The sequence below is a fragment of the Pseudomonas sp. R3-41 genome (genome assembly GCF_054161485.1).
The window spans coordinates 1,838,474-1,894,313 of record NZ_CP096421.1; the positions used below are offsets into that span (position 1 = coordinate 1,838,474).

General features: G+C 61.6%; 58 protein-coding genes (1 of these 58 only partly in view). 18 read left to right on the plus strand and 40 right to left on the minus strand.

The features are described from left to right. The first annotated feature begins 34 nt into the window (after positions 1-34). A complete protein-coding gene (locus M1D99_RS08240) occupies positions 35-670 on the plus strand; it encodes a DUF1326 domain-containing protein (RefSeq protein WP_434574640.1) in 636 nt (211 codons plus the stop codon). A gap of 2 nt (positions 671-672) precedes the next feature. Then, positions 673-1,473 carry a DUF2182 domain-containing protein gene (locus M1D99_RS08245; protein WP_458131632.1) on the plus strand — a complete coding sequence of 267 codons (801 nt, stop codon included), beginning with the start codon at positions 673-675 and terminating at the stop codon, positions 1,471-1,473. A 207-nt stretch (positions 1,474-1,680) separates the two neighbouring features. Here M1D99_RS08245 and M1D99_RS08250 read toward each other — a convergent pair whose 3' ends face one another. The 6 genes from M1D99_RS08250 to M1D99_RS08275 form a co-directional block, all read right to left on the minus strand. Then, a complete protein-coding gene (locus M1D99_RS08250; protein ID WP_186710133.1) occupies positions 1,681-2,334 on the minus strand; it encodes an HAD family hydrolase in 654 nt (217 codons plus the stop codon). A gap of 45 nt (positions 2,335-2,379) precedes the next feature. Next, the gene (locus tag M1D99_RS08255) at positions 2,380-3,369 is read right to left on the minus strand and encodes an ABC transporter ATP-binding protein (protein ID WP_458131633.1); all 990 of its coding nucleotides are present in this window, start codon (positions 3,367-3,369) and stop codon (positions 2,380-2,382) included. Next, positions 3,366-4,166, minus strand: coding sequence for an ABC transporter permease (locus M1D99_RS08260; RefSeq protein ID WP_186710129.1), 801 nt, complete (start codon positions 4,164-4,166; stop codon positions 3,366-3,368). The genes M1D99_RS08255 and M1D99_RS08260 overlap by 4 nt, the downstream gene beginning before the upstream one ends. Then, complete coding sequence (locus M1D99_RS08265) at positions 4,153-4,989, minus strand: ABC transporter permease (RefSeq protein ID WP_186710146.1); 837 nt, start codon at positions 4,987-4,989, stop codon at positions 4,153-4,155. The genes M1D99_RS08260 and M1D99_RS08265 overlap by 14 nt, the downstream gene beginning before the upstream one ends. A gap of 5 nt (positions 4,990-4,994) precedes the next feature. Next, entirely contained in the window at positions 4,995-5,801 is an 807-nt protein-coding gene (locus tag M1D99_RS08270) for an alkaline phosphatase family protein (protein WP_458131634.1), read from the minus strand. Between the two features lie 212 nt (positions 5,802-6,013). Next, on the minus strand, positions 6,014-7,081 hold the full coding sequence (locus tag M1D99_RS08275; RefSeq protein ID WP_186710124.1) for an ABC transporter substrate-binding protein: 1,068 nt from the start codon (positions 7,079-7,081) through the stop codon (positions 6,014-6,016). 349 nt (positions 7,082-7,430) lie between these two features. On the opposite strand from M1D99_RS08275, the gene M1D99_RS08280 reads away from it, so the two are divergent. After that, a complete protein-coding gene (locus tag M1D99_RS08280; RefSeq protein WP_186710122.1) occupies positions 7,431-8,162 on the plus strand; it encodes a UTRA domain-containing protein in 732 nt (243 codons plus the stop codon). A 22-nt stretch (positions 8,163-8,184) separates the two neighbouring features. Here the strand turns inward: M1D99_RS08280 and M1D99_RS08285 are convergent, their stop codons facing one another. The 6 genes from M1D99_RS08285 to minC form a co-directional block, all read right to left on the minus strand. Continuing rightward, positions 8,185-8,367: a hypothetical protein gene (locus M1D99_RS08285; protein ID WP_186730647.1), complete on the minus strand. Its 183-nt coding sequence runs from the start codon at positions 8,365-8,367 to the stop codon at positions 8,185-8,187. Positions 8,368-8,593: 226 nt separating this feature from the next. After that, entirely contained in the window at positions 8,594-9,883 is a 1,290-nt protein-coding gene (locus M1D99_RS08290; protein ID WP_072406529.1) for a M18 family aminopeptidase, read from the minus strand. Positions 9,884-10,153: 270 nt separating this feature from the next. Further along, positions 10,154-10,789 (minus strand): RluA family pseudouridine synthase, encoded by a 636-nt coding sequence (locus tag M1D99_RS08295; protein WP_018612476.1) that lies wholly within the window; start codon positions 10,787-10,789, stop codon positions 10,154-10,156. 183 nt (positions 10,790-10,972) lie between these two features. Further along, positions 10,973-11,227 carry a cell division topological specificity factor MinE gene (gene minE, locus M1D99_RS08300; RefSeq protein ID WP_003179111.1) on the minus strand — a complete coding sequence of 85 codons (255 nt, stop codon included), beginning with the start codon at positions 11,225-11,227 and terminating at the stop codon, positions 10,973-10,975. Continuing rightward, positions 11,227-12,039, minus strand: coding sequence for a septum site-determining protein MinD (gene minD, locus M1D99_RS08305; RefSeq protein ID WP_003179114.1), 813 nt, complete (start codon positions 12,037-12,039; stop codon positions 11,227-11,229). The genes minE and minD overlap by 1 nt, the downstream gene beginning before the upstream one ends. Before the next feature lie 200 nt (positions 12,040-12,239). Next, positions 12,240-12,977, minus strand: coding sequence for a septum site-determining protein MinC (minC, locus tag M1D99_RS08310; protein ID WP_186730646.1), 738 nt, complete (start codon positions 12,975-12,977; stop codon positions 12,240-12,242). A 118-nt stretch (positions 12,978-13,095) separates the two neighbouring features. On the opposite strand from minC, the gene M1D99_RS08315 reads away from it, so the two are divergent. Beyond that, complete coding sequence (locus M1D99_RS08315; RefSeq protein ID WP_186710116.1) at positions 13,096-14,028, plus strand: lipid A biosynthesis lauroyl acyltransferase; 933 nt, start codon at positions 13,096-13,098, stop codon at positions 14,026-14,028. Between the two features lie 36 nt (positions 14,029-14,064). After that, positions 14,065-15,219 carry a patatin-like phospholipase family protein gene (locus M1D99_RS08320; protein ID WP_458131635.1) on the plus strand — a complete coding sequence of 385 codons (1,155 nt, stop codon included), beginning with the start codon at positions 14,065-14,067 and terminating at the stop codon, positions 15,217-15,219. Positions 15,220-15,431: 212 nt separating this feature from the next. Here M1D99_RS08320 and M1D99_RS08325 read toward each other — a convergent pair whose 3' ends face one another. The 6 genes from M1D99_RS08325 to puuE form a co-directional block, all read right to left on the minus strand. Continuing rightward, positions 15,432-16,217, minus strand: coding sequence for an outer membrane protein OmpK (locus M1D99_RS08325; RefSeq protein ID WP_186710111.1), 786 nt, complete (start codon positions 16,215-16,217; stop codon positions 15,432-15,434). Positions 16,218-16,710: 493 nt separating this feature from the next. After that, on the minus strand, positions 16,711-18,012 hold the full coding sequence (locus M1D99_RS08330; RefSeq protein WP_186730645.1) for a urate hydroxylase PuuD: 1,302 nt from the start codon (positions 18,010-18,012) through the stop codon (positions 16,711-16,713). 51 nt (positions 18,013-18,063) lie between these two features. Beyond that, on the minus strand, positions 18,064-18,567 hold the full coding sequence (locus M1D99_RS08335) for an ureidoglycolate lyase (RefSeq protein ID WP_039594514.1): 504 nt from the start codon (positions 18,565-18,567) through the stop codon (positions 18,064-18,066). 153 nt (positions 18,568-18,720) lie between these two features. Beyond that, positions 18,721-19,716, minus strand: a complete 996-nt coding sequence (gene alc / locus M1D99_RS08340; protein WP_434574647.1) for an allantoicase — start codon at positions 19,714-19,716, stop codon at positions 18,721-18,723. A gap of 68 nt (positions 19,717-19,784) precedes the next feature. Further along, positions 19,785-20,300: a 2-oxo-4-hydroxy-4-carboxy-5-ureidoimidazoline decarboxylase gene (gene uraD, locus M1D99_RS08345; protein WP_039594512.1), complete on the minus strand. Its 516-nt coding sequence runs from the start codon at positions 20,298-20,300 to the stop codon at positions 19,785-19,787. After that, on the minus strand, positions 20,297-21,223 hold the full coding sequence (gene puuE / locus M1D99_RS08350; protein WP_186710100.1) for an allantoinase PuuE: 927 nt from the start codon (positions 21,221-21,223) through the stop codon (positions 20,297-20,299). Before puuE ends, uraD begins: the two co-directional genes overlap by 4 nt. Positions 21,224-21,636: 413 nt before the next feature. On the opposite strand from puuE, the gene uraH reads away from it, so the two are divergent. After that, the gene (gene uraH, locus M1D99_RS08355) at positions 21,637-21,990 is read left to right on the plus strand and encodes a hydroxyisourate hydrolase (RefSeq protein WP_458131636.1); all 354 of its coding nucleotides are present in this window, start codon (positions 21,637-21,639) and stop codon (positions 21,988-21,990) included. Between the two features lie 195 nt (positions 21,991-22,185). Here the strand turns inward: uraH and M1D99_RS08360 are convergent, their stop codons facing one another. The 3 genes from M1D99_RS08360 to M1D99_RS08370 all read right to left on the minus strand — a co-directional run bounded on the left by M1D99_RS08360 (position 22,186) and on the right by M1D99_RS08370 (position 24,995). Next, positions 22,186-22,812 carry a LysE family translocator gene (locus M1D99_RS08360; RefSeq protein WP_186710089.1) on the minus strand — a complete coding sequence of 209 codons (627 nt, stop codon included), beginning with the start codon at positions 22,810-22,812 and terminating at the stop codon, positions 22,186-22,188. Positions 22,813-22,874: 62 nt separating this feature from the next. Further along, positions 22,875-24,224: an NCS2 family permease gene (locus tag M1D99_RS08365; protein ID WP_434574649.1), complete on the minus strand. Its 1,350-nt coding sequence runs from the start codon at positions 24,222-24,224 to the stop codon at positions 22,875-22,877. Between the two features lie 333 nt (positions 24,225-24,557). Next, on the minus strand, positions 24,558-24,995 hold the full coding sequence (locus M1D99_RS08370) for a MarR family winged helix-turn-helix transcriptional regulator (RefSeq protein WP_458131637.1): 438 nt from the start codon (positions 24,993-24,995) through the stop codon (positions 24,558-24,560). 80 nt (positions 24,996-25,075) lie between these two features. Here M1D99_RS08370 and M1D99_RS08375 point away from each other — a divergent pair, with 80 nt between their 5' ends. Next, entirely contained in the window at positions 25,076-26,242 is a 1,167-nt protein-coding gene (locus tag M1D99_RS08375; protein WP_458131638.1) for an aminotransferase-like domain-containing protein, read from the plus strand. A 145-nt stretch (positions 26,243-26,387) separates the two neighbouring features. On the opposite strand, the gene M1D99_RS08380 is transcribed toward M1D99_RS08375, so the two are convergent. The 5 genes from M1D99_RS08380 to M1D99_RS08400 all read right to left on the minus strand — a co-directional run bounded on the left by M1D99_RS08380 (position 26,388) and on the right by M1D99_RS08400 (position 29,159). Continuing rightward, on the minus strand, positions 26,388-26,759 hold the full coding sequence (locus M1D99_RS08380) for a glutathione S-transferase N-terminal domain-containing protein (RefSeq protein ID WP_186710078.1): 372 nt from the start codon (positions 26,757-26,759) through the stop codon (positions 26,388-26,390). A gap of 104 nt (positions 26,760-26,863) precedes the next feature. Then, on the minus strand, positions 26,864-27,409 hold the full coding sequence (gene folE / locus M1D99_RS08385; RefSeq protein WP_003204506.1) for a GTP cyclohydrolase I FolE: 546 nt from the start codon (positions 27,407-27,409) through the stop codon (positions 26,864-26,866). A 77-nt stretch (positions 27,410-27,486) separates the two neighbouring features. After that, the gene (locus tag M1D99_RS08390) at positions 27,487-28,044 is read right to left on the minus strand and encodes a Smr/MutS family protein (protein WP_025214971.1); all 558 of its coding nucleotides are present in this window, start codon (positions 28,042-28,044) and stop codon (positions 27,487-27,489) included. Positions 28,045-28,117: 73 nt separating this feature from the next. Continuing rightward, entirely contained in the window at positions 28,118-28,438 is a 321-nt protein-coding gene (locus M1D99_RS08395) for a hypothetical protein (RefSeq protein ID WP_186710076.1), read from the minus strand. Positions 28,439-28,568: 130 nt separating this feature from the next. Further along, positions 28,569-29,159 (minus strand): cysteine hydrolase family protein, encoded by a 591-nt coding sequence (locus tag M1D99_RS08400; protein WP_014339619.1) that lies wholly within the window; start codon positions 29,157-29,159, stop codon positions 28,569-28,571. 254 nt (positions 29,160-29,413) lie between these two features. On the opposite strand from M1D99_RS08400, the gene prmB reads away from it, so the two are divergent. Further along, on the plus strand, positions 29,414-30,322 hold the full coding sequence (gene prmB, locus M1D99_RS08405; protein WP_434574651.1) for a 50S ribosomal protein L3 N(5)-glutamine methyltransferase: 909 nt from the start codon (positions 29,414-29,416) through the stop codon (positions 30,320-30,322). Between the two features lie 171 nt (positions 30,323-30,493). On the opposite strand, the gene M1D99_RS08410 is transcribed toward prmB, so the two are convergent. Together M1D99_RS08410 and M1D99_RS08415 are read right to left on the minus strand one after the other, a co-directional pair. Then, entirely contained in the window at positions 30,494-31,282 is a 789-nt protein-coding gene (locus M1D99_RS08410) for a hypothetical protein (protein ID WP_458131639.1), read from the minus strand. 106 nt (positions 31,283-31,388) lie between these two features. Beyond that, positions 31,389-32,354 (minus strand): alpha/beta hydrolase, encoded by a 966-nt coding sequence (locus M1D99_RS08415; RefSeq protein ID WP_434576381.1) that lies wholly within the window; start codon positions 32,352-32,354, stop codon positions 31,389-31,391. Between the two features lie 143 nt (positions 32,355-32,497). Between M1D99_RS08415 and aroC the strand changes: the two genes are divergently transcribed. Genes aroC through M1D99_RS08430 form a run of 3 tightly spaced genes read left to right on the plus strand, consistent with a single transcriptional unit; the run spans position 32,498 to position 35,349 of the window. After that, the gene (gene aroC / locus M1D99_RS08420; protein ID WP_186710070.1) at positions 32,498-33,589 is read left to right on the plus strand and encodes a chorismate synthase; all 1,092 of its coding nucleotides are present in this window, start codon (positions 32,498-32,500) and stop codon (positions 33,587-33,589) included. Positions 33,590-33,623: 34 nt separating this feature from the next. Next, a complete protein-coding gene (locus tag M1D99_RS08425; RefSeq protein ID WP_434574654.1) occupies positions 33,624-34,769 on the plus strand; it encodes an MFS transporter in 1,146 nt (381 codons plus the stop codon). A gap of 34 nt (positions 34,770-34,803) precedes the next feature. Beyond that, positions 34,804-35,349 carry a 1,2-dihydroxy-3-keto-5-methylthiopentene dioxygenase gene (locus tag M1D99_RS08430; protein ID WP_434574655.1) on the plus strand — a complete coding sequence of 182 codons (546 nt, stop codon included), beginning with the start codon at positions 34,804-34,806 and terminating at the stop codon, positions 35,347-35,349. Between the two features lie 1,206 nt (positions 35,350-36,555). Here M1D99_RS08430 and M1D99_RS08435 read toward each other — a convergent pair. Next, positions 36,556-36,834, minus strand: a complete 279-nt coding sequence (locus M1D99_RS08435; protein ID WP_003204481.1) for a DUF3509 domain-containing protein — start codon at positions 36,832-36,834, stop codon at positions 36,556-36,558. 356 nt (positions 36,835-37,190) lie between these two features. Here M1D99_RS08435 and M1D99_RS08440 point away from each other — a divergent pair, with 356 nt between their 5' ends. From M1D99_RS08440 to M1D99_RS08455, 4 genes are all read left to right on the plus strand, one after another. Continuing rightward, complete coding sequence (locus tag M1D99_RS08440) at positions 37,191-39,017, plus strand: long-chain-acyl-CoA synthetase (protein WP_458131640.1); 1,827 nt, start codon at positions 37,191-37,193, stop codon at positions 39,015-39,017. A 94-nt stretch (positions 39,018-39,111) separates the two neighbouring features. Further along, positions 39,112-39,630 carry an ankyrin repeat domain-containing protein gene (locus M1D99_RS08445; protein WP_186708178.1) on the plus strand — a complete coding sequence of 173 codons (519 nt, stop codon included), beginning with the start codon at positions 39,112-39,114 and terminating at the stop codon, positions 39,628-39,630. Between the two features lie 235 nt (positions 39,631-39,865). Further along, positions 39,866-40,396 carry a hypothetical protein gene (locus M1D99_RS08450; RefSeq protein ID WP_186730941.1) on the plus strand — a complete coding sequence of 177 codons (531 nt, stop codon included), beginning with the start codon at positions 39,866-39,868 and terminating at the stop codon, positions 40,394-40,396. Positions 40,397-40,467: 71 nt separating this feature from the next. Then, entirely contained in the window at positions 40,468-40,659 is a 192-nt protein-coding gene (locus M1D99_RS08455) for a PLDc N-terminal domain-containing protein (RefSeq protein ID WP_003204476.1), read from the plus strand. Between the two features lie 60 nt (positions 40,660-40,719). On the opposite strand, the gene M1D99_RS08460 is transcribed toward M1D99_RS08455, so the two are convergent. The 9 genes from M1D99_RS08460 to gcl form a co-directional block, all read right to left on the minus strand. Then, positions 40,720-41,922, minus strand: coding sequence for an MFS transporter (locus tag M1D99_RS08460; protein ID WP_434574660.1), 1,203 nt, complete (start codon positions 41,920-41,922; stop codon positions 40,720-40,722). Between the two features lie 317 nt (positions 41,923-42,239). Then, entirely contained in the window at positions 42,240-43,238 is a 999-nt protein-coding gene (locus tag M1D99_RS08465) for a sulfate ABC transporter substrate-binding protein (protein WP_458131641.1), read from the minus strand. Positions 43,239-43,332: 94 nt separating this feature from the next. Continuing rightward, positions 43,333-44,157: an ion transporter gene (locus M1D99_RS08470; RefSeq protein ID WP_186708170.1), complete on the minus strand. Its 825-nt coding sequence runs from the start codon at positions 44,155-44,157 to the stop codon at positions 43,333-43,335. 21 nt (positions 44,158-44,178) lie between these two features. Next, on the minus strand, positions 44,179-45,090 hold the full coding sequence (locus M1D99_RS08475; RefSeq protein WP_458131642.1) for an urea transporter: 912 nt from the start codon (positions 45,088-45,090) through the stop codon (positions 44,179-44,181). 122 nt (positions 45,091-45,212) lie between these two features. Beyond that, complete coding sequence (gene pyk / locus M1D99_RS08480; RefSeq protein ID WP_434574665.1) at positions 45,213-46,628, minus strand: pyruvate kinase; 1,416 nt, start codon at positions 46,626-46,628, stop codon at positions 45,213-45,215. Further along, positions 46,618-47,898, minus strand: coding sequence for a glycerate kinase type-2 family protein (locus M1D99_RS08485; RefSeq protein ID WP_434574666.1), 1,281 nt, complete (start codon positions 47,896-47,898; stop codon positions 46,618-46,620). Before M1D99_RS08485 ends, pyk begins: the two co-directional genes overlap by 11 nt. Positions 47,899-48,047: 149 nt before the next feature. Continuing rightward, on the minus strand, positions 48,048-48,938 hold the full coding sequence (locus tag M1D99_RS08490) for a 2-hydroxy-3-oxopropionate reductase (protein ID WP_434574668.1): 891 nt from the start codon (positions 48,936-48,938) through the stop codon (positions 48,048-48,050). A 163-nt stretch (positions 48,939-49,101) separates the two neighbouring features. Continuing rightward, positions 49,102-49,884, minus strand: a complete 783-nt coding sequence (gene hyi / locus M1D99_RS08495; protein WP_053123988.1) for a hydroxypyruvate isomerase — start codon at positions 49,882-49,884, stop codon at positions 49,102-49,104. A gap of 131 nt (positions 49,885-50,015) precedes the next feature. Next, on the minus strand, positions 50,016-51,791 hold the full coding sequence (gcl, locus tag M1D99_RS08500; protein WP_458131643.1) for a glyoxylate carboligase: 1,776 nt from the start codon (positions 51,789-51,791) through the stop codon (positions 50,016-50,018). Positions 51,792-52,059: 268 nt separating this feature from the next. Between gcl and M1D99_RS08505 the strand changes: the two genes are divergently transcribed. Both M1D99_RS08505 and M1D99_RS08510 read left to right on the plus strand, forming a co-directional pair. Beyond that, positions 52,060-52,500 carry a GlcG/HbpS family heme-binding protein gene (locus M1D99_RS08505; RefSeq protein WP_186730936.1) on the plus strand — a complete coding sequence of 147 codons (441 nt, stop codon included), beginning with the start codon at positions 52,060-52,062 and terminating at the stop codon, positions 52,498-52,500. Positions 52,501-52,713: 213 nt separating this feature from the next. Further along, positions 52,714-53,172 carry an REP-associated tyrosine transposase gene (locus M1D99_RS08510; RefSeq protein WP_186730935.1) on the plus strand — a complete coding sequence of 153 codons (459 nt, stop codon included), beginning with the start codon at positions 52,714-52,716 and terminating at the stop codon, positions 53,170-53,172. Between the two features lie 123 nt (positions 53,173-53,295). Here M1D99_RS08510 and M1D99_RS08515 read toward each other — a convergent pair whose 3' ends face one another. After that, positions 53,296-53,901: a TetR/AcrR family transcriptional regulator gene (locus tag M1D99_RS08515; protein WP_186708156.1), complete on the minus strand. Its 606-nt coding sequence runs from the start codon at positions 53,899-53,901 to the stop codon at positions 53,296-53,298. A gap of 131 nt (positions 53,902-54,032) precedes the next feature. On the opposite strand from M1D99_RS08515, the gene M1D99_RS08520 reads away from it, so the two are divergent. After that, entirely contained in the window at positions 54,033-54,947 is a 915-nt protein-coding gene (locus tag M1D99_RS08520; RefSeq protein WP_458131644.1) for a DUF808 domain-containing protein, read from the plus strand. A 134-nt stretch (positions 54,948-55,081) separates the two neighbouring features. Here the strand turns inward: M1D99_RS08520 and M1D99_RS08525 are convergent, their stop codons facing one another. Further along, positions 55,082-55,840, minus strand: partial view of an MlaA family lipoprotein gene (locus M1D99_RS08525; RefSeq protein ID WP_186708152.1) — the 3' portion only. It continues 30 nt past the right edge of the window; the window shows 759 of its 789 coding nt (coding positions 31-789); its start codon lies beyond the right edge, outside the window; it ends in the stop codon at positions 55,082-55,084.

A 55,840-nucleotide genomic window follows, 5' to 3' on the forward strand; every position in this document is an offset into this window, starting at 1 on the left:
CTTTCATTTCACCCGTGAGGTGAAGAGGTTGATCATGGCCATCGCCGAATGGCGCATGCAGGGCGTCGAATTCATTGCCTGCAACTGCAATTGGGGCTGCCCCTGCCAATTCAATGCGCCACCGACCCACGGCCACTGCCAGGCGGTGGCGTCGATGCGAGTGGAACACGGGTATTTCAATCAGGTGGCGCTGGACGGCTTGTGCTGGGCCGCCACCTTCGCTTGGCCTGGCGCCATCCACGAGGGCAACGGCAGTTGTCAGGTGTTCATCGACGAACGTGCCGACGAGGCGCAACGCCAGGCCCTGCTGACCATTCTTTCAGGCTTGGAGAGCGACCCTGGGGCCAACGTGTTCCAGGTGTTCAGCAGCACCATGACTGAAGCGTTCGATCCGCTGTTCGTGCCCATCACCCTATCCATCGATGTCGACCAGCGCTTGGCGCACCTGGACATTCCAGGCGTGTTGCAGGCCAGCGGCGAGCCGATCCGCAGCCCGATCGACGGCTCACCGCATCGCGTCCGCCTGTCCCTGCCCGAGGGCTTCGAGTTCCATGAGGCCGAAGTCGCCAGCGGCAGCTACCAGACGCATGCAGCCCTCAAGCTGCAATCCCAGGGCAGTCATAGCCACCTCGCCCACGTGCACTTCACCGGCCACGGCATAGAGCCGTAGCGATGGCAGAACCTCAGGCGGCGGCCCCGGGCAAGCGGCTGACAGGCGAGCAGTGGCTCCTGCTGCTCTGTCTGCTCGGGCTGACCGCCCTGGCCTGGCTGACACTGCTGCGCATGGCCCGCGACATGAGTGCGCCGGGCGGCATGGCGGATGCGGCAATGGCTGGCATGATCATGCCCTGGAGCCCGGCCGATGCGCTGCTGATGTTCGCCATGTGGACGGTGATGATGATCGGCATGATGCTGCCCAGCGCCCTGCCCATGTTGCTGATCTACCAGCAGATGCTGCGCAAGCGCATGCCGACACCGCAGCGACACCTGGCCCTGCTGCTGTTCTGCAGTGCCTATGGCCTGGTCTGGGCCGGCTTCGCCCTCGGCGCCACGGCGTTGCAATGGGCGCTTGAGCAGCTCGCCTTGCTCAGCCCGGGAATGCGCACCACCAGTACCGCGCTGGGCGCCGGCCTGTTGCTGGTCGCTGGGGTCTATCAGTGGCTGCCAAGCAAGGAGGCCTGCCTTGAGCATTGTCGCGGGCCGCTGCATTTCCTTCTCGGCTACTGGCGCCCCGACGTGCTCGGCGGGTGGCGCATGGGACTGGCCCATGGCGCTTACTGCCTGGGCTGCTGCTGGGCGCTGATGGGCCTGCTGTTCGTGGTCGGGGTGATGAACCTGCTTTGGGTGGCAGTGATCGGCGCCTTCATCTTGCTGGAAAAAAACTTGCCCCAGGGACGCTGGCTCAGTCGTCTCTGCGGTGTGTTGTTGATCGGCTGGAGTTTTTGGCTGCTGCTGGGCAACAGGCCCTGGTAGAACCAGGTTGAACCTGTGGTCTTATATTCGCAGGCATGGATCGCCCCCGTGGCGAGGGAGCTTGCTCCCGCTGGGTGGCGCAGCCGCCCCAATCGGGACGACGCAAGTATCCAGGTAGACCGCGTCAGCCGGTTTTACGACTGCTTCGCAGCCGAGCGGGAGCAAGCTCCCTCGCCACAGGGGCCGGAGTTTTTTCCCGTCCGGTGTTTATTTCCAGGTATGAATCGGCCAGCCGGCCGATTCGGCATGGGCCTTCAATACCGGGTCGGGGTTCACCACGTGCGGATGATCGACCTTGAGCAACAGCGGCAAGTCATTGCGCGAGTCGGAATAAAAACTCGCGCCTTCCAGGTTCTCTTCCTCGGCATCCAGCCAGTCCAGCAGCCGGGCGATCTTGCCTTCGCGGTAGGTCAGGGTGCCGACGGTCTGGCCGCTGTACACCCCATGGGCCACTTCCAGTTCGATGGCCAGGATTTCGTCGATGCCCAGGCGTTCGGCAATCGGCTTGACCAAGTGTGTGCCCGAGGCGGAAATCACCAGGATCCGGTCACCAGCCTTGCGGTGCTCAGCGATGGCCTTGGTGGCGTCGCTGAAGATGATCGGCTCGATGAAATCTTCCACCCATGGCGCCACTAGATGTTCTATCTCCTCGGGCGTGCGGCCGATCATCGGCTCCAGGCTGAAATCCATGTACGTTTCCATGCTCAACTTGCCGTGGCTGTAGGCGTCCATCAGCTCATTGTTGCGCCGCATGAACGACTCGGGATCGACCCAGCCCAGGCGGCCCATCTGTTCGCTCCAGAGGGTGGCGCAGTCGCCGTGGATCAGGGTTTCGTCCAGATCAAAAATTGCCAGGGCCATCAGCGCGTTTCCTTTTCAAAATCAGTTTCAAAATCAACAAAGCCGTCAGGCTACCTCACACAGCGCCGACGGATCGATGGAAAGTGACAACCGTGCGCCATCGGGGTGCAGGTCGGCGGCCGAACGATTGAGCACATCCACCACCAATTCCACGCCGCGGGCCTCGACCCGGTAGCGGATGACGTTGCCCAACAGGCTGTGGCTGCGGATCAGCGCGTCGGCCTCGCCGCTACGGCTCAGCTCGATGGCTTCCGGGCGGATGGCGATGCGGCCACTCACCGGCCGCTGCAGCAGTTTGCTCGCGCTGTCGGCGTCCAGCAGGTTGTAGTTGCCGATGAAGCCGGCGGCAAAGACATCGACTGGCGCCGTGTAAAGGGTTTCGGCATCGCCGCTTTGTACGATCTTTCCCTGGTTCATCAGGAAAATCCGGTCAGACATGGTCAGGGCTTCTTCCTGATCGTGTGTGACGAAGATCGTGGTCAGGCCCAACTCACGCTGGATCTGTCGGATCTGTTCGCGCAAGTGCTTGCGAATCCGCGCATCCAGGGCCGACAGCGGCTCGTCCAGCAGCAACAGGCGCGGCCGTGTGACCAGGGAGCGGGCCAGGGCGACGCGCTGGCATTGGCCGCCGGAGAGTTGATGGGGATAGCGGCCGGCAAACTCATGCAGCTCCACCAGGCGCAGGATCTCCAGTACGCGCTGGCGGCTGTCCCCGGCATCGACCTTCTGCATGCGCAGGCCGAAGGCGACGTTCTGCTCCACGGTCATGTTGGGAAACAAGGCGTAGCTCTGGAAAACCATGCCGATGCCGCGTTTCTGCGGGCTCAGCGGGACGATGTCTTGCCCGTCGAGGATGATCTGGCCGGCATCCACCGCAGTCAGGCCGGCGATGCAGCGCAACAGCGTGGATTTGCCGCAACCGGAAGGTCCGAGGAGGGTGACGAATTCGCCCTTGCCGATCTCGCAGTTGATGTCGCTGAACACCGGCGTGCCGGCGTAGCTTTTTTGCAGGTGTTGGACGCTGACGTAGCTCATTGGCTTTTGTCCTTGCTCAAGATGTTGGCCGCCCAGGTCAGGACCAGTACGAAGAAGAAATAGGAAATCACCAGCGCACTGGTGAAGTGACCGCTGCTGTTGCGCATGTTGTTCAGGTACACCTGCAGGGTTTCATAGCGGGTGCCGACGAGAATGTTGGCAAACACGAACTCGCCGAACAGGAACGAAAAGGACAGCAGCAGCGCCACCATCAGGCCCTTGCGCAGGTTCGGCAGCACCACCAGGAACGCGGCCTGGAAGGTGCTGGCGCCGAGCAGTTGGGCAGCGTCCATCAAGTCGCGCAGGTTGATCGCTTGCAGGTTGTTGGTGATCGCCCGGTACATGAAGGGCAGGGCGACGGTGAAGTAGCAACCGATCAGGATCCACGGCGTTCCGACCATCGCCAGCGGCCCGGAACCATAGAGTTGCAACAGCCCCACCGACGACACCACCGGCGGCACCGCGAAGGGCAGCAGGATGAGGATGTTCATCAGTGCGTCGAGCTTGGGGAAGTGGTAATGCACCACGAACAGCAACGGCAGGATCAACACCACCGAGAGCACCAGCGCACCGACACAGACCAGCAGCGATTGACCGAAGGCGTGGAGAAAACGCGGATCGCTCCACAACTGCACATACCATTTGAAGGTGAAGCCGCTGGGCAGCACGGTGGCCGACCAACTGCTGGCGATGGAGTAGACGAGTGTGCCGGCCAGGGGCAGCAGCAGGATGGCGAACAGCAGGTACACCACCACCCGATGATAAAGCCCGACGGAGCCCGGTTCAGCGCGAGACATGGTAGCTCCTCTTGAGCAGCAACTGATGGACGACGGTCACCACGGTCATCAACGCCACCAGTATCACGGCCAGGGCACTGGCCATGTTCGGGTCGAGGGAAATGTCGCCGGAGACCATGGCGGCGATGCGGATCGGCAGCACGTTGAAGTTGCCGGTGGTCAACGCGTAGACCGTGGCGTAGGCGCCGAGGGCGTTGGCCAGCAGGATCACGAAAGTGCCCAGCAGCGCCGGGGTCAGCACCGGCAAGCCGATGTGCCGCCAGAACTGCCAGCCGTTGGCGCCGAGCAACTCGGCGGACTCGCGCCAGTCTTCGCGCAGGGCGTCGAAGGCTGGATAGAGCAGCAGCACGCCCAGGGGAATCTGGAAGTAGGTGTAGAGAATGATCAGCCCGGTTTTCGAATACAGGTTGAAATCCTCGATGATCCCCGCCTGCTTGAGCATGAGCGTGATGCTGCCGTTGAACCCCAGCAAGATGATGAAGGCGAAGGCCAGGGGCACGCCGGCGAAGTTGCTGGTCATGTTGGCGAACGCATTGACGAAGTTGCGCAGCCGCGAATCCACTCGGCGCAGGGAATAGCTGCCGAGCACGGCAATGACGATGCCGAACACGCTGGACCAGAAGCTGATCTCCAGGCTGTGCTGGATTGCCTGCCGATAAAACTTCGAGCTGAAGATCTTGCTGAAGTTGGCCAGGCCCCAGCCGAACTCTTCCGATTCCAGGCTGTTGACCAGCACCCAGAGCAGCGGGGCGATCTGGAACACGATGAAGAAAATCGCGAAGGGCACCAGGCACAACGCTGCCAGCCATTTGCCGCGCGTCATGGCGTTCACTTGAGTAGCTCCTGGCAATAAGGTTTGTCGTGGTCGACGCCGAGTAATTGGCAAATGGTGCCGCACAGTTCGGTCTGCTTGGGCGCGGCAGCGGGATCGAAACTGAAGCTGTCACCCAGGACGAACAGCGGTACTTCCCGTTCTTCAGCCAGCAGGCCGTTGTGGGAACGGTCGTTGTTCATGCCGTGGTCGGCGGTCACCAGCACCTGGTAACCGGCGTCGAGCCAGCCTTGCAGGTAGACCGCCAGGTTGATATCGGCCGAGCGGGCGCTGTTGCGGTATTGCGGGGTGTCGAGGCCGTGCTTGTGGCCGGCGTCGTCGATGTTCATCGGGTGCACCAGCAGGAAGTTCGGCAAGTAGCGTTGGCGCAGGTGTTCGGCATCGGCGAACAGATGGGAATCGGGGTAGTGGTCATTCCAATAGAAATGCCCGTATTGGATCGGCAGGTCGGGGTTGTCGGTGTGACGATCACGACCGGCCACGAAAGGCGAAACGTTGTAGAGCTCGCTGACCCAGTGATACGCCGCAGCCGCCGTGCTCAGGCCGGCCTGGGTGGCATAGTGGAAAATGCTGCGCTGGTTCGACAGGCGCGAGACGTTGTTGTGCACGATCCCGCTGTCGATGGGCACGACGCCGGTGAGGATGCATTCGTAGAGCGGGCGGGACAGGGCGGGCAACTCACATTCCAGTTTGTAGAGGGCCGCGCGTCCTGCGCCGACGTAAGCCTGCAAATGCCCCATGGCATGCCGGGCGACCTCATGGTTGAGACCGTCGAGCACCACCAGGATGACGTTGTGCTTCATGGGTACCGGGACTCCGGGCAGATACCAGAAAACTCGGGGAACCAGCGAGCTCCACTGTGAGAGCAGGCCTGTGGGAGCAAAGTTTGCTCGCGATGCTGGCGACACGGTTCAACTGCAAGACCGGGTCATCGTTTATCGCGAGCAAGCTTTGCTCCCACAGGGACTCTTCCACAGTTGGGTGCCCAGTGGATCTCCGAGCGGGAGCGACCGCCTTATTGCATGTTGATGATCACTTCTTCCTGCCACTTCTGCGGCAGTGCCTTGGAAGTTTTCTCCCATGCATCCGCATCCTTGATCGGGGTTACGCCTTTGTACTGCTCGTTCGGCAGCAGTTTGGCCTGGACCTCTTCCGGCAGTTTCAGGTGCTCGGCGCGGATTGGACGGGCGTTGCCCTTGGCCAGGTTGATCTGGCCGGCATCGCTGAAGATGTACTCACGGGCCAACTTGGCGGCGTTCGGGTGCTTGGCATATTTGTTGATGATGGTGGTGTAGCCGGAGATCACCGAGCCGTCGGACGGAATCAGTACGACGTAGTCATCGGGGTTGGCCATCTTGGCCTTGTAGCTCAGGCCGTTGAAATCCCAGACCACGCCGACTTCGACTTCACCTTTTTCCATCGTGGCGATGGTCGGGTTGGCCATGGACAGGCGCCCTTGCTTGGCGATATCGGCAAACATCAACAGCGCCGGCTGGACGTTCTTCTCGTCGCCGCCGTTGGCCAGGGCCGCGGCCAGCACGCCGTTGGCGGCCTGGGCGGCGGTGCTCACGTCACCGATGGAGACTTTGTACTTGCCGGTCTTCAGGTCGGCCCATTTGGTCGGCACTTCGGAGCCGTGCAGCAGCTTCTTATTGACGATGAAGGCGATGGTGCCGGTGTAGGCCAATGCCCAGTTGCCGTCCTTGTCCTTGGCCCAGGCCGGTACTTGTTCCCAGGTGCTTGGCTTGTAGGGCTGGACCACGCCCTGCTTGACCGCGATCGGGCCGAAGGCCGCACCGACGTCGCCGATGTCGGCGCTGGCGTTGTCTTTTTCGGCGGCGAACTTGGCGATTTCCTGGGCCGAGCTCATGTCGGTGTCGATGTGTTTCAAGCCGTAGAGCTTGGCCAGGTCGTCCCAGGTGCCTTTCCAGTTTGCCCAGTCATCGGGCATGCCGACGCTGTTGACGGCGCCTTCCGCTTTCGCAGCGGCTTCCAACGTTTTCAGATCGGTGTCAGCGGCCATGGCGGCGGTGCACATGGCAATGGTCGAGCCTAACAGTGATGCCAGGAAAAGCTGTTTCATCCGAAGCTCCTATGGGCGTTTTCAACGCTGCGATTGCGGTTGTGTTGGTCTAGGTCAGCAATACCTGAGCCAATGTAGGCGAGCCCTGTGACATTTTGATGTCGGTGCCGCAGGCGGCCGGAAATGCCAGGCTCGTGGGGGTTGGCTGCGAATTAAGCGTAGACCATGGTTAAACGGCTGATCTGCAAGGACTTGGCCGTTAATTTGCACGCTGGCAAAACGACCGTTCGGCGGCTCTGTCATCTGCCAGTCATGTGCAGTGCCTAGGCTTGCTGGACTCAGAAGCGGATCGATGAGCCGTCGATCCTGCCCCGAAACAGTGCTGGTCTAGTCCAGATAGGTAACGTTGATGCGCATCGATGCAACCAAAGCGGTGACAGCCATTGGACAGGTGCTGCAGGAGCAACTCGACCACGGGTTGCTGGCGCCAGGCAGCAAGTTGCCGGCCGAGCGCAAGCTCAGTGAATTGTTCGGGACCACGCGGATCACCGTGCGCGAAGCGTTGTTGCAGCTCGAAGCCCAGGGGCAGATCTATCGGGAGGAGCGCCGGGGCTGGTTCGTCTCGCCGCCGCGCCTGGCCTACAACCTGATGCAGCGCAGCCATTTCCACGCCATGGTCGCGGCCCAGGGGCGTGTGCCTTCTACCCAAGTGATTTCTGCACGCCTGCAACCGGCTTCGGCGGCCGTGTGTGCCTGGTTGCAGTTGCCGGCGCTGTCCAGCGTGATCCAGATCTGTCGTGTGCGGCGTATCGATGAGCGGCTGGTGCTGTACGTCGAGCACTACCTGAACCCGCAGTATTTCCCGGACATCCTCGGGTTCGACCTCAACCAGTCCATCACCGAGCTGTACGCTCGCCATTACGACCTGCACTACGGCCGGGTGAAGTTCGAAATCGTGCCCACCTCGTTACAGCCGGAAGCGGCGGCGGCGTTGAGGGTCTCGGTGGGCAGCCCCGGGCTGCGCATCGCACGGGTCAACTACGACCAGCACCAGCGGCTGATCGACTGCGACCTGGAGTTCTGGCGCCACGATGCGATCCATGTCGGCGTGGATGTGCCGGAGCAACCTGTGCCGGAATAATCGCCGGTGGCCGGCGCCAGGCTCAGAGCGATTCGTTGAGCTTGCTCAGGATCTTGATCACCACCGTGGCGAGGATCAGCAGCATGCCGATCCACATGGCGAAGACACCGACGTTCTTGTCACGGAAGTTGAAACCGATGGCCAGCAGGATCATGCCGGCGATGATGGGCACCAGCATGGCGTTGAGTGCAGACATCGAGATCATGACGACGGCCTTGTCGAGGGGGATAAGGACAGTCTAGTTGGGGTTTGGTTGGGGTGGGCTGATGTGTGTCACAGCCTCCCCGAATCTTGAGGTGGACATCATTGTGGCGAGGGAGCTTGCTCCCGCTCCAGTGCGCAGCACTGGCCGATCTGCATTCAGTTACAGATTAGGGGCGGCTGCGCCACCCAGCGGGAGCAAGCTCCCTCGCCACAGGGGGCAGCTGCAACTATGGCAACTCGCGAGACGCGTAGAACGCGCTCAGCACCTTCACCAGATGCGCCAGGTCATGGCTGCCGCACAGTTCGCGGATCGAATGCATGGCGAAGGTCGGCAGGCCGATGTCCACGGTGCGCACGCCCAGCTGACTGGCGGTGATCGGGCCGATGGTCGAGCCGCAGCCCATGTCGCTGCGCACCACGAAGCTCTGCACCGGCACTTCTTCGGCCATGCACAAATGGCGGAAGAACCCGGCGGTTTCGCTGTTGGTGGCGTAGCGCTGGTTGCTGTTGACCTTGATCACCGGACCGGCGTTGAGCTTGGGGCCGTGGTTGGCGTCGTGCTTGTCGGCATAGTTGGGGTGCACGCCGTGGGCGTTGTCCGCCGAAACCAGCAGGGATTTCTGAATGGTCCGTACGAATTCTTCACCTTCGGGCAGCAGGCGACGCAGGGTCTGTTCCAGCATCGGACCGTCGGCGCCACAGGCCGAGCATGAGCCGACCTCTTCGTGATCGTTGCACACCAGCACGCAGGTTTCTTCAGTGTCGGCGTTCAGCAAGGCTTGCAGGCCGGCGTAGCATGACAGCAGGTTGTCCAGGCGCGCGCCGGCAATGAAATCACCATGCAGGCCAATGACCGCGGCGCTTTGGGTGTCGTAGAAGCTCAACTCGTAATCGAGCACCACGTCGGCGTTCAGGCCGTGTTCCCGGGCCAGTTGATCGGTGAGCACGGCACGGAAGTCGACGCGCTCGTCACCGGCGAACTGCGCGAGGATCGGCGGCAGCTCGTTCTGCGGGTTGATGGCCCAGCCTTGGTTGGCTTCGCGATTGAGGTGGATGGCCAGGTTGGGAATCGTGGCGATCGGCGCCTTGAAATCGATCAGTTGGCTCTCGACCTTGCCATCGCGGCGGAAAGTCACGCGCCCGGCCAGGGACAGGTCACGGTCGAACCATGGCGCCAGCAGCGCGCCGCCATAGACTTCCACCCCCAGTTGCCAGAACCCGTGGCGTTGCAGCTCCGGCTGCGGCTTGACCCGCAGGCAGGGGCTGTCGGTGTGGGCGCCGACCAGGCGGATGCCGTCGTGCAGCGGTGAGTGGCGGCCGAGCTTGAAGGCAATGATCGAAGAGTCGTTGCGCGTGACGTAATAACGACCGTTGGCCTCGGTGGCCCAAGTCTCGCGTTCGTCAAGACGCTGGTAACCGGCCGCCTCCAGGCGCTTGGCCAGGCTGGCGGTGGCATGAAACGGGGTAGGGGAGGCCTTGAGGAAGTCGATCAGGCCTTGGTTCAACTCTGCGCGCATAAATCACTCCAGACAGCGATGGGCGGGAGTTTACCGTATTGGTGACGGATGGGGAGGGGTATGTATATGGCGAACTTGGGCTGTCGAACCTGTGGCGAGGGAGCTTGCTCCCGCTGGGCTGCGTCTGTAGGAGCTGTCGAGTGCAACGAGGCTGCGATCTTTCCCCAGCCACTTGAATCTCAAGCGAAAGATCAAAAGATCGCAGGCTTCGCCAGCTCCTACAGAGTCCAGCGGGAGCAAGCTCCCTCGCCACAATGCCGGTGGTGTCCCTCAGAACGGTGCCGGGCACTCGAAGCGCAGGCGCTCGCCGCTTTGCGGGTGGGTGAAGCTCAACATGCTCGCGTGCAGGCACAGGCGCGGCCAGGCGGCGAGGGCCTGGGGGTGGGCGTAGAGCCCGTCGCCCAGCAGCGGGTGACCGATGGAGAGCATGTGCACGCGCAGTTGGTGCGAGCGTCCGGTGATGGGTGTCAGCTCGACCCGGCACCAGTCGCCGCAACGTTCCAGCACGCGCCAGAAGGTCAGGGCGTGTTTGCCCTGTTCATGGTCCACCACATGTCGGGGTTTGGTCGGCGGGTCGTAGCGCAGGGGCAGGTCGATGCTGCCGCTGTCCAGCTCCGGTTGGCCCCAGCACAGCGCGGTGTAGGCTTTTTCGGTTTCGCGGTCATGAAATTGCCGGGACAGTTCGCGATGGGTGTCCGGGTCACGGGCCAGCAGGATAATGCCAGAGGTTTCCCAGTCCAGTCGGTGTACGATTCGCGCTTCCGGATAGCCGTTTTCCTGCAGGCGGGTGATCAGGCAGTCCTTGTTGTCGTCGGCCCGGCCGGGCACGGAAAGCAACAGGGTCGGCTTGTCGACCACCAGGACAGCGGCGTCCTGATGAATGATGCGGATGTTGGACAGGGGCATTAAAAACAGTCTCGCTACAAACGCCAACGGCGGCTCGGGCCCGGCCCTTGTGGGAGCGGGCTTGCTCGCGAAAGCGGTGTCTCAGACACATTGATATTGAATGCGTCACCGTCTTCGCGAGCAAGCCCGCTCCCACAAAAAAGGCTGTGGGGACCCGAGCCGCCGTGGCTCCCGCCGGTGCGATCAGCGATCCGGCAGGGTGATGTTGAGTTCCAGGATCGAGCAGCTGCCCTGGCTTTCCAGCGCCACATGCACGTCATCGCTACCGATGTTGACGTATTTGCGGATCACTTCCACCAGTTCCTTCTGCAAGGCCGGCAGGTAGTCAGGGGTACTGCGTTGGCCGCGTTCGTGCGCCACGATGATCTGTAGACGCTCTTTCGCGACCGAGGCGGTACTGGGCTTTTTGTTGGCACGAAAGAAGTCAAAAAGGTTCATTACCTACCTCCAAACAGGCGCTCGAAGAAACCTTTCTTCGTTACATCGAGGAAACGATGCTCCACGGTCTTGCCCAGCAGGCGATCGACGGCATCGCTGTACGCCTGGCCGGCATCGCTCTGGTCGTCGAGAATCACCGGCACGCCGGAGTTGGAAGCCTTGAGTACCGCTTGGGATTCTGGGATGACACCCAGCAGGGTGACGGCGAGGATTTCCTTGACGTCTTCGACGCCCAGCATTTCGCCATCGCTGACTCGTTGCGGGTTGTAGCGGGTCAGCAGCAAGTGTTCCTTGATCGGCTCTTCGCCTTTCTCGGCGCGCCGGGACTTGCTCGCCAGCAGGCCCAGCATGCGGTCGGAGTCGCGGACCGACGACACTTCCGGGTTGGTCACGACAATCGCTTCGTCGGCGAAGTACATGGCCAGGTGGGCACCTTTCTCGATACCGGCCGGGGAGTCGCAGACCACGAACTCAAAGTCTTCCTTGAGCTGCATCAGCACTTTTTCCACGCCTTCCTGGGTCAGCGCGTCTTTGTCGCGGGTCTGGCTGGCGGCCAGCACGTAGAGGTTCTCAAGGCGCTTGTCCTTGATCAGGGCCTGCTGCAGGTTCGCTTCGCCGTTGACCACGTTGACGAAGTCGTAGACCACGCGACGCTCGCAACCCATGATCAGGTCCAGGTTACGCAGGCCGACGTCGAAGTCGACGATGACTGTCTTGTGGCCGCGCAGAGCGAGGCCGGTACCGATAGCGGCGCTGGTGGTGGTCTTACCCACACCACCCTTGCCGGATGTAACCACGAGAATCTTGGCCAAGGTGTTTCACCCCTAAGGAAAAAGGACTTTGTCAGCCCCTGAAAAACATCTCTGGAAAACCGCTGCAATTGGACAGGCTTGGCTGGAATCGGCTGTCGGGCGGGGTCTACCTCCGGTAAACACTGCCTGATCCTTTTTCCTACGTCGTTTAAGCCGTTTTCGCTCGTTTTAGAGATGCTTGGAAAATGCGGCAGTATCCGTTAAAGCCGAATGATGTTCAACACGTCGCCTGACAGGCTGATCTGGACGCCGGCCCCCCACAACGGGTCGCGGCGTAAATCCTCGGAGACCTTGTACTGCCCGGCGATGGAAACCAGCTCGGCGCTCAATTGCTGGCAGAAGATCCTGGCCTTGGTATCACCCTTGACGCCGGCCAGTGCTCGACCGCGCATCGGGCCGTATACATGGATGTTGCCATCGGCCAGAAGTTCCGCCCCCGGGCTGACCGAGGAGACGATGACCAGATCGCCACCCTGGGCATAAATCTGTTGCCCGCCGCGCACGGGCGAGGTGATCACGCGTGTCGGCTTGACGCTGGGCTCCAATGGTTTTTCCGGAATTTTCTTCGCTTCGACCGGATTCAGTTCCAGTACGCGTTCCCGGGCGCCGGACGGCGGCAGCACCGGAATGTCCACGGCGATGGCGGCGGCGATGTCTTCGATGCGGCTGGCGCGGATCGCCAGGGTGCGCAGGCCGTGCTGGCGGCAGACGCGCATCAGGCCCGGCAGGTCCACTGAGCCTTCGCCGGCCGGCAGCTTGTCCAGGGCCAGCACCAGGGGGGCATTGCTGAAGAAGTTCGGGGCCTGGGCGACTTTCGCCGCCAGTTGCCGGTCAAGGCTCTCCAGGTCGTTGCGGGCCAGTTCCAGCACCGTAATGGCGAGCATGCTGCCCTTCAGCTGGAACACGGGATCTTGGTCTAGCGGTTCGGTTTGGCTCATGGTCGGCGTACAACGGCTTGTCACTAAAAGTGCCGAGACTTATAACGAGATCGTCCGCCAGCCGCAACCCGGGTCGAACAATGTAGAATGCGCGGCCCATGTCTTAATGGAAGCTGTAATGGATCGCCCGCGTTTTCGAGCTGCATTTTTTCATCCGCGTTTCTGGCTGCTGTGGTGCGGCCTGGGGCTGTTGTGGCTGATCGTTCAATTGCCTTATCCGTTTTTGCTGCGGGTCGGTCGCGCATTGGGCGCACTGATGTATCGGGTGGCCGGCGACCGACGGCGCATCGCCCGGCGCAACCTGGAACTGTGCTTCCCGGAAAAATCCGCCGCCGAGCGCAAGCGTCTGCTCAAGGACAACTTTGCCTCCACCGGCATCGCCTTTTTCGAGATGGCCATGAGTTGGTGGTGGTCGCGTTCGCGTTTGGCGAAACTGGCCCATGTCGAAGGGCTGGAGCACCTCAAGCAGGCCCAGCGCGAGGGCAAGGGCGTGATCCTGATGGCGTTGCATTTCACCACGCTGGAAATCGGCGCGGCCTTGCTTGGCCAGCAGCACACCATCGATGGCATGTACCGCGAGCACAAGAACCCGCTGTTCGACTACATCCAGCGCCGGGGCCGCGAGCGGCACAACCTCGATTCCCTGGCGGTGGAACGTGACGACGTGCGTGGCATGCTCAAGCTGCTGCGGGCCGGGCGGGCGATCTGGTATGCGCCGGACCAGGACTACGGCGCCAAGCAAAGCGTGTTCGTGCCGCTGTTCGGCGTCCAGGCCGCGACGGTCACCGCCACCAGCAAGTTCGCCCGCCTGGGCAAGGCGCTGGTGGTGCCTTTCACCCAGGAGCGGCTGGCCGATGGCAGCGGTTATCGCCTGGTGATCCAGGCGCCGCTGACGGATTTTCCGGGCGAGACCGAGGAAGCCGATTGCATCCGCATCAACCAGTGGGTAGAGCGGTCGGTGAGCGATTGTCCCGAGCAGTACCTTTGGGCACACCGGCGCTTCAAGAGCCGTCCGCCGGGCGAGCCCAAGCTGTACGACAAACGCGGCTGAGTTTTTTTGATATCACCTTGAGCACGGAGCATTGCGATGACCCCAGCTGAACCGGTTACAGGTTTGATTCTTTCCGGCGGCGGGGCTCGAGCGGCGTATCAGGTAGGCGTACTGGCGGCCATCGCCGAATTGCTGCCGGATGGGGCGGATAACCCGTTTCCGGTGATTGTCGGCACCTCGGCCGGGGCGATCAACGCGGTCAGCCTGGCGAGCGGGGCGATGGACTTCAAGACGGCCATCGAGCGGCTGACCGCGTTCTGGCAAGCGGTGCGCAGCCATCAAGTCATGCGCAGCGACTGGCGGGGCGTGCTGGCCCAGTCGATGCGTTTCTTCTTCCACAGCCTGCTGGGCCTGGGGGCCAAGTTGCCAGTGGCGCTGATCGACAGTTCGCCGTTGCGCGAACTGCTCCAGGCCCAGTTCCACGCCTCGGGCATCGAGCAGTCCATCGCCGAGCAGCAGTTGCGGGCGGTGGCGGTGACGGCGTTCGGTTATGAATCCGGCCAGGCCGTTACGTTCTATCAGGGGCGCGGGACCATCGATGCCTGGTTGCGCCACCGGCGTATCGGTGTTCCGACGCAGTTGTCGGTGGAGCATTTGCTGGCCAGCTCGGCGATTCCATTGTTGTTCGCGCCGGTCAGGATCGGCCCGCAATATTTCGGCGACGGCGCGGTGCGGCAATCGGCGCCCATCAGCCCAGCCCTGCACCTGGGGGCCAACCGTGTGCTGGTGATCGGTGTCAGCGGCAATCCCCGTGGCGCCGGCGGGCAAGATCCGCGCGAGCGCAGCTACACCGGCCTGCAACCGACCCTGGCGCAGATCGGCGGTCATATGCTCAACAGCACGTTCATCGACAGCCTGGAAAGCGACATCGAGTTGCTTGAGCGCCTGAACGGCTTCAGCCACTTGCTGCCCGATGACGTCCCGGCCCACGCCCTCGGCGCCGCGCCGGTGGACGTGCTGGTGATTTCACCCAGCCAACCGATCGACGAAATCGCCGCCCGCCATCGCCAGGAGTTGCCCCGTGCGTTGCGCGTCTTCTTGCGCGGGCCGGGCGCGACCAAGACCAGCGGCGCAGGGGTGCTGAGCTACCTGTTGTTCGAGGCGGGGTATTGCAGCGAGCTGATCGAGCTGGGGCGCCAGGATGCGTTGGCGCAGCGTGAGGCGTTGAGTCGGTTTCTGGGGTTGGCTTAGAGCAGCTCCGCCGCGATCGCGAGCAGGCTCGCTCCTACAGAGGATCCGGGGTGGATGCTGAAACTGAACCCAATACACAAACCAGTGTGGGAGCGGGCTTGCTCGCGAAGGCGACTGAACATTCAACATTGATGTTGGCTGATAGTCCGCATTCGCGAGCAAGCCCGCTCCCACAAAAGCTGTGCGGTGGTTTCTAAATCCAATGAATCAGATCAGAAATGGTACTTCAGCAAAAAGCTGGTCGTGCTCTGGTTGGTCTTGAACCCGTCGCTGTCTTCGATCGCGTACTTGTTCTTCCAATAGTCGTATTCCACCCCGACGTATAGCTGCTTGGCGCCGAGCTTCAAGGCCTTGCCCAAGTCATATTTGACCTGCGGGACGATGTGCAGGTTGGCGTGGTAGGTGCCCTTGGAATTGGTGTCGTTGTCCACCACCCAGTCGATGAACCCGTCGAACAGGATATCGGATGAACCCACCGGAAGGGTGTAGGCCCAGACCGGAGTGATCTGCCAGACGTTGTCGCCGGCGCGTGGGCCTTCGGTCTGGCGGTTGTAGATGTTCAGCTGGAAGTAGTCGAAGCCGGGAATCGCCAGGTCGAAACCCGGGCCGATCAGGTACGACTCGTTGTCGCCTTCCCCGAACTCATAGGTCATGGCCAGCAGCACATCCTTGATCGGCCCCAGTTCCAGCTTCTGGTCGAAGATCTTGCCGAACGACAGGCGCGGGCTGAACTCACCGTAGTAGGTGTTCGGGCCGGACTGGCTGTCGTCCTGGCCGTTATAGAAAATCCGATCGAGGAAGAAGAAGTTGTCCCCGTATTTCCAGGCATCGGCGTGTTCGAAGGTCACGGTCTGCTGGATACGCGGGTTGATCTGGAAATCCTTGCCATACAGGTAGCTCAGGCTGTTGTTCTGCCACTGGAACAGGCCGTCGGCCATCGCCTGGCCGGCGGCCAGCAAGGATCCTGCGAGTATCAGGCTGGTGCACGTACGTTTCATTCGGTTTGCTCCCAAAGGTAAGTGGTACCGCTTTTTTTTCGAGTCAGCGCTCTGGTGTGGCGCCTTTTTTCCATGGATGAAAAACATCCGTTCGGTCAGCTTTTTGAGCGTGGCGAATGCTGATAGCAAGCGCTGAGCCAAGTCCGGAAAAAACCGGAAATGGCTTGCCCTGCCGTTATGAAACAGTCGGAAAGTTGTGTTCAGGGGCGCGTTGATGTCCGCCAGTGCCGCAATAAGCTGGCAGTTCGGTCAGGATCGGAAGGGATTTTGTTGTCGGCCCGTTTCGAACGGCCGCGCAGGATACGGGCTTGTCTTGAAGGGCTCAAGTGCCCTGCAACGGCGCAGATGCGGCGAATTTGGGGCGTGATGGCAGGGCTTGGTCATCGGGTGCTTTCCTCTTGTTTTTATTGTTGAGGCGCAGGCAGTCGCTGACGGGCGACCGGTCATTGCCGGTCGGCCTGTCAGCGGTAGGACATTTATCGAAAGCAGTGGCTCAGTTGGTGTGCGCGCCCTGATTGATCCAGGCGCCGATCAGGTCGCGTTCCTGCTGGGTCATCTGGGTGATGTTGCCCAACGGCATGATCTGGGTGGTTACGGCCTGGGCCTGGATGCGCGCGGCTTCTTGCTGAATCTGCTGCGGCGTATCGAACATCACCCCGCCCGGCGCGGCGCTGAACAACGGGCTGGTGGGCTTGGCCGAGTGGCAGACCGAGCAGCGTTCCTGGATCACGCTGTGGACCTTCTCGAACGAAGGGCCTTGGGGGCTGGCGGCCTGGGCCGGTTTTTCCGCAGGCGCTGCCGGGGCAGTTGCGGGCTTGGCGCCACCGCCCACGGCGGTTTCCGGCAGGGGCTGGTACTCGATGGCGGCCGGCGCTTTTGCCACTTCCGGTGCGCTGGAGATGGGTTTGGGCCCGGTGACGTAGGCCAGGCAAATCATCGCCAGGGCGCCGACCGGCAGCGTCCAGGCAAACCGGTTGCTGTCATGGCGCGTGTTGAAGTAATGCCGCACCAACACCGCCGCCACGGCGATACCGGCCAGGATCAGCCAGTTGTATTGGCTGCCGTAGGTGCTCGGGAAGTGGTTGCTGATCATGATGAACAGCACCGGCAGGGTGAAGTAGTTGTTGTGGCGCGAACGCAGCAAGCCCTTGGCCGGCAGCGCCGGGTCGGGGGTACGGTTCTCGGCGATGGCCGCGACCAGGGCCCGTTGTGCCGGCATGATGATGCGGAACACGTTGCCCACCATGATCGTGCCGATGACCGCCCCGACATGCAGGTAGGCCCCGCGACCGCTGAACACCTTGCTGAAGCCGTAGGCCGCAGCGATCAGCAGCACGAACAGGATCAGGCCGAGCAGGGCGGGGCGCTTGCCCAGGGCCGAGTCGCAGAGAAAGGAATAGACGAACCAGCCGACGAGCAACGAACCGATGCCCAGGGCCACGCCTTCAGCACCGCTCAGGCTGCTGCCGGGGGCCAGCAGGTAGACGGTCGGGTTCCAATAGAACACCACGCACAGCAGGGCGATGCCCGACATCCAGGTGAAGTAGGCTTCCCATTTGAACCAGTGCAGGTTGTCCGGCATGGACGGTGGCGCGAGTTTGTATTTTTCCAGGTGGTAGATGCCGCCACCATGGATGGCCCACAGGTCGCCGGCCAGGCCGCTCTTGGGGTTGACGCGATTGAGGTTGTTTTCCAGCCAGACGAAGTAGAACGACGCGCCGATCCAAGCCACGCCAGTGATCATGTGAACCCAGCGAATGCTCAGGTTCAGCCATTCCAGCATATGTGCTTCCACAGTCTTTACCTCTCGCCCGTCACGCTTGTTTTCGCGTGATCGGACCTTCTCTTATTGGTGGGGGGCGAGGATCAAACACTCATCCTCTTTGAAAAAATGCTCATCGCAGTTATTGCCTGTGCCACTGCGATCAACCACCAGGAAGTCATCCCGCTTTTCGATCGTCAGCACCGGGTGGTGCCAGACGCCGCGATGGTAATTAATGCCCTGCCTGCCGTTGGTGACGAAGGCGCGGACCAAGCCTGATACAGGTGCATCGCCAAGTGGCGCGACCACGATCAGAAAGGGGTTGCCGAGCAGCGGAATGAAGGCCTGGCTGCCCAGCGGATGGCGCTCCAGCATGCGCACGGTCAGCGGCATGTCCAGCGCGTCGGCGCGGAAGATGCTGATGATCGCCTTGTCGTCCGGCGTGGCGGTTTCCACCGTCGCCAGGCGATGGAAGCGCATGGTCGAACCGTTGTTGATCATGAAGTGATCGCTGCCGTCGGTTTCGATCACGTCACCGAATGGGGCGAAGGCTTCTTTGGTCAATGGTTCGATCTTGAGAGTGCGCATGCTGGTCTTCTTATCCAAAAATTCTGTGTTGTGGTTCAGCTTTTGTGGCGAGGGAGCTTGCTCCCGCTGGGTTGCGAAGCGACCCCGCTTTTCAAAAAATGGGACTGCTGCGCAGTCCAGCGGGAGCAAGCTCCCTCGCCACAGGTGCGTCGTTTACTTCGATACCTTGCCGAGCACCCGCAGGCGACTCACGCCACCGTCCGGGAACACGTTCAGGCGGATATGGGTGATCGGTCCCAGGGCCTTGATCTGCTCGGCGAAGGTGTGTTCGGCGTGCATTTCCAGCTTCTGGCTCGGCAGCAGTTCACGCCAGAACAGCGACTGGGTTTCGATCTGGCTGTCGGTGCCGCCCTTGACGAACGCGCCCTGGATCGAGCAGCTGTCGGGGTAGTTGCCCTTGAAGTGCAGGGTGTCGACGACGACCTGTTCAACGATGCCGGCATGGCCCAGGGCGACGATCACCCAGTCATTGCCCGGGGTACGACGACGGGCGGTTTCCCAGCCATCGCCCATGTTCACGCCACGGCCCGGGTTGAGGATGTTGCTCATGCGCCCGAAGTGTTCGTCGGAGCAGGCCAGGGCGCGGCCACCGTTGAGGGCGGCGGCCAGGTCGATCTGTTCGTTGTCGCCCACGGCCGACCAATCGCGGTACGGAATGCCGTAGACCCGCAGGCGAGCCACGCCGCCGTCTGGATAGATGTTGAAGCGCAGGTGGCTGAAGGCCTGGTCATTGCTGATTTCGTGGTAGTGGTGGCTGTTGCCTTGCAATTCGACGGCCGACAGTACTTCAGTCCACTGGGTGTTTTCGTCCGGTTCGCCTTCGCTCAGGAAGCAGGCTTCCAGGGAGGCCGACGGTGGGTAGTTGCCGGTGAAGAATGAGGTGTCGATGTCCACGCCCTTGATCGAGCCCGCCACGCCCAGGCGGATCACCGCGCTGTCGTAGCCTTCGAAGCGCTTGCGCCGCGATTCCCAGCCGTCCATCCACTTGCCATTGTCATCGAACACGCCCTCCTTCCACACGGCCGGGGTCGGCTGGAACAGGCGGTTGGCGTCGGCGAACCAGTCATCGGTGACCGAGATGATCTTGGTGCCCAGGCGGGCGTCGGCCAGGTTGACGAATTTCTCGAAAGGTACGGCGTAAGCTTTCATTCTTCTTGTCTGCCTTTAAATAGGTTGGCTGGGGATGCTTGCAGGGCCTCGGGTCGCAGGGCTGCTCGCTAAAGGGTCAGTAATCGGAACAACGCGATTTTGTTGATCTCTGCCAGCGCGCATTTGAATTCGGCGTCTGCCGAGTGATGGATGCGCGTTTCGAATGCCGCGAGGATCTGGTGCCGGTTGCTGCCTTTTACCGCCATGATGAAGGGAAACTTGAACTTGGCCTTGTAGGCGTCGTTCAGCTCGGTGAAGCGCTGGAACTCTTCGGCCGTGCATTGGTGAATACCGGCGCCGGCCTGTTCGTTCGTGCTGGCTTCGGTCAGTTGGCCCTGGACGGCGGCTTTACCGGCCAGGTCCGGGTGAGCGTTGATCAGCGCCAGTTGGCTGGCGTGATCGGCACTCAACAGGATGTCGCTCATGCGCTGGTGCAGGGTTTCGATTTCGTCGATCGAGGGATCCTGGCCCAGGTCGAAGGCCTTCTCGGCCACCCATGGCGAATGTTCATAGATATCGGCAAAGGCTTTGACGAACGCTTCGCGACTCAAGGTGGAGGGCTTGAGGGTCTGGAAGGCGGTCATTTGGACGCTCCCTGATACGGATGGGTTTGCTGCCAGTGGCGAGCGATGTCGACACGACGGCTGAACCAGACGTGATCATGGCCTTTGACGTATTCGAGAAAGCGCTTGAGGGAGGCCAGTCGCGCAGGGCGGCCGATCAGCCGGCAATGCAGGCCGATGGAAAGCATCTTCGGCGCCTCGGCCCCTTCGGCGTACAACACGTCGAAAGCATCCTTGAGGTACTGGAAGAAATCATCGCCCTTGTTGAAACCCTGCACCTGGGTGAAGCGCATGTCGTTGGTGTCGAGGGTGTAGGGGATCACCAGGTGCGGCTTGCCGGTGGGGTTGTTCGGCTCCCAGTAGGGCAGGTCGTCGTCGTAGGTGTCGCTGTCGTAGAGGAAACCGCCTTCTTCCATCACCAGGCGGCGGGTGTTCGGGCCGGTGCGGCCGGTGTACCAGCCCAGCGGACGTTCGCCAGCGATTTCGGTGAGGATGCGGATCGCTTCAAGCATGTGCTCGCGTTCCTGGGCCTCATCCATGTACTGGTAGTCGATCCAGCGATAGCCGTGGCTGCAGATCTCGTGGCCGGCGGCGACCATGGCGCGAATCACGTCTGGATGGCGCTGGGCGGCCATGGCCACGGCGAAAACGGTCAGCGGGATATCGAATTCCTTGAACAGCTTGAGGACACGCCAGACGCCGGCACGGCTGCCATACTCGTACAGCGACTCCATGCTCATGTTGCGCTCGCCCTGCAGCGGTTGAGCCGCGACCATCTCCGAAAGGAACGCTTCGGATTCCTTGTCGCCGTGGAGGACGTTGCGCTCGCCGCCTTCTTCGTAATTGAGCACGAAGGACAGGGCGATGCGAGCATTGCCCGGCCAATGGGGATGGGGAGGGTTACTGCCGTAACCGATCAGGTCGCGTGGGTAGTCAGCGCTCACTGCAGTTTTCCTTCTTGTTCGAACCATGTAGGTGGCGCCCCGGTGATGAGTTTCAGGCTGGCGTCACGACGATGGAGTGATTGTATACAACTTTATGCGCGATTTGTAAGCCTGAATTTTTGCCTTTTTCACTGTGGCCCTGGCAGGGTCTACACTGCAAGAAACCTGCCCAGTCGGTCAATGAATCGTCGGGAGGGTCTTGTATTCATTGGTTTGACTTAAACCTGGGGTTGACGTGCCGTCGCGCAGTCGAAGGGCTAAATATCTGTTTTTTATTGTGTACAATTTTCTTTTAAAGTGTCTTAATTCGCTCATCGCCGTGGCGTTTCGTGCTCCGAAACGGTGCGGCCTGTCTTTCAACTGAATCAGGAGGCGTCGGGCCGGACTGCACTGCAGCGAGGCGCGCACAAGCAATGGGACGTTTGACTACTCACGTTTTGGATGCCGCACATGGCTGCCCGGGCAGCTCGATCAAGATCGAACTGTACCGCGTGGAAGATTCGCAACTACATCTGGTCGCCAGTGCACTGACCAACAGCGACGGCCGTTGCGATGCGCCCCTGTTGCAAGGAGATGACTACCGTTCGGGCGTTTATCAATTGCAATTCCACGCCGGTGATTACTACCGCGCCCGTGGCGTGCAAATGCCCGATCCAGCGTTCCTGGATGTGGTGGTGCTGCGCTTCGGTATTTCGGCCGAGCAGGACCATTACCACGTGCCCTTGTTGATTTCGCCCTACGCCTATTCAACGTATCGAGGCAGTTGATCCCCCAAGCCACTGCCTTGTCCTGGAAGCGACTGCGCATAAGCTTCTTTGGTTTTAGCCCGCTCACACTGCGGGCTTTTTTTTCGTCCATGAAAAATTGGGTGCCTGGGAGGGTGCCTTCGCGAGCAAGCCCGCTCCCACACTTGAAATGCATTCCAATTGTGGGAGCGGGCTTGCTCGCGAAGCTTTTGCCTTTCAGCGACTCAACAACGAGGCCGCCCCCGCGCCACCAAACAACCCGGCGCTGACCCGGTTGAACCAGCCCTGGCCTTTACCCGTACGCAGATACCGCGCCGCGCCGTGGGCACCGAGGCCATAAGCCAGCTTGCACAACAGGTCGAGTACGGTCCAAGTGGCGATCATGATCAGCAGTTGTGGCAGGAATGGCTGTTCGGCGCTCAGGAATTGCGGCAGGAACGCAGCGAAGAACAGAATGTCTTTCGGGTTGCTTGCCCCCAGCACGAACGCGCGGCCGAAGAGGGTGCGAAAGCGCGGGACGGCGACAGCCTGGGGCACTTCGGCGCCTTGGGCCGGTTGGCGCGATTGCTGCCAGCTCTGCCAGGCCAGGTAGAACAGGTACAGGGCGCCGACGATCTTCAGGGCGCTGAACAACTGCTCCGAGGCCATCAACAATGCACCGAGCCCCAGCGCCGAAGCGCTCAGCAGGCAGATCGACGCGATCACGCCCCCCAGGAATGCCGGATAGGAGCGGCGCAGGCCGTAGTTCAGGCTATTGCCGATCATCAACAACGACAACGGGCCGGGGATGAGGATCACCACCAATGCGGCGCCACTGAACAACAGCCAGGTTTCCAGATTCATTGCTTTGCTCCTGATGTACAAAAGCCTCACCCAGGGGGTGAGGCGAGTGAATACGGTTGCGCTTACAAGAAGATGAACTTGGCGATGAAGATCGCGCAAAGCACCCACAGGCTGACGGAAATTTCCTTGTGTTTACCGGTGCCGGCCTTGAGCACCACATAGGTGATGAAACCCAGGGCGATGCCGTCGGCGACCGAGAACGTCAGGGGCATCATGATGGCCGTGACGATGGCCGGAATGCTGTCGGTTGCTTCGTCCCATTCGATGTGGGCCATGCCGCCCATCATCAGCATGGCGACGTAGATCAAGGCCCCGGCCGTGGCGTAGGCCGGAATCATCCCGGCCAGCGGTGCGAAGAACATGGCGGCAATAAATAGCACACCGACGGTCACGGCGGTAAGCCCCGTGCGGCCACCGGCGGCCACACCGGCGGCGCTTTCCACGTAGCTGGTCACTGGCGGTACACCGACCATGGCGCCGAATACGCTCGAAGCGCTGTCGGCTTTCAAGGCGCGGGACAGGTTCTCGATCTTGCCATCGGCTTTCACCAGGCCGGCGCGCTGGGCAACGCCCATCAGGGTGCCGGCGGTGTCGAACATGTGCACGAAAAGGAAGGCCAGCACCACGCTGATCATGCTGATGTTGAACACGCCGGCCACGTCCATCGCCATCCAGGTCGGAGCCAGGCTCGGCGGTGTCGACATGACGCCGTTGTACTGCACCAACCCCAGGCCCCAGCCGGCCAGGGTCACGGCGATGATGCTGATCAGGATCGCGCCGAACACACGGTGATAACTGAGCACGGCGATCATCAGGAAGCACACCGCGGCCAGCAACGGACCGGGTTCGCGCAACGAGCCGAGCTTGATCAAGGTGGCAGGGCTGTCCACGACGATCCCGGCGGTTTTCAGGCCGATCAGCCCGAGGAACAACCCGACCCCCGCGCCCATGGCGAAGCGCAGGCTCACCGGAATGCTGTTGAGCAGCCACTCGCGCACCCGTGACAAGGTCAGGAACATGAACAGCACACCGGAGATGAACACCGCGCCCAATGCGGTTTCCCAGTTGTAGCCCATGGTGCCGACCACGGTGTAGGTGAAGAAGGCGTTCAGACCCATGCCCGGTGCCAGGCCCACCGGCCAGTTGGCGTATAGGCCCATCAACAGACAGCCCAGGGCGGCGGCAATGCAGGTGGCGACGAAGGCGGCACCGTGATCGATGCCGGCGTCGGCCATGATGTTGGGGTTGACGAAAATAATGTAGGCCATGGTGATGAAGGTTGTCAGGCCGGCAATCAGCTCGGTCTTCACCGTGGTGCCATGCAAGCTGAGTTTGAAGAGGCGTTCAAGCCAGCCACTGCGTAGTGGCGGCGAGAGGTCCAGCGTCCGGGCTTCGGGTTTGCGGCTTTCCACAGCGAGTACTCCTCAAGAGTCTTATTGTTATTTCCAGCACCGCAACGCCCTGGGGGTGGCCGCGATGCGCTGAGGCAGGTAAGGCTGGCGAGGGTATGTTGACCTGTTGGTCAGGAACTCGCACGAAGCGAATTATGCTTTTGTATACAAAAAATGCAAATAATGTTTTCTGTGTTGTCGACGAAATGTTTGGCGATAGGGATATATCGCCTATGCGGACGCTATCGCGAGCAGGCTCGCTCCCACAGGGTTCATGGGTGAACACAAATCTTGCATTCATCACAGCCCACTGTGGGAGCGAGCCTGCTCGCGATGGCGTCGGATCAGACGCCGTCAGTCACTGGATTTCCCCAGTGCCAGGTTCACCGCCAGCCACCCATCCACCGCCGCTTCCCCGGCTTCGGCAAACACCCGCTCCAGCAATTTCACCTGTTCACGCCGCAACGCCTGCTCGAACCGCCCGCCCTCGGCGGTCAGTTCCAGCAGCCGTTTGCGTTTGTCGGTCTCGGACGCGACGCTGTTCACCAAGTGCATTTCCATCAACTGCCGCAACGGCATGTTCAACGCCTGCTTGCTCACCCCAAGCAGGGCCAGCAATTGCTTCACGCTCAATGACGGATAGCGGGCGATGAAAAAGACGATGCGCTGGTGGACCCGGCTCAACCCCCGACGCTCAAGCATTTCATCGGCCTTGGCGGTGAACGCCTGGTAACCGAAGAAAAACGCTTCCATGGCCATTTGTTGGGAGGCAGGGTTTTTAAGGTCAAGCATATTGACGTATCCACAGAGGTCGGCGTAATTTCGGTCAACCAGTTTGACTCATTATTCCAGCGACCGGCTACAGGTGACCCATGGCTTTTTCCGAACGTGTCTCGCGCCTCAAAAGTTCTTTGATTCGAGAAATCCTCGCGGCGGCGCAGCGTCCTGAGGTGATGTCGTTCGCTGGCGGCCTGCCGGCCGAAGCCATGCTGCCGAAAGTGGAATGGGCGGCCATGCCATTGTCCATGGGCCAGTACGGCATGAGCGAAGGCGAACCGGCCCTGCGTGAGGCCCTGGCAGCCCAGGCGCGGGCGCTGGGCGTGGCCTGTGAGGCGAGCCAGGTGCTGGTGGTCAGCGGCTCCCAGCAAACCCTCGATTTGGCGGCCAAGCTGCACATCGACGTGGGCACCGAAGTGATGCTCGAAGCGCCGACCTATCTGGCGGCGTTGCAGATTTTCCAGCTGTTCGGCGCCGACTGCATCACCGTTCCCCTGGAGGCCGACGGCCCGGACCTGCAGCAGTTGCGGGCCCGGCTGGAGCAGCATCGCCCAGCGTTTATCTACTTGATCCCGACTTTCCAGAACCCGTCGGCGGTGCGCTACAGCGAGACCAAGCGCGATGCGGTGGCGGCGCTGCTGGACGAGTTTGGCGTCACCCTGATCGAGGACGAACCTTATCGCGAGCTGACCTTCGATGGCGGCAGTGCCACGCCGATTGTCAGTCGCTTGAAGAAGGCCAGCTGGATCTACACCGGCACCGTGTCGAAAACCCTGTTGCCGGGGCTAAGGGTGGGCTACTTGATCGCCAGTCCGGATCTGTTCCCGCATCTGCTGCGGCTCAAGCAATCGGCGGACCTGCACACCAATCGCATCGGCCAGTGGCAGGCGCTGCAATGGATCGGCACCGAGCAGTACCGCAGCCATTTGAGTGAGTTGAGGGATTTCTATCGGGACCGTCGTGATCGGTTCCAGGCGGCGTTGCAAACGCATTTCGCTGATATCGCGGATTGGAACGTGCCCCAGGGCGGGTTGTTTTTCTGGCTGACCCTCAGGCAACCGCTGGACACCCGCACCTTGCTCGCCGCCGCCCTGGCGGCCGACGTGGCATTCATGCCGGGAGAGCCGTTCTTTCCTGAGCCGGACCAGCATCCGGGGCACTTGCGCTTGAACTTCAGCCACATTGACCCGGCGCGGCTGGATGAAGGGCTCAAGCGGCTGGCGGGGGTGGTGCGGGAGGCGTTGGCTGTGAAAGCAGCCTGATTCATGTGGTGACTGGGCTGGCCCCATCGCGAGCAAGCTCGGCTCCCACAGAGGACAGTGGTGAATACAAATCCAGCGTTCACCAAGTCCCCCTGTGGGAGCCGAGCTTGCTCGCGATGAGGCCAGTCGCCACACCATAAAACTATCAGGCCGCAGAAAACCGCTTATCCAAATAATCAATGATCACCTTGGACTCATACATCCAGGTGGTCTCGCCATTCTCTTCAATGCGCAGGCACGGCACTTTGATCCTGCCCCCTTGCTCCAGCAGCGTCTGACGATCCTGCTCGTTGTTTTTCGCATCGCGCAGGGCCACCGGTACGTTGAGGCGACGCAGGGTACGGCGAGTCTTTACGCAGAACGGGCAGGCATGGAATTGATACAGCGTCAGGCTGCGAGCGGCCTGGTCGACCTGCGCCTGGGCCTCGGCCGGGCGCTGTTTCTTGCCAGGGCGGGTGATGAAGTCGATGAAAATGATGAGCTGGCCCAAGCCAACTCGAAGCGCTTTGACGATCACGGTATTCAGCCTCGCGGCAGGGAAGAAGAGGGCGCGCAGCTTACCTGATTTTTCACGGGCGAAAAAAAACCGGCGATCAATGCCGGTTTTCTTCTTGCGACGCGTTACTTGATAAGGCTGAGGAATTCGCTGCGAGTGGCGGCGTTTTCACGGAACTCGCCGAGCATCACCGAAGTGATCATCGAGGAATTCTGCTTTTCCACACCGCGCATCATCATGCACATGTGCTTGGCCTCGATCACCACCGCCACGCCCAGGGCGCCGGTCACTTGCTGGACCGCGTCGGCGATCTGGCGGCTGAGGTTTTCCTGGATCTGCAGGCGACGGGCGTACATGTCGACGATACGCGCGACCTTCGACAGCCCCAGTACCTTGCCGCTCGGGATGTAGGCCACGTGGGCCTTGCCGATGAAAGGCAACAAGTGATGCTCGCACAACGAGTACAACTCGATGTCCTTGACCAGCACCATCTCGCTGTTATCGGAGCTGAACAAGGCACCGTTGGTGACTTCTTCCAGGGTCTGTTCATAACCGCGGCAGAGGTACTGCATGGCCTTGGCAGCGCGCTTGGGCGTGTCGAGCAGGCCCTCGCGGGAAACGTCCTCGCCCAGTTGGCCGAGAATCGCGGTGTAATTCTGTTCCAGAGACATGAAACTACCTGTGGGATTTTACGCAAAGGGCAAGGGTACGGTGGCGGACACGGCGCTGCAAGCTCGGCAAGCGAGGGCTATTCGTCGCGGCCTTCCATCATGGTGCGCTTGAGCATCACGTAGACCGCCCCGGCGCCGCCGTGTTTTGCCTGGCAGGAGGTGAAGCCCAGCACTTGCGGGTGCTGGCGCAGCCAGGTGTTGACGTGGCTCTTGATCATTGGCCGCTTGCCGTCCAGGCGCACGGCTTTGCCATGGGTGACGCGCACGCAGCGGATTTCGAACTTGGTGGCTTCGGCCAGGAACGCCCAAAGGGTTTCCCGGGCCTTTTCGACGGTCATGCCGTGCAGGTCGAGGCTGCCTTCGAAGGGGATTTGGCCGACCTTCAGCTTGCGCATCTGGCTTTCCTGGACACCGTCGCGGGCCCACATCAACTCGTCTTCCGGCCCGACGTCGATCACGAACTGATCGGACAAGCCGTCCACGGTGGTGGCGTCGGTGCGCACGGTGGCGGCCTGGCGCAGCTTGGCGATTTGCGCGCGATCGGCCTTGGGCTTGCCGGTCTCGGCACGGTCGTGTTTGATCGGTTTTACGCCCTGGATCGCACTTTTGAACAGGGAAAAGTCGTCGTCTTGCATGTCAGCCTCCGCGAAGCCGGCCAGTTTACCCAACTCTGGCGGGATCCGGCGCGACAAAACGTCGGGTGGCGAGTCAGTCGTGCTTTTTCATCAGGTGCGGAGCCATGGCCAGCTCCAGGGATTGGCGGGCGCGACGGCGGCAGCGGCGCCAGAGCCAGACGCCCAGCAACAGTACGAAAAGCCCGACTGCCAGGATGATCGTCGAACCCATTGGGGTGGCATTCAACTCGCCCAGTGCGGGAGGGCGGCCCAGCAGGCTGGCGGCACCGGCCATGGCCAGCAGTACACCGAGTGTTGCCAGCAGCGCGGCGATCGCCGCGCCGAAACGAAACCGCCAGTTGCTTGGGCCCTTGGGCCGCAAGCGACGTGCGTCAAAACCATCGGATAACTTCATTCCGACCTTCCTCAATGGGTATCGGCCCTTCGACCGGAAGATATTCGGGTTGTTCCTGAAGGTAAGGCAATTGCGGCAAATGAGAGGCTTTTGCGGATGAGCGGCGGGAGTGGCCGCTCATCAAGGCGCATCAGATGAAGTCGCGGGTCAGGGCCAGGGTGGCGAAGTTGTCGGCCATGATCGCCATTTCGGTCTGCTGCACGTGCTCGGCGCTGAGGACGCCGCCCTTGTACGGCAGGTCGCGCGTGGCGCAGGCGTCTTCCACCAGGGTGCAGCGAAAGCCCAGGTTCTTGGCGGCGCGCACGGTGGTGCTGACGCTGGAATGGCTCATGAACCCGCACACGATCAGGTCCAGGGGGCCGAAGTCTTCCAGGCGTTTTTTCAGCTCGGTGCCGTGGAAGGCGCTGGGCAGCAGCTTTTCGACCACGGTTTCGTCGCCCTGGGGTTCGAGGCCGGGGATGAACTCCCCGCGTTCACCTTGTGGATCGAACAGCCCGCCATGGGTGCCCAGGTGGCGCACATGCACGATCGGGCGACCGGCTGCGCGGGCCGCGCCGAGCAATTGCTTGATGTTCGCGACGGCTGCATCCATGCCGCTCAGGGCCAGGGGCCCGGCGAGGTATTCTTTCTGGGCATCGATGATGATCAAGGTCGCTTGACTCAGGTTGGCCGCTGCATAACCACGGCCGCTGAGTTGAAACATCGTTTTTGGAACGGACATTCTGGGGCTCCTTCGAGTGGGGCTTTTGCGACATTCTCCTCTGGCTGAGCGGTTCTGTGAATCGCTTCCATCGCAAGGGCCGCCGTTGCTGGCCTACAGCCTTGTCAAGATGCTCGTCTCGTTCAATAGGCGATGCAAAAAACGGATGATTCCTACGGTTGGTCCGGCGCTTTTCGTTCGTCATCGGGGCGCGTTTGGGTGACGCCGCGTTTGACTGGTAGACTCGCCCGTCGATTTTTCTGGAGTTTGCCGCCGTGATCACTTCCCGTCTCCGTACCCTGCGCGACCATATCCGTTGGGCCGTCAGCCGTTTCCATGGAGAGGATCTGTTTTTCGGCCATGGCACCGACAATGCGTGGGACGAAGCCAGGCAACTGGTGTTGGGCGCGTTGCATCTGCCGTGGGAAATCGCCGACAGCTACCTGGACTGCCGTCTTGAAGACGAAGAACTGGTCCATGTGCAGCGTCTGCTGCGCCGACGCATTGCCGAGCGCATTCCGACGGCCTACCTGTTGGGTGAGGCCTGGTTCTGCGGGATGTCGTTTATTGTTGATGAGCGCGTGCTCATTCCGCGCTCGCCCATCGGTGAGCTGATCGAAAAGCGTTTTGAGCCTTGGTTGGGCCAGGCGCCGGCACGGATTCTCGATCTGTGCACCGGTTCCGGCTGCATCGGCATCGCCTGTGCCTATGAATTCCCGGAAGCCGAAGTGGTGCTGGCCGACCTGTCGTTCGAAGCGCTGGAAGTGGCCAACCAGAACATCGAGCGCCACGGTGTCGATGAGCGCGTGTTCACCGTCCAGGGTGATGGTTTTGAAGGGTTGCCAGGGCAACGTTTCGACCTGATCGTGTCGAACCCGCCCTACGTCGATGCGGAAGATTTCGCCGATATGCCCCAGGAATACCAGCACGAGCCGGAATTGGGCCTGGCCTGTGGCGATGACGGCCTGGACCTGGTTCGGCGGATGCTGGCCGAGGCGGCCGATCATCTGACCGAGAAGGGGCTGTTGATTGTCGAGGTGGGCAACAGCCAGGTGCACGTCGAGGCGTTGTACCCGGAAGTCGATTTCGCCTGGCTCGACTTCGAGCGCGGCGGGCATGGCGTGTTCATGCTCAGCGCCGAGCAGTGCCGCCAGCACCAGGCGTTGTTTGCTTCGCGGGTTTGATCTCTGTGACCGCTTTTGTGGCGAGGGAGCTTGCTCCCGCTGGGCTGCGAAGCAGCCCCCGCTTTAATGGCTCAAAATGGTATTTGCCAGATTTACGACTGCTGCGCAGCCGAGCGGGAGCAAGCTCCCTCGCCACGGGATTGGATGTGGTCATCTCATTCAACGTTGGGATCAGTGCCGCGTCGCAATCCAGATCAGCAACCCCGCCTGAAACATGGCGAAGGCCACCAGGCAGGTGATGGTGAAGCGCAAGCCGGTGTCTTCGCGCTTGAACTTGGTGACCTTCTCTTCCTGCTGCTTGAGTTTGACTTCCTGTTCCGCCAGGTTCTGCTCGGCTTGTTGCAGCATCTGCGCAGCTTCGAGGATGGTCACGAACTGCAGCTTCTCGGTGTTCCAGTCACCGACCAAATCGCCAACCTGGGCCGACTTGATACTACCCTTGAGGTGCTGGGCGTCGGCGTAGGCCACCTCGAAACCCTGGGCCTTGAGGAAGCGATCGCGGCGCAGGCGCGTGTCTTCGTTCAGGGCGTCCTTGTTATCCAGGTCGGTGCCGTCTACCTGATAGGCCGACCAGCGCTTCTTGGCCCAGGTAATACCCTGGGCCGCGAGGAAACGGCCGATGCCACGGTTCAACGGCTCGACTTGCAGGTTGTCCGGGGAAAAAGTCAGGCGTTTCTCGACGTGATCGGCCCAGACGTCCAGATGATTCTGTTCCTTGCGCACCCGCTGGTTCGGCAGCTGGAGGGTCATGCGCAGCAAGCTGCGTTCCTTGCTGTGGCGCTCGACATAGCTGAACTCGACAAACCGCAACGGCCGAACACCGGTGGCGCGGTCGGTTTTGAGCGGCGCCAGCCGGAGCATTTTGTGATGCTCGGTATGTACGTCGGCCCACGGCAGCTCAGCCACGGACGAGGCGGGGGCTTCGGCAGCGGTGTCGGGGAAAGCTTGAGTTTCAGTCATAACGGCAAAATCCTGTCCAGGCCGGCGGGTCGGTAGCCATTGCGCTATCCGACACCGGGTTATCGGCCAATTTTGCCATTACTGAAATTAAATCGACTAAAACCGCCTAACGCGCGGCTAACGAGTCAATAAAACGCAGAATCCGCGCACCGAGTTCGGCCGCCAGGGGCAAGTTGGGGTCCTTATAGGAGGCCAGTTGCCGTTTCACGTCGTTGGACACGATGCGCATCACGTGATTCATGCCCTCGATCAGCGCCAGTTCGGCGTCGGGCTTGGCGGCTTTCAACTGCCGGGCATCATCGACGCTGACCTGGATGTCGTTGCTGCCCTGGATGATCAAGGCCGGCATCTTCAACGCGGCGAAGGCCCGGGCCGGGTCCTGGCGGAACAATGAGATCAGGTAGGGTTGTACGCTGGGGCGGAAAATCACCTGCAGTTGCGTCGGCACGTTGTCGTCGAGTCGACCGGCCTTGAGGTTGTCGAGCAGCTCATTGCTGCGCAACATCAGCGGCGGTGGCAGGCGGTTGCTCAATTGTTGGCGCAGTACCTGGTCGATTGGCCGGGCACTGCCGGACAGGGAAATGACCGCCGCCGCGTTGGCCTGGGGCGCGGCGAGGCTGGCGATCAACGCGCCTTCGCTGTGGCCCAGCAGGATCAACGGGCCCAGGCGTGGGTCGGCGGCGAGCTTGCGGCTCCAGGCCACGGTATCGGCGACATAGGCCTCGACGCTCAGGTTGCGCTCGTCCGGCGTCGCTGCGAGGCTGGCGGCCACGCCGCGTTTGTCATAGCGCACGCTGGCAATGTTGTGCCTGGCCAGGACCCAGGCCAGGCGCTTGAGGCTGTCGTTGCGCCCGCCCTCGGGGTTGTTACCGTCGCGGTCTGTAGGACCGGATCCGGAAATGATCAGGACAACCGGCACGGGCGTGTCGGACTTGGGCAGCAACAATGAGCCGAATAGTTCGCCATTGCCGGTGTCGAGGCTGATCGGGCGTTGCAGCACCGTGGCCTGGGCCAGGCAGGAAAACAGGCCGGTGAACAAGGTAAGGCTTAGGGCTAGCAGCTTTAACATCATCACGCCATTAGTTGCGAAGGTGCCGGTTGGACTGGTGGCCGCCGATAAGGTTCGAGGATGAACTACGCGGGGAGCCTGCGTATACTGGCGCCCACTACGAATCCAAGGTTGAGTCTCTCAGCGTTTTTCACGGAGCACCCTGCATGTCCGGCAATACCTACGGCAAGCTGTTCACTGTCACCACCGCGGGCGAAAGCCATGGCCCGGCGTTGGTCGCCATTGTCGACGGCTGCCCGCCGGGCCTGGAGATTTCCCTGGACGACCTGCAGCGTGACCTGGACCGCCGCAAGCCCGGCACCAGCCGCCACACCACCCAGCGCCAGGAAGCCGATGAAGTCGAAATCCTCTCCGGCGTGTTCGAAGGACGCACCACCGGCTGTGCCATCGGCCTGCTGATCCGCAACACCGACCAGAAGTCCAAGGACTACTCGGCCATCAAGGACCTGTTCCGCCCGGCCCACGCCGACTACACCTACCACCACAAATACGGTGAGCGCGACTACCGTGGCGGCGGTCGCAGCTCGGCCCGGGAAACCGCCATGCGCGTGGCGGCCGGGGCGATTGCCAAGAAGTACCTGGCCAGCCAGGGCATCGTCATCCGTGGTTACATGAGCCAGTTGGGCCCCATCGAAATCCCGTTCAAGACCTGGGACTCGGTGGAGCAGAACGCCTTTTTCTGTCCCGATCCGGACAAGGTGCCAGAACTCGAGGCCTACATGGACCAACTGCGCCGGGACCAGGACTCGGTCGGCGCAAAGATCACCGTGGTCGCCGAAGGCGTGATGCCGGGCCTTGGCGAGCCGATCTTCGACCGCCTCGACGCCGAGCTGGCTCATGCGCTGATGAGCATCAACGCGGTGAAAGGCGTGGAAATCGGCGCCGGTTTTGCCTGCGTCGCCCAGCGTGGCACCGAGCACCGTGACGAACTGACGCCTGAGGGTTTCCTCAGCAATAATGCCGGTGGCATCCTCGGCGGCATTTCCTCGGGCCAGCCGATCGTGGCGCACCTGGCCTTGAAGCCGACGTCCAGCATCACCACGCCGGGGCGCTCCATCGACATCCATGGCAACCCGGTCGATGTGATCACCAAGGGCCGTCACGACCCATGTGTCGGCATTCGTGCCACGCCCATCGCCGAGGCGATGATGGCCATCGTGCTGATGGATCACCTGCTGCGTCATCGCGGCCAGAACGCCGACGTGCGCGTCAGCACCCCGGTGCTGGGGCAGCTTTGATGGTCGGCCTGCCAGCCGCCGTGGCCTGACGACCGTGGCGGCACTGCCGTACTGGCGGCTTTCCAGCTTCTATCTGTTCTATTTCGCGCTGCTCGGTTCGACGGCGCCGTTCCTGGCGCTGTATTTCGATCACCTGGGGTTCAACGCGGCGCGCATCGGCGAGCTGGTGGCCATCCCCATGCTGATGCGTTGCGTGGCGCCGAACATCTGGGGTTGGCTGGGGGATTACACCGGCCGACGCCTGGCAATCGTGCGGTTTGGCGCGATCTGCACGCTGTTGGCCTTCTCGCTGATCTTCATCGACAAAAGCTACGCCTGGCTGGCGATGGTCATGGCGTTACACGCATTTTTCTGGCACGCGGTGTTGCCGCAGTTCGAAGTCATTACCTTGGCCCATCTGAGCGGGCAGGCCTCGCGCTACAGCCAGATCCGCCTGTGGGGCTCCATCGGTTTCATCATCACTGTGGTCGTACTGGGTCGCCTGTTCGAATGGCTGAGCCTGGACATCTACCCGCTGGCCCTGGTGTTGATCATGGCCGGCATCGTCCTCGCCAGTTTCTGGGTGCCCAATGCCCAGCCATTGCAGGGGCCGCGAGTCGCGGGGGAGGGCTTCCTGCGGCAACTGCGCAACCCTGGCGTACTGGCGTTCTACACCTGTGTGGGCCTGATGCAGGTGAGTCACGGGCCGTATTACACCTTCCTGACGTTGCACCTCGAACGCCTGAGCTACAGCCGCGGTTTGATCGGCCTGCTCTGGGCGGTCGGCGTGGTGGCAGAGGTGTTGGTCTTCCTGCTGATGAGCCGGATCCTGGCGCGGTTTTCCGTGCGCCGGGTACTGCTGGCGAGTTTCCTGCTGGCGGCGTTGCGCTGGTTGTTGCTGGGTTCGCTGGCCGAATTTCTCTGGGTATTGTTGTTTGCCCAGGTGTTGCACGCGGCGACCTTCGGCAGCTTTCACGCCGCCGCCATCCATTTCGTGCAACGCAGCTTCGGCCCTCGCCAGCAAGGCCAGGGGCAGGCGCTGTATGCGGCGCTGGCCGGCACGGGCGGGGCCTTGGGCGCGTTGTATTCCGGCTACAGTTGGAATGCCCTGGGCGCCAGTTGGACGTTCAGCCTCGCCAGCCTCGCGGCCTTTGCGGCAGCCGTTATCATTGCGACACGTATGCAAGAGGACCGGCCATGAGCCTTCGAACCGTTAATTTGCTGGAGCCTTTGTCATGAGTAGCCTGTCCGTCTATCACGTTTCGAGCCCTGAGATTCCGAACAAGGTGTTGACCCACTTCGAGGACATTGCCGCGACGTTGGCTGAGCAAGGTGTTCGCTTTGATCGTTGGGAAGCGGCGGTGAAAATCCAGTCGGGTGCCAGTGAGGAGGAGATCATTGCGGCTTACCAGGTTCAGATCGATGGGGTGATGACCGAGCGGGGGTATGTTGCGGTCGATGTGGTTAGCGTTAGAAACGATCACTCGGAACAGGCCGAGCCGCAGGCTGAGTGGCTTGATGAGTATCGCCATAGCCAGGACGAGGTACGGTTTTTCGTCAGTGGTCGAGGGTTGTTTAACCTGCACATTGGCGATTATGTCTTCGCTGTATTGTGTGAAAGGAACGATTTGATCACGGTGCCTGCTGGTATGCCGCATTGGTTTGATGGGGGGGAGCGGCCGTATTTCGTTTCGATTCGGTTGTCTGGTGATTTGCAGGGGTCGGTTGCTGAGCTTACTGGAAATGATATTGCTCGGCGGTTTCCTCGTTTGGAGGATTGACCGCGTTCTTTGGGTTTGTGTGTATATCCATTGCTGCGGTAACGGCGATGAGGCCGGCACATCCAACATCACCGCAAACTGACCCACCGCCTTCGCGAGCAGGCTCGCTCCCACAATGGATCTGCGGTGAGCACAAGACTCATGAACACCCAAGATCCCCTGTGGGAGCGAGCTTGCTCGCGAAGAGGCCGGCACATCCAACATCACCGCAAACTGACCCACCGCCTTCGCGAGCGGCTCGCTCCCACAATGGATCTGCGGTGAACACAAGACTCATGAACACCCAAGATCCCCTGTGGGAGCGAGCCTGCTCGCGAAGAGGCCGGCACATCCAACATCACGGCAAACTGGCCCACCGCCTTCGCGAGCATGCCCGCTCCCACAATGGATCTGCGGTGAACACAAGACTCATGAACACCCAAGATCCCCTGCTCGCGAAGAGGCCGGCACATCCAACATCACCGCAAACTGATCCACCGCCTTCGCGAGCAAGCCCGCTCCCACAATGGATCTGCGGTGAGCACAAGACTCATGAACACCCAAGATCCCCTGTGGGAGCGAGCCTGCTCGCGAAGAGGCCGGCACCATCCAACATCACGGCGAACTGACCCACCGCCTTCGCGAGCAGGCTCGCTCCCACAATGGATCTGCGGTGAACACAAGACTCATGAACACCCAAGATCCCCTGTGGGGAGCGAGCCTGCTCGCGAAGAGGCCGGTACATCCAACATCACCGCAAACTGATCCACCGCCTTCGCGAGCAAGCTCGCTCCCACAATGGGTCTGCGGTGAACACAAGACTCATGAACACCCAAGATCCCCTGTGGGAGCGAGCTTGCTCGCGAAGAGGCCGGCCCACCAACATCACCGTCAACTGACACACCGCTTTCGCGAGCAAGCTCGCTCCCACAATGGATCTGCGGTGAACACAAGACTCATGAACACCCAAGATCCCCTGTGGGAGCGAGCTTGCTCGCGATGAGGCCGGCACATCCAACATCACTGCAAACGGGCCCACCGCCTTCGCGAGCAAGCCCGCTCCCACAGGAGGAACGCGGTCCCCATCAGTCATAAGTGGCCGTTACCGCAGAAACGGATATACACACCGATCAATTGCCCTCAAAAGAAGGCGCAAAAAAACGACGCTTCTCATCTCTGAAAAAGCGCCGTTTCCAAGTAAACAGCAAAGCAAATTGACCAGCAGACTCAAGCGCTATGGTAAGTCGGCAGCGCAAACCGATGCTGGCTCTGCAGCAAGGTGATCTGTGGCAACTCGCTGGCCTGTTCAGCCAGGTCGCGACGGATCGCGCTGATCGCCCAGGACAACTGGTCCCCCGCATGTAACTGAGCATAGGAAATCGTGCGCTTGAACAGCTTGCCGTCGCTATTGCGCAAGGTCAGCAGAATGCCGCCATCCGGGCGGGGCTGAGTGGTCACTTCGTAGTTGGAAAACAGGGACGCAAACTTTTCTTGAATCATGTTCATAGTTGACTGCTCCATGGTGTGGCAAACCGTGGAGGGGTGGTTGCACTGTCTGTGCCAGTATCTAATTTTTAAATAAACACTTTAAAAACAACAGGTTACGTTTTTCGTTGGATTTTGCTTTCGTGCATCTTGCATGAATGGCCACCGTGCATCCTGCATTTTGCGTGGTCCGGCAATGATTTTTGGAACCAAATCGTTTTCCGGCGCTCACGCTTCGCCTGTCTCGGGCAGCGGATACAAAACATTGCAAAAACCGCGTGTACAGCCCCGCAAGTGCGAGCGTACTTTCGAGCCAAAATCACCGCCAGCCCGATAACAAGAACCGAGACCCACGAGGTCGAACGGGGAAGATCACCATGAGTCGTACACCCAACGACACCATTACCTGGGGCATGATGCTGCGCAAGTTGCCTGCCATCGCCAGGGCCGTCCCGCGCATCGTCAAAGGCATGAAGCTGGCCAATGTCCAGGACCCGACCCAGCCTTGTGGCCTGGGCTGGTGTTTCGAACAGGCCACGCAACGCAATCCCCAGGGCCCGGCACTGCTGTGTGGCGACACGGTGTTGAGTTATGCACAGGTCAACGCGCAAGCCAATCGCATCGCCCATTACCTGTTGGCCCAAGGCATCGGCAAGGGCGATTGCGTGGCGATCTTCATCGAGAACCGGCCGCAGCTGTTGATCAGCGTGCTGGCGATGGCCAAGGTTGGCGCGGTCAGTGCCATGCTCAACACCTCGCAAACCGGCGATGCGCTGGTGCACAGCCTGGCCCTGGTCAACCCGGTCGCGGTGGTGGTCGGGGACGAGCGGGTCGCGGCCTTCAACGACGTGCGAACGCGCACCGCGCTGTCGAGCGGCAGGACCTGGTGGGTAGCTGATCAGGACAGTGGCGATGTTCCGTCCGGCTTCGTCGACCTGATGGCTGATTGTGCGGATTACCCCGACGATAACCCGGCGTGCAGCCAGCAGGTTTTTTGCAACGATCCATGTTTTTATCTCTACACCTCGGGCACTACCGGGCTGCCCAAGGCCGGAGTCTTTCGCCATGGTCGCTGGATGCGCACCTCCACCAGCTTCGGCCTGATCGCCTTGGACATGCAGCCCGACGATGTCGTCTATTGCACCTTGCCGCTGTACCACGCCACAGGCCTGTGCGTGTGTTGGGGCGCGGCGATCTGTGGCGCATCGGGGTTCGCGATTCGCCGCAAGTTCAGCGCCAGCCAGTTCTGGAGCGACGTACGCCGCTACCGGGCGACCACCCTGGGGTATGTCGGCGAGTTGTGCCGCTACCTGATCGACCAGCCTGTCGCTGCCGATGACCGCCACCACAGTGTGAAGAAAATGATCGGCAACGGCCTGCGCCCCGGGGCCTGGTCGACCTTCAAGACGCGCTTCGGCGTCGACCACATCTGCGAGCTGTATGCGGCCAGCGACGGCAATATCGGGTTCACCAATATCCTGAATTTCGACAACACCGTCGGGTTTTCCCTGATGGGCTGGGAGCTGGTGCAGTACGACCAAGCCAGCGGCTTGCCGTTGCGCAACCTGCAAGGGCGCATGCAAAAAGTCCCCAGGGGCCAACCGGGCCTGCTGCTGGCGCGGATCGACGAGAAGGCACCATTGGACGGCTACACGGATCCCGCCAAGACCGAAAAAACCATCTGCCGGGATGTCTTCGTGCCGGGCGACCGTTACTTCAACACCGGGGACCTGCTGCGCAACATCGGCTTCGGGCATGGGCAGTTCGTCGATCGCCTCGGCGACACCTATCGCTGGAAAGGCGAAAACGTCTCTACCACGGAAGTCGAAAACGTCTTGCTGCAACACCCGCAGGTGGCCGAGGCGGTGGCTTACGGTGTGGAGATCAATGGCACCAATGGCCGCGCCGGCATGGCAGCGATCACCCCGTCCGAATCCCTGGCGACCCTGGATTTCAGCGAGCTGCTGCAATTTTTGCACTGCAAGTTGCCCGTATATGCCGTGCCGCTGTTCCTGCGCATCAAGGTGAAAATGGATACTACCGGCACCTTCAAGTACCAGAAGACGCGCCTCAAGACCGAAGGGTTCGATCCGTGTGGCACTGGCGATGAGCCGGTCTATGCCTGGCTGCCCGGCACCGACACGTACGTGCGGGTCGACCGGCAACTGGCGACCCGGATCCAGGGCGGCCAACTGCGTTATTGATTCTGGCTATGACGGGCACAGTGAAAAAAGGGATGACAGCGCCCAGGTCCCTCGGGAAACTAGCCGCTTTGCGAAGACCCGAGTGGAGTTCCCCATGTCCGATACAAGCCGCCAGATGACCCCGGAAGAGGCTGCCGAGTTTGCCGAGCAGGTGTTCAACGTCGCGCGCCAGGGCGACGCCGCCATGATGGCCGCGCTGTTGAGCAAGGGCCTGCCGCCCAACCTGCGCAACCACAAGGGTGACACCCTGTTGATGCTGGCCGCTTACCACGGGCATGTGGAAACGGTGAAAGTGCTGCTGGAGCACAAGGCCGATCCGGAAATCCGCAACGACAACGGCCAGAGCCCGATTGCCGGCGCGGCGTTCAAGGGCGACCTGGCCGTGGTCGCGGCGCTGGTGGATGGCGGCGCGCAGGTGGAAGGCGCGTCCTTCGATGGCCGTACCGCCTTGATGATGGCGGCGATGTTCAACCGGGTGGAAATCGTCGACTACCTGATCGGCAAAGGCGCCGACCCGAAAGCCAAGGACGCCAACGGCGTCTCGGCCCTCGATGCCGCGCGGACCATGGGCGCGGTGGACACCACGGCGCAGTTGGAAAAATTGTTGGGTTGAACGACTAAACATAGACTCCGATAGCTTTTTGTGGCGAGGGAGCTTGCTCCCGCTGGGCTGCGCAGCAGCCCCAAATCCAGCCACCGCAACCTGTCAGGTTTACCCTGCCCAGCGGATTTACGACTGCTTCGCAGCCGAGCGGGAGCAAGCTCTCTCGCCACAGGTTCCTGACTCGACCGGTGCGATGCGTTATCCTGCCCGCCCTCAAAACACCCTTCGCCACAGGATTCACCCCATGAAAGCCGCCCTCATCGAACTCATCGGTAAAATCAGCTCCGGCTGCCTCGGCGAGGCGGACATCGAGAAAATCGCTGCTGAAGCGGCCCAGGCCTACGCAGACCCGACGGCTTTCCTGGCGGCCAATCCCGATATCAACTACGACGACACGTTCCCGATCCCGCTGGGGGAATGGGTGGTGGTGGGCAGCCTGCCGGACACCGTGCTGTTCCAGGCCGACACCTACGTGGACCTGTTCGAGCAGATCGTCGCCTCGTTCGGCCCCGGTGTGGCGTTCAACCTCAAGCCCAAGCAATTGGCGAAGACCGAAGCCCTGACCGCGCTCAACCGCATCCAGATCCAGATGGGCAGCCTGAACAAGGAAAATGGCGGCTACGTGCTGATGAACTTCAGCCAGTTGCTCGACGATGAATTGCAGATGGTGCTGGTGTACGGCAACGACGTGCCACGGGTGCTGGAGCTGTGTGCCGAAGTCGGTATCGCTGCCGCGCCGGCCCTGGAAGCCCTCAAGGTCGCGGTCCACGTCTGAGGCAATAAAACGGAACCCTTGCCGGAGGCCCGCTATCCTAAGGGTGCACACCACCATTTGGGAGCGACACCATGGGTTCCACCTTCAACGGCCTGGTCGGCCTGATTATCCTGGCGCTCGATATCTGGGCGATCATCAATGTCCTCAAGAGTGGCGCGGAAACCGGGATGAAAATCCTCTGGGTGCTGCTGATCCTGCTGCTGCCGGTCCTGGGCCTGATCATCTGGGCGATTGCCGGGCCGCGTGGCAACGTGCGGATTTGAATGCTCCATGAAAAATGCCCGGGCGCCTTGAGCGACCGGGCATTTTTTGTGCCTGGGTAATCAGGCCGTGGCCAGGGAAACTTTCTTCGAGGCACTCAGGAAGCGCAGCAAGGCCAACAGCGGGAAGGCGCTGCCGACGATGACCACCCACAACCAGCCGCCGTGCTCGTACACCGCACTGGCAATCGATGAGCCGAAGGCGCCGCCGACGAAGATGCTGGTCATGTACAACGCATTCAACCGGCTGCGGCTCTTGGCATCGAGGGCGTAAATGGTGCGCTGGCCCAGGACCATGTTCATTTGCACACAGAAATCCAGGACCACGCCAGTCACCGCCAGGCCGATCACGCTGTAGAGCGGATGGATGAACGCCGGCAGGAAACTCACGCTGGCGAACAGCATCGCCAGCAGCGAGGCATTACGGGTATGGCCGGCATCGGCCAGGCGGCCGGCGATGGGCGCGGCGATGGCACCGATGGCGCCGACCAGGGCGAACAGGGCGATTTCAGTCTGGGACAGGCCGTGGTTGCGGGACAACTCCAGCGGAACGGCGGTCCAGAACAGGCTGAACGTGGCGAACATGCAGGCTTGGTAGAACGCCCGTTGCCGCAACAGCGGCTGTTGGCGCAGCAGGGTGCCGAGCGAACCCAGCAGTTGGCCATAGGAGGCGCTATGGCCGGGCTGGCGCTTGGGCACGGTCAGCGCCAAGACGATGCTGATCGCGGCCATCAACGCGGCGGCGATGATGAACATGGCGCGCCAGCCGAAGTGATCGGCCACGACGCTGGAGATGGGCCGCGCCAGCAGGATGCCCAGCAGCAGGCCGCCCATGATCCCGCCGACAACCCGTCCCCGGGATTCTTCTGGCGTCAGGTGCGCGGCCAGCGGAATCAGGACTTGCACCGACACCGAACTGAAACCCACCAGCAGCGAGACCAGCAGGAACACGTTCGGCTGGTCAGTGAAGGCCGCCCCCAGCAGGCTGGCAATCGCCACCAGCGTGGTGAGGATCATCAGCCGGCGGTTCTCCAGCAAGTCCCCCAGCGGCACCAGGAAAAACAGGCCCAGGGCATAACCGATCTGGGTCAGCGAAACGATAAGACTGGCCAGGGTGCTGCTCAGGCCGACGTCAGGGGCGATCAGTTCGATGATGGGTTGGGCGTAGTAGATGTTGGCGACAATGGCGCCGCAGCAGAAGGCGAAGAGCAGGACCATGCCACGGGTCAGGGTGCTGCCGGGCGTGGTGGGGGGATGAGCACTCATGGCAATCTCGTCAGTGAACAGGAAAGATGGCGCGAGGCTAAAGCGTTACAGGGCTCTGGAACAGGGCTTGTGGTTGATAGCTGTCATGCCCGCGGTTAATGGTAGACACAGCACAGCAGATTAGACACAGCACAGCAGATCAGGCACAGCACAGCAGATCAGGAACAGCACAGCAGATAAGGGAGTGCCTTTGTGGCGAGGGAGCTTGCTCCCGCTGGGCTGCGTAGCGGCCCCCTTCTGGCGGTCGCTGCGCAACCGAGCGGGAGCAAGCTCCCTCGCCACAAAAGCTTGCATGCAATTCTGGTTGAACCAGTGTCTTACTGCCCGCTATAGATCTGGTCGAAAACCCCACCATCATTAAAGTGAGTCTTCTGCACCGTGCGCCAGTCACCAAAGGTTTTTTCCACCGACAGGAAGTCTACTTTCGGGAAGCGGTCGGTGTATTTGGCCAGTACCGCCGGATCCCGTGGACGCAGGTAGTTGGCGGCGGCGATTTCCTGGCCTTCGGGCGACCACAGGTATTTGAGGTACGCCTCGGCGGCTTTGCGGGAGCCTTTTTTCTCGACCACTTTGTCGACGACGCTGACCGGTGGCTCGGCCTCGGCGGAAACGCTTGGGTAGACCACTTCGAACTGATCGCGACCGAACTCGCGGGCGATCATTTCCGCTTCGTTTTCAAACGTCACCAGCACGTCGCCGATCTGGTTGGTCATGAAGGTGGTTGTCGCGGCGCGACCACCGGTGTCCAGTACCGGCGCCTGCTTGAACAGCTTGCCGACGAAGTCCTTGGCCTTGTTCTCGTCGCCGCCATTCTTCAGTACATAGCCCCAGGCCGACAGGTAGGTGTAGCGACCGTTGCCGGAGGTTTTCGGGTTGGGCACGATCACCTGCACGCCGTCCTTGAGCAGGTCGGGCCAGTCTTTCAAGGCTTTCGGGTTGCCTTTGCGCACGATGAACACTGTGGCGGAGGTGAACGGCGCGCTGTTGTTCGGCAGGCGGGTGACCCAGTTATCAGGCACCAGTTTGCCGTTGTCGGCCAAGGCGTTGATGTCAGTGGCCATGTTCATGGTGATGACATCCGCCGGCAGCCCGTCGATCACTGAGCGCGCCTGCTTGCTGGAGCCGCCGAAGGACATCTGCACGGTGATGTTTTCGTTGTGCTCGGCCTGCCAGTGTTTCTGGAAGGCGGCGTTGTAGTCCTTGTAGAAATCGCGCATCACGTCGTAGGAAACGTTGAGCAGGGTCGGGGCGGCGTGGGCCAGGCCGCCAAAGGTCAGGCCGGCGGCGAGAAGGGAGGCGCCAAAGAAGTTCTTCACTGCGAATTCCTTTTTATTAACGGGGGTTCCGGGCAATTAGCCAGCAACACTAGCGGCAAGCCAATAGGCCATCAAGCATTAAAAAGTGCTTTGCTTATTCCAATTTCTTAAACAACGCATTGCCACAACGGGAGCAGAAAGCGGCGCCGTGTTCATGGTTGTTTTTGCTGCACACCGGGCAATCGTGCTTGAGCTGGTCGCCGCGCATGGCCGTGGCCAGTTCAGCGGTGAAAATGCCGGTCGGCACGGCGATGATCGAGTAACCGGTGATCATCACCAGGGACGACACCACTTGGCCGAGTGGGGTCTTGGGCACGATGTCGCCGAAGCCTACGGTGGTCAATGTCACGATAGCCCAATAGATGCCCTTGGGAATGCTGGTGAACCCGTGCTCGGGGCCTTCGATGACGTACATCAGCGTGCCGAAGACGGTCACCAGGGTCGAGACGCTGACCAGAAACACGATGATTTTCTGCTTGCTCCCGCGCAGCGCCGCCATCAGGTAGTTGGCTTGCTTGAGATAAGGGCTGAGCTTGAGCACACGGAAAATTCGCAGCATGCGGATGATCCGAATGATCAGCAGGTATTGGGCATCGCTGTAGTACAGCGCCAGGATCCCCGGCACGATCGCCAGCAGATCCACCAACCCATAGAAACTGAAGGCATAGCGCAGCGGCTTGGGTGAGCAATACAGGCGCAGGCCGTACTCGACGATGAAGATGAAGGTGAAACCCCACTCGATACCGGCCAGCAGGGCGGCGTAGTTTTTGTGCACGCTGTCGATGCTGTCGAGCATCACGATCACCAGGCTGGCGAGGATGATCAACAGCAGGGTGCTGTCGAAGCGCCGGCCGGCCACGGTGTCGGTCTGGAAAATGATGACGTAGAGGCGTTCACGCCAATTGTTGCTGCTGTCCATACTCTTCGCCTGAACCCGGAATCAGCGAAGCCTAGGGCGATTGCCCCGCAGAGCGCAAGGCGCGCTGTCGAGGCTGGCCTGGTGCCACGCCCGGCCGCCGGCCTGGATCAGCCAGCAAGCAAGGATGAACGGTGCCGTCAGGGGCGGCAGGCCGAGGGCGGTAAACCCTGGTGTGAGCATGACCGCCAAGAGGATGCCCGCCAGCGGCAGCCACGGGCGACGCTGTTGGCTGAAGGCCAACGCCACCAACACAGGGTTGTAGCCGCCCAGCCCGGAAAGGGCGGTTGCGTTCTCTTGTTGCGACAAAGCGAAGGCCAGGCCGACGGCGGAAGCGAACAAGGCCCATACCGCGGCGCGACGGTTGGCCAGCAACAAGCCCAGCGCAATCAGTGCACCGGCCGCAGGGTGGCCGAGAAACATGACCTGGCCCAGTCCGCTCAGATGAGCGGCCACCAGGTTGGGCATCGTCATTTCGATCGAAGTGGCTGGGGGTGTCGGCGCGGTGAAACTCATCAGCAGCCACGCCAACCCTACAAACGGCGCGGTGTAGGCGGGCAGGCAACGAGGGCCGCGGGTGCGCTTGAGCCATTGCTGGGTCAGCATCGCACTGAGGCCGCCCGCGGCGATGATCAACGGCGGTAACAGCACCGACCAGGGCAACGCCAGGCTCAGCAGCAAGCCCAGCAGGATGCCGTTGTAGCTGAACAGTCCGGCTTGCCGGTCGGCCTTGGCGTAACCACGTCGCTGGGCCGTCAGCAACCCGGCCACCCCGCCCAGCAGCGCGCCGCCGAACAGGGCCGGCGCCGTCAGCAGAATCGCCAGCAGGCACAGCAGGCCGCACAGCGGATGGCGCTGGAGGAAGATTTGGCTGAAGCCGTTGAGCAGGGCGGTGGCCCAGTCGGGGCAGTGGGGGTTGGAGGAATGGTTGGGCATGATGGGTCAGGAATAAGAGAACTGTGGCGAGGGAGCTTGCTCCCGCAGGGTCGCGCAGCGGCCCCTCTTTTTGCGGTTGCTACGCAACCGAGCGGGAGCAAGCTCCCTCGCCACAGAAAAGCTCAGAGCAGCGTCTCAATGCGCAGCGAATTGGTCGACCCCGGCTGCCCGAACGGCACGCCCGCGGTAATCAGCAGGGTATCGCCACGCTGGGCCATGCCTTGGGCCTGGGCGATTTCCAGGGCGGTGGAACAGACTTCATCCACCTGCTTCAACCGGTCATTGACCACCGAGTGCACGCCCCAGGCCACCGTCAGGCGGCGGGCGGCCTGCAGGTTCGGCGTGAGGTTGAGGATCGGCACTGTCGGCCGTTCCCGCGCCGCGCGCAGGCTGGAACTGCCCGATTCGCTGTAGTTCACCAGCACCGCCACCGGCAGGATGCTGCTGATGCGCCGGATCGCGCAGCTGATGGCGTCCGACACCGTGGCCTCGGCCTTCGGCCGGCTGACGTCCAGTTGCGCCTGGTAGTCGGGGCCGTTTTCCACCTGGCGGATGATCTTGCTCATCATCTGCACGGCTTCGAGGGGGTAATCGCCGGACGCGGTTTCCGCCGAGAGCATGACCGCATCGGCCCCCTCGGCCACGGCGTTGGCGACGTCAGTGACTTCGGCACGGGTGGGGGCCGGGGAGAAGCGCATCGACTCGAGCATCTGAGTCGCCACCACCACCGGTTTGCCGAGGGCACGGCAGGTGCCGATGATGTTTTTCTGGATCTGCGGCACGCTTTCGGCCGGGACTTCGACCCCCAGGTCGCCACGGGCGACCATGATCGCGTCGCTCAATTCGGCGATCTCGCGCAGCTGGCTCACCGCCGACGGCTTTTCGATCTTCGCCATCAGGAACGCCTTGTTGCCGATCAGCCCACGCGCCTCGCGAATGTCCTCGGGACGCTGCACGAACGACAGCGCCACCCAGTCCACGCCCAGCTCCAGGCCGAAACTCAAGTCGCGCCGGTCCTTGGCGGTCAACGGGCTCAGGTCGAGCACGGCCTGGGGCACGTTCACGCCCTTGCGGTCCGACAGCTCGCCGCCGTTGAGCACCTCGGTGTCGATGGCGTCGCCGTGCCTGGCGATCACGCGCAGGCGCAACTTGCCGTCGTCCAACAGCAGGTCCATGCCGGGCTCCAGGGCCGCGATGATTTCCGGGTGGGGCAGGTTGACCCGGCGTTGATCGCCCGGTGTCGGGTCCAGGTCCAAGCGCAGGGCCTGGCCTCGTTGCAGCAGGACCTTGCCATCGGCGAACCGGCCGACCCGCAGCTTCGGGCCTTGCAGGTCCATCAGGATGCCCAGGGGGTAGTTGAGTTGCTGCTCGACCTCACGAATCCACTGGTAGCGCTGGGCGTGGTCGGCGTGCTCGCCGTGGCTGAAGTTCAGGCGGAAGATGTTCACCCCGGCCTGTACCAGCTCGCGGATGTCATCGATGCCGCGGGTGGCGGGGCCGAGGGTCGCGAGGATCTTGACCTTTTTATCAGGCGTCATGTTTGGGGTTCTCGAGGATCAGGATGGCGCGAAAGTCGTTGACGTTGGTGCGGGTCGGTTCGGTGACGATCAGCGCATCCAGGGCAGCGAAGTAGCCGTAGCCATTGTTGTTGTCCAACTCGTCGCTGGCGCACAGGCCCAGCTCGGCGGCGCGGCGATAGCTGTCCGGGGTCATGAGGGCGCCGGCGTTGTCTTCGGAGCCGTCGATGCCGTCCGTGTCGCCGGCCAGCGCATAGATGCCGGGATGGCCCTTGAGGTTGTCGGTCAGGCTCAGCAGGAATTCGGCATTGCGCCCGCCACGGCCATCGCCGCGCACGGTGACGGTGGTTTCACCGCCGGAAAGAATCACGCACGGTGCTGCCAGCGGCTGGCCGTGCAGGGCGATTTGCCGGGCGATGCCGGCGTGGACTTTGGCCACCTCCCGGGATTCGCCTTCCAGGTCGCCGAGGATCAGTGGGCTGAAACCGGCCTGCCGGGCCTTCACCGCCGCGGCTTCCAATGACTGCTGGGGGCGGGCGATCAACTGGAAATGGCTGCGGGCGAGGCTCGGGTCACCGGGCTTGACGGTTTCCGACGCCGGGCTGCGCAGCCAGGTGCGCACCGAGGCCGGCACCTCGATGTGGTAGCGCTGGAGAATCGCCAGGGCGTCGGCCGACGTGCTGGGGTCGGCCACGGTGGGGCCGGAAGCGATGACCGTGGCGAGATCGCCGGGTACATCGGAAATCGCGTAGGTGTACACCGTCGCCGGCCAGCAGGCCTTGCCCAGGCGCCCGCCCTTGATCGCCGAGAGGTGCTTGCGCACGCAATTCATCTCGCCGATGGTCGCGCCGGATTTGAGCAAGGCTTTGTTGATCGATTGCTTGTCGGCCAGGGTGATGCCTTCGGCTGGCAACGCGAGCAGGGCCGAACCGCCGCCGGACAACAGGAAGATCACCCGGTCGTCTTCGCTGAGATTGCTCACCAGCTCCAGCACCCGTTGGGCCACGGCCAGGCCAGCGGCGTCAGGCACCGGGTGGGCGGCTTCCACCACTTCGATTTTCTGACAAGGCGCGCCATGGCCGTAGCGGGTCACCACCAGGCCGGACACGTCGCCCTGCCAGCAGCGCTCGACCACTTGCGCCATGGCCGCCGCGGCCTTGCCGGCCCCGATGACGATCACCCGGCCGCTGCGGTCGCTGGGCAGGTAGTGTTCAAGGACTTGCTGCGGATGGGCCGCGTCGATGGCTGTGGCAAACAGCTCGCGCAGCAGTTGTTGCGGATCGACCGACATGGCGGGCTCCCGGGATTCTTGTTATTTGAAGGGCAACGCAGACCCCTGTGGGAGCGGGCTTGCTCGCGAAGGCGGTGTGTCAGTCAATACTTCATTGACAGGAAGATCGCCTTCGCGAGCAAGCCCGCTCCCACAAGGGGTGTGGTGTGTCAGTTATCGCGAATCGAGAAATTGGCCATATGCTCCAGCCCCTTGATCAGCGCCGAGTGATCCCAGTGGCTGCCACCAATGGCCGCGCAGGTGCTGAACACTTGTTGGGCGTTGGCGGTGTTGGGCAGGTTGATGTTCAGCTCCCTGGCGCCTTGCAGGGCCAGGTTCAGGTCCTTCTGGTGCAGGCTGATGCGGAAGCCCGGATCGAAGGTGCCCTTGATCATGCGTTCGCCGTGTACCTCAAGGATCTTCGACGAAGCGAAACCGCCCATCAGCGCTTCACGGACCTTGGCCGGGTCGGCACCGTTTTTCGAGGCGAACAACAAGGCCTCGGCCACGGCCTGGATGTTCAGGGCGACGATGATCTGGTTCGCCACTTTGGCGGTCTGGCCGTCACCGTTGCCGCCCACCAGGGTGATGTTCTTGCCCATGGCCTGGAACAGTGGCAGCGCGCGTTCGAAGGCGGCGCTGTCGCCACCGACCATGATGCTCAGGGTGGCGACCTTGGCACCGACTTCACCACCGGAGACCGGGGCATCGAGGTACTGCGCGCCTTTTTCATTGATCTTCGCCGCGAACGCCTTGGTGGCGGTGGGGGAGATCGAACTCATGTCGATCACCACCTTGCCCGCGCCCACGCCCGCCGCGACGCCATCGGCGCGGAACAGCACGTCGTCGACCTGCGGCGTGTCCGGAACCATGACGATGATGAACTCGGCTTCCTGGGCCACTTCCTTCGGGTTGGCCAAGGCCACCGCGCCGCCGGCCAGCAGGTCGGCCGGGGCCGGGTCGTGGTGCTGGGACAGGAACAGGCTGTGACCGGCCTTTTGCAGGTTCAGTGCCATGGGGTGGCCCATGATGCCGGTGCCGATGAATCCGATTTTAGCCATGGGAAAATCCTCTCTTATTGAAATGTCCCGGGTTTCTGTGGCGAGGGAGCTTGCTCCCGCTGGGCCGCGAAGCGGCCCCAGAAATCCATGTAGGGTGAAAAATCATGCGTCTGCTTCGCAGCCGAGCGGGAGCAAGCTCCCTCGCCACAAAAGCCTGCGTCAGTCAGATCGCGTTATGGGTTTTCAGCCAGCCCAGGCCCGCTTCGGTGGTGGTCAGCGGCTTGTATTCGCAACCGATCCAACCCTGGTAGCCGATGCGGTCCAGGTGTTCGAACAGGAAGCGGTAGTTGATTTCGCCCGTGCCCGGCTCGTTACGGCCCGGGTTGTCCGCCAGTTGCACATGGTTGATCTCGCCCAGGTGCGCCGACAGGGTCCGGGCCAGGTCACCTTCCATGATCTGCATGTGGTAGATGTCGTATTGCAGGAACAGGTTGGCGCTGCCCACCTGCTCGCGGATCGACAGGGCCTGGGCGGTGTTGTTCAAGTAGAAGCCGGGAATGTCGCGAGTGTTGATGGCTTCCATCACCAGCTTGATGCCTTTGGCCTGCAGCTTCTCGGCGGCGTATTTCAGGTTGGCGACAAAGGTTTTTTCCACCAGGGTTTCACTGCAGTTCTGCGGGCGAATCCCCGACAGGCAGTTGACCTGCGTGTTGCCCAATACTTGGGCGTAGGCGATTGCCAGGTCGACCCCGGCGCGGAACTCCTCGACCCGGTCCGGCAGGCAGGCAATGCCGCGCTCGCCCTTGGCCCAGTCGCCGGCCGGCAGGTTGAACAGCACCTGGGTCAGGCCGTTGGCGTCGAGCAAGGCCTTGAGTTCGGCGGAGCTGTAGTCATAGGGGAACAGGTATTCGACACCACTGAAACCGGCCTTGGCGGCGGCTTCGAAACGGGCGAGGAAATCCTGCTCGGTGAACAGCATGGACAGGTTGGCGGCGAAACGCGGCATGGTGGTCTCCTGTAAATAATGTGAACGCACCCCTGTGGGAGCGGGCTTGCTCGCGAAAGTGGTCTGTCAGCCGACATCTTTGTTGGATCTGAAACCGTCTTCGCGAGCAAGCCCGCTCCCACATTGGGATGTCAGTCGAGCAATGAGATGGCTGTGGGTGCATCGTTGCCCACCAGCGCCAGGTCTTCAAACTCATTGACGGCGTTGATCTCGGTGCCCATGGAGATGTTGGTCACCCGCTCCAGGATGATCTCGACGATCACCGGCACCTTGAACTCCTCGATCATCGCCTGGGCCTGGCGCAGCGCCGGTTGGATACCGGCCGGTTCGAACACCCGCAACGCCTTGCACCCCAGGCCTTCGGCCACGGCAACGTGGTCCACGCCATAACCGTTGAGTTCCGGGGCGTTCAGGTTGTCGAACGACAGCTGCACGCAGTAATCCATGTCGAAGCCGCGCTGGGCCTGGCGAATCAAGCCCAGGTAGGAGTTGTTCACCACAACGTGGATGTACGGCAATTTGAATTGTGCACCCACCGCCAGCTCTTCGATCATGAACTGGAAATCATAGTCGCCCGACAGCGCCACGACCTTGCGGCTCGGATCGGCCTTGACCACCCCCAGCGCCGCCGGAATGGTCCAGCCCAAGGGGCCGGCCTGGCCGCAGTTGATCCAATGGCGTGGCTTGTAGACGTGGAGGAACTGCGCGCCGGCGATCTGCGACAGGCCGATGGTGCTGACATAGCAGGTGTCCTTGCCGAATACCTGGTTCATTTCTTCGTACACCCGTTGTGGCTTGACCGGCACGTTGTCGAAGTGGGTCTTGCGTTGCAGGCTGGCCTTGCGTTGCTGGCAATCCTGCAACCAGGCGCTGCGGTTCTTCAGCTTGCCGGCGGCTTGCCACTCGCGGGCCACTTCAATGAACACCGTCAGGGCGGAGGCGGCATCGGAGACGATACCCAGGTCGGGAGTGAACACCCGGCCGATCTGGGTTGGCTCGATGTCCACGTGAATGAACGTGCGGCCTTCGGTGTAGACGTCCACCGAACCGGTGTGACGGTTGGCCCAGCGGTTGCCGACGCCCAGCACCAGGTCCGACTTGAGCAAGGTGGCGTTGCCATAGCGATGGGAGGTTTGCAGGCCGACCATGCCGACCATCAGCGGGTGATCGTCGGGGATCGTGCCCCAGCCCATCAAGGTCGGAATGACCGGGATGCCAGTCAGCTCGGCGAACTCCACCAGCAGGTCGCTGGCATCGGCATTGATGATGCCGCCGCCAGCCACCAGCAAGGGGCGTTCAGCCTGATTGAGCATCGCCAGGGCTTTCTCGATCTGCACGCGGTTGGCCGCGGGTTTGGCCAGGGGCAGCGGTTGGTAGGCGTCGATGTCGAACTCGATCTCTGCCATCTGCACGTCGAACGGCAGGTCGATCAGCACCGGGCCCGGACGGCCGGAGCGCATCTCGAAGAACGCCTTCTGGAAGGCATACGGCACCTGGCCAGGCTCCAGTACGGTGGTCGCCCACTTGGTCACGGGTTTGACGATGCTGGTGATATCCACAGCCTGGAAGTCTTCCTTGTGCATACGGGCGCGGGGCGCTTGCCCGGTGATGCACAGAATCGGGATCGAGTCGGCCGATGCGCTGTAGAGCCCGGTCACCATGTCGGTGCCGGCCGGGCCCGAGGTGCCGATGCACACGCCGATGTTGCCGGCCTTGGTCCGGGTGTAGCCCTCGGCCATGTGCGAGGCGCCTTCAACGTGGCGAGCGAGGACATGATCGATGCCACCCACCTTTTGCAGGGCGGAGTACAGCGGGTTGATCGCAGCACCCGGGATGCCGAAGGCGGTGTCCACGCCTTCACGGCGCATCACCAGAACGGCGGCTTCGATTGCTCTCATTTTGCTCATGGTTTTGTGCCTCTTACGTTTTGTAATTGTATACAAATGGCTTTGCGCAGAGTGTATTCACGGCGAGCGATGCAGGTCAATGCATTTCCTCAAGCACCTGTTTCATTCGTCGGAACGCCTGGTTTTGCTGCGCCCTTTAGTCGTTAAAGGTTGTTTGTGAGAATTATTGTATACAAAAACAATCGTTGTTGTGTTCTATTTGTTAGGTTCGGTTTTGCTGAAAGTGAAGCCCGCAAGGCTTTCCCATAACAAAAGAAGGACAGCACCCATGAGCGTTCTAACCTTGAAAATCGCCATCAACCTGGCCGGGCAAGTGCTTGCCGCAGGACGTGAAATCAGCGCCGCACCCTTGACCGTCGCGGTCCTGGACAGCGGCGGACACCTGGTCGCCTTGCAGCGCGAAGACGGCGCCAGCCTGCTTCGCCCGCAGATCGCCATCGGCAAGGCCTGGGGCGCCATCGCCCTGGGCAAAGGCTCGCGCCTGCTCGCCCAGGACGCCCAACAACGCCCGGCGTTCTTCGCCGCGTTGAATGGATTGGGCCAAGGCAACGTCGTACCGGCCCCGGGTGGGGTGTTGATCAGGGACCAGGAGGGGAAGGTGCTAGGAGCGATTGGGGTGAGTGGAGATGTTTCGGATGTGGATGAGCAGGTGGCGGTGAGGGCTGTGGAGGCGCTGCGGTTGAGGGCGGATGTGGGGGTGGTTGTTTGATTTTGCGGTGAGTTGACTGGCGCATTCGCGAGCAAGCCCGCTCCCACAGGTTTTCGGTGCTCGACACAACATGTATGAACACCGCAAATCCTTGTGGAAGCGGGCTTGCTCGCGAAAGCGATCGACCATACACATCCGGCAAAAAGACCAACCATGATGTTGCATCCCCGAAGCTAGTCTTTCAGAACTTCATCAGGAAAGGGGGGCGACGGAATGCCCGCACGCTCAGCTTCACACCGCCTGCGTATCGGTCGCTATGCAGAAGAGAATCGCATCTATTTATTGACCGCCAATACGCTGGAGCGCGAACCGGTCTTTGAAAACTATGGCTTGGGAAGGGTCGTCATCCATCAATTCAGGGAGGTTCAGGAGCAAGGTATTGCGGACTCCCTGGCCTTTGTCGTCATGCCTGATCATGTCCATTGGCTGATTCGACTGCATCGAGGGTCTTTAGGGCAGTTGATGTGTCGGGTGAAATCCCTCAGCGCCAAAGAGATTAACGAGGCAGCAGGAAGGGTTGGCAGCCTTTGGCAGAAAGGATTTCATGACCGGGCACTGCGGCAGGAGGACGATTTGGTATTTATGGCTCGCTATGTCGTCGCCAACCCATTGCGGGCGGGCTTGGTGAAGCGGCTTGGCGACTATCCGCTGTGGGATGCCATTTGGCTTTGACTTACTATCGAGTTGCCGCTTTCGCGAGCAAGCCCGCTCCCACAGGGGCCCGTATTGAGCACACAATATGTGTACATCACGAAGCTGTGGGAGCGGGCTCGCGAATGGGGGCGCTGCGGTATTTCAATCCACCTCACACCCCTTCAAAACCAACCGAATAATCGTCTGCGCCGCCGCTTCGTAATCCGCTTCATCCAGCTTGGCCTTGCCGGTCACGGCGCTGATTTGCCAGTCGAAATCGGCATAGGTCTGGGTGGCGGCCCAGATGCTGAACATCAGGTGGTTGGGGTCGATGGGGGCGATCTGGCCGCGGTCGATCCAGGTCTGGATGCAGTCGATGTTATGCCGGGCCTGGGCGTTGAGTTGCTCCACCAGGTCGGGGCTCAGGTGCGGGGCGCCGTGCATGATTTCGCTGGCGAAGACTTTCGAGGCGAAGGGCAGTTCGCGGGAGATGCGGATCTTGGAGCGGATGTAGTGGCTCAGCACCTCACCGGGCACGCCGTCGGCGTTGAACGGTGTCGAAGCCTGGAGAATCGGCTCGATGATGCTTTCCAGGACCTCGCGGTAGAGGTTTTCCTTGGATTTGAAGTAGTAGTAGACGTTGGGTTTGGGCAGGCCTGCCTTGGCCGCGATGTCGCTGGTCTTGGTCGCGGCGAAGCCCTTGTCGGCAAATTCTTCGCTGGCGGCACGCAGGATCAATTCTTTGTTGCGCTCGCGGATAGTGCTCATAAACCCAGGGGTTCCTTGCCTGTTCTGGCGGTGGCGCATGGTAGCACCGGCCTCGCGCGGCGCTCAAGAATGCCCCAAGGCACCACGGCTCGCGGTATGCTTCGCGGCATCATTATTCAAGGAGCCCCTTCATGGCTGGAAGCAGTTTGCTGGTACTGATCGACGATATCGCTACCGTACTCGACGATGTTGCGCTGATGACCAAGATGGCCGCCAAGAAAACCGCCGGCGTGCTCGGCGATGACCTGGCGCTCAACGCCCAGCAAGTGTCGGGTGTGCGCGCCGAGCGCGAGCTGCCGGTGGTGTGGGCGGTGGCCAAGGGGTCGTTCATCAACAAGTTGATCCTGGTGCCATCGGCGCTGGCGATCAGTGCTTTCGTCCCTTGGCTGGTGACGCCGCTGTTGATGATCGGCGGCGCCTACCTGTGCTTCGAAGGGTTCGAGAAACTGGCCCACAAGTTCCTTCATAGCAAGGCCGAGGACCAGGCTGAACATGCGCAACTGGTCGAGGCGGTGGCGGATCCGGCGGTGGATCTGGTGGCTTTCGAAAAAGACAAGATCAAGGGTGCCGTGCGCACCGACTTCATCCTTTCAGCGGAAATCATTGCCATCACCCTCGGCACCGTCGCCGATGCGCCGCTGACTCAGCAGGTGATCGTGCTGTCGGGCATTGCGATTGTGATGACCGTCGGTGTGTACGGCCTGGTGGCGGGCATCGTCAAGCTCGATGACCTGGGGCTCTGGTTGACGCAGAAGCCAGGACAGGTCGCCAAAAGCATCGGCGGGGCCATCCTGCGCGCAGCGCCCTATATGATGAAAAGCTTGTCGGTGATCGGCACCGCAGCGATGTTCCTGGTGGGCGGTGGCATTCTTACCCACGGCGTGCCGGCGGTGCATCACTGGATCGAAGGCGTGACGGCCAGCGCCGGTGGCGCCGGGTTTATCGTGCCGATGTTGCTCAATGCGGTGGCGGGGATCGTGGCGGGGGCGGTGGTGTTGGCGGGTGTGCTGGTGGTGGGCAAGGTCTGGAAAGCGCTGAAAGGCTGAACCTGGCAACACAAAACAACTGTGGGAGCGGGCTTGCTCGCGAATGCGGTGTGTCAGTTGACGAACATGTCATCTGACACACCGCATTCGCGAGCAAGCCCGCTCCCACAGTGGGATTTGCGTCAGGCGTTGGGTTACTCGGCTATCTGCAACTTGCGCGACTCGGTGTACACGTAGCGCACCTTTTCATATTCGAACGGCGTGTTCAGTTGGCCGTAGCGGAAACTGGTCTGGTAGCGCTTGTCCACGCCGCGCAGGAGCAAGAGCTCCGGGTGGTTGGAGCTGACTTCCGAGACGTTCAGGAAGTTGATTGCCGATTCAGCGGTGTAGTCCACCAACAGTCCCGAGGTGTCGCGCAGGTTCGAGGGGCCGAAGATCGGCAACACGAAATACGCGCCGCCCGGCACGCCGTAGAAGCCCAAGGTCTGACCGAAATCTTCGCTCTGGCGCGGCAGGCCCATGGCGGTGGCCGGGTCCCACAGGCCGGCGATGCCGACGGTGGTGTTGAGCAACAGGCGCGCCGTGGTTTCCATCGAACGCTTGCCCTTGAATTGCAGCAGGCTGTTCATCAGGTTCGGCACGTCTCCCAGGTTATTGAAGAAATTGCTGACCCCGGTGCGCACGAAGCCGGGGGTGATGTAGCGATAACCATCGACCACGGGCAGGAAGACCCATTGGTCGAAGCGGTAGTTGAAGTGATAGACCCGGCGGTTCCAGGATTCCAGCGGGTCATAGACGTTCAATGCGTTAAGGGTCGAACGCTCGAACTCGCGTTGGTCCAGCCCCGGGTTGAACTTGAGCTTGGTCAGCGGTTCCTTGAAACCGTCCGAATCCACCACCACAGGTGCATCGGCCTTGCTGTTGTCGGCCTGGACCATGCCCGCACTGATTAA

Coding starts and splice junctions, on each gene's coding strand:
- M1D99_RS08240 (WP_434574640.1), top strand. CDS start 35: ATGGCCATCGCCGAATGGCGCATGCAGGGCGTCGAATTCATTGCCTGC.
- M1D99_RS08245 (WP_458131632.1), top strand. CDS start 673: ATGGCAGAACCTCAGGCGGCGGCCCCGGGCAAGCGGCTGACAGGCGAG.
- M1D99_RS08250 (WP_186710133.1), bottom strand. CDS start 2,334: ATGGCCCTGGCAATTTTTGATCTGGACGAAACCCTGATCCACGGCGAC.
- M1D99_RS08255 (WP_458131633.1), bottom strand. CDS start 3,369: ATGAGCTACGTCAGCGTCCAACACCTGCAAAAAAGCTACGCCGGCACG.
- M1D99_RS08260 (WP_186710129.1), bottom strand. CDS start 4,166: ATGTCTCGCGCTGAACCGGGCTCCGTCGGGCTTTATCATCGGGTGGTG.
- M1D99_RS08265 (WP_186710146.1), bottom strand. CDS start 4,989: ATGACGCGCGGCAAATGGCTGGCAGCGTTGTGCCTGGTGCCCTTCGCG.
- M1D99_RS08270 (WP_458131634.1), bottom strand. CDS start 5,801: ATGAAGCACAACGTCATCCTGGTGGTGCTCGACGGTCTCAACCATGAG.
- M1D99_RS08275 (WP_186710124.1), bottom strand. CDS start 7,081: ATGAAACAGCTTTTCCTGGCATCACTGTTAGGCTCGACCATTGCCATG.
- M1D99_RS08280 (WP_186710122.1), top strand. CDS start 7,431: ATGCGCATCGATGCAACCAAAGCGGTGACAGCCATTGGACAGGTGCTG.
- M1D99_RS08285 (WP_186730647.1), bottom strand. CDS start 8,367: ATGATCTCGATGTCTGCACTCAACGCCATGCTGGTGCCCATCATCGCC.
- M1D99_RS08290 (WP_072406529.1), bottom strand. CDS start 9,883: ATGCGCGCAGAGTTGAACCAAGGCCTGATCGACTTCCTCAAGGCCTCC.
- M1D99_RS08295 (WP_018612476.1), bottom strand. CDS start 10,789: ATGCCCCTGTCCAACATCCGCATCATTCATCAGGACGCCGCTGTCCTG.
- minE (WP_003179111.1), bottom strand. CDS start 11,227: ATGAACCTTTTTGACTTCTTTCGTGCCAACAAAAAGCCCAGTACCGCC.
- minC (WP_186730646.1), bottom strand. CDS start 12,977: ATGAGCCAAACCGAACCGCTAGACCAAGATCCCGTGTTCCAGCTGAAG.
- M1D99_RS08315 (WP_186710116.1), top strand. CDS start 13,096: ATGGATCGCCCGCGTTTTCGAGCTGCATTTTTTCATCCGCGTTTCTGG.
- M1D99_RS08320 (WP_458131635.1), top strand. CDS start 14,065: ATGACCCCAGCTGAACCGGTTACAGGTTTGATTCTTTCCGGCGGCGGG.
- M1D99_RS08325 (WP_186710111.1), bottom strand. CDS start 16,217: ATGAAACGTACGTGCACCAGCCTGATACTCGCAGGATCCTTGCTGGCC.
- M1D99_RS08335 (WP_039594514.1), bottom strand. CDS start 18,567: ATGCGCACTCTCAAGATCGAACCATTGACCAAAGAAGCCTTCGCCCCA.
- alc (WP_434574647.1), bottom strand. CDS start 19,716: ATGAAAGCTTACGCCGTACCTTTCGAGAAATTCGTCAACCTGGCCGAC.
- uraD (WP_039594512.1), bottom strand. CDS start 20,300: ATGACCGCCTTCCAGACCCTCAAGCCCTCCACCTTGAGTCGCGAAGCG.
- uraH (WP_458131636.1), top strand. CDS start 21,637: ATGGGACGTTTGACTACTCACGTTTTGGATGCCGCACATGGCTGCCCG.
- M1D99_RS08360 (WP_186710089.1), bottom strand. CDS start 22,812: ATGAATCTGGAAACCTGGCTGTTGTTCAGTGGCGCCGCATTGGTGGTG.
- M1D99_RS08370 (WP_458131637.1), bottom strand. CDS start 24,995: ATGCTTGACCTTAAAAACCCTGCCTCCCAACAAATGGCCATGGAAGCG.
- M1D99_RS08375 (WP_458131638.1), top strand. CDS start 25,076: ATGGCTTTTTCCGAACGTGTCTCGCGCCTCAAAAGTTCTTTGATTCGA.
- folE (WP_003204506.1), bottom strand. CDS start 27,409: ATGTCTCTGGAACAGAATTACACCGCGATTCTCGGCCAACTGGGCGAG.
- M1D99_RS08390 (WP_025214971.1), bottom strand. CDS start 28,044: ATGCAAGACGACGACTTTTCCCTGTTCAAAAGTGCGATCCAGGGCGTA.
- M1D99_RS08395 (WP_186710076.1), bottom strand. CDS start 28,438: ATGAAGTTATCCGATGGTTTTGACGCACGTCGCTTGCGGCCCAAGGGC.
- M1D99_RS08400 (WP_014339619.1), bottom strand. CDS start 29,159: ATGTCCGTTCCAAAAACGATGTTTCAACTCAGCGGCCGTGGTTATGCA.
- M1D99_RS08410 (WP_458131639.1), bottom strand. CDS start 31,282: ATGACTGAAACTCAAGCTTTCCCCGACACCGCTGCCGAAGCCCCCGCC.
- M1D99_RS08415 (WP_434576381.1), bottom strand. CDS start 32,354: ATGATGTTAAAGCTGCTAGCCCTAAGCCTTACCTTGTTCACCGGCCTG.
- aroC (WP_186710070.1), top strand. CDS start 32,498: ATGTCCGGCAATACCTACGGCAAGCTGTTCACTGTCACCACCGCGGGC.
- M1D99_RS08430 (WP_434574655.1), top strand. CDS start 34,804: ATGAGTAGCCTGTCCGTCTATCACGTTTCGAGCCCTGAGATTCCGAAC.
- M1D99_RS08435 (WP_003204481.1), bottom strand. CDS start 36,834: ATGAACATGATTCAAGAAAAGTTTGCGTCCCTGTTTTCCAACTACGAA.
- M1D99_RS08440 (WP_458131640.1), top strand. CDS start 37,191: ATGAGTCGTACACCCAACGACACCATTACCTGGGGCATGATGCTGCGC.
- M1D99_RS08445 (WP_186708178.1), top strand. CDS start 39,112: ATGTCCGATACAAGCCGCCAGATGACCCCGGAAGAGGCTGCCGAGTTT.
- M1D99_RS08450 (WP_186730941.1), top strand. CDS start 39,866: ATGAAAGCCGCCCTCATCGAACTCATCGGTAAAATCAGCTCCGGCTGC.
- M1D99_RS08455 (WP_003204476.1), top strand. CDS start 40,468: ATGGGTTCCACCTTCAACGGCCTGGTCGGCCTGATTATCCTGGCGCTC.
- M1D99_RS08460 (WP_434574660.1), bottom strand. CDS start 41,922: ATGAGTGCTCATCCCCCCACCACGCCCGGCAGCACCCTGACCCGTGGC.
- M1D99_RS08470 (WP_186708170.1), bottom strand. CDS start 44,157: ATGGACAGCAGCAACAATTGGCGTGAACGCCTCTACGTCATCATTTTC.
- M1D99_RS08475 (WP_458131642.1), bottom strand. CDS start 45,090: ATGCCCAACCATTCCTCCAACCCCCACTGCCCCGACTGGGCCACCGCC.
- pyk (WP_434574665.1), bottom strand. CDS start 46,628: ATGACGCCTGATAAAAAGGTCAAGATCCTCGCGACCCTCGGCCCCGCC.
- M1D99_RS08485 (WP_434574666.1), bottom strand. CDS start 47,898: ATGTCGGTCGATCCGCAACAACTGCTGCGCGAGCTGTTTGCCACAGCC.
- M1D99_RS08490 (WP_434574668.1), bottom strand. CDS start 48,938: ATGGCTAAAATCGGATTCATCGGCACCGGCATCATGGGCCACCCCATG.
- hyi (WP_053123988.1), bottom strand. CDS start 49,884: ATGCCGCGTTTCGCCGCCAACCTGTCCATGCTGTTCACCGAGCAGGAT.
- gcl (WP_458131643.1), bottom strand. CDS start 51,791: ATGAGCAAAATGAGAGCAATCGAAGCCGCCGTTCTGGTGATGCGCCGT.
- M1D99_RS08505 (WP_186730936.1), top strand. CDS start 52,060: ATGAGCGTTCTAACCTTGAAAATCGCCATCAACCTGGCCGGGCAAGTG.
- M1D99_RS08510 (WP_186730935.1), top strand. CDS start 52,714: ATGCCCGCACGCTCAGCTTCACACCGCCTGCGTATCGGTCGCTATGCA.
- M1D99_RS08515 (WP_186708156.1), bottom strand. CDS start 53,901: ATGAGCACTATCCGCGAGCGCAACAAAGAATTGATCCTGCGTGCCGCC.
- M1D99_RS08520 (WP_458131644.1), top strand. CDS start 54,033: ATGGCTGGAAGCAGTTTGCTGGTACTGATCGACGATATCGCTACCGTA.